The sequence below is a fragment of the Pseudomonas sp. JY-Q genome (assembly GCF_001655295.1).
In the GTDB taxonomy this organism is placed as follows: domain Bacteria; phylum Pseudomonadota; class Gammaproteobacteria; order Pseudomonadales; family Pseudomonadaceae; genus Aquipseudomonas; species Aquipseudomonas alloputida.
Genome location: NZ_CP011525.1, coordinates 571,270 through 628,940, shown reverse-complemented (window position 1 = coordinate 628,940; position 57,671 = coordinate 571,270). Strand labels below are relative to the sequence as shown.

Annotated in this window: 47 protein-coding genes, 3 tRNA genes and 3 pseudogenes (2 of these 53 only partly in view); 20 read left to right on the top strand and 33 right to left on the bottom strand. The window is 56.5% G+C overall.

What is annotated here, in order from left to right:
• From nadE (AA098_RS02730) to AA098_RS02710, 5 genes and pseudogenes are all read left to right on the top strand, one after another.
• A pseudogene (gene nadE, locus AA098_RS02730) lies at nucleotides 1-31 on the top strand (NAD(+) synthase); its annotated part reaches 494 nt to the left of the window's first position; the annotation flags it as partial.
• Nucleotides 32-159: 128 nt separating this feature from the next.
• A complete protein-coding gene (locus AA098_RS02725) occupies nucleotides 160-1,422 on the top strand; it encodes a tyrosine-type recombinase/integrase (protein WP_064613809.1) in 1,263 nt (420 codons plus the stop codon).
• 2 nt (nucleotides 1,423-1,424) lie between these two features.
• Nucleotides 1,425-3,851, top strand: coding sequence for a tyrosine-type recombinase/integrase (locus AA098_RS02720; RefSeq protein WP_082916835.1), 2,427 nt, complete (start codon nucleotides 1,425-1,427; stop codon nucleotides 3,849-3,851).
• Nucleotides 3,851-5,962, top strand: coding sequence for a hypothetical protein (locus AA098_RS02715; protein WP_064613808.1), 2,112 nt, complete (start codon nucleotides 3,851-3,853; stop codon nucleotides 5,960-5,962). The genes AA098_RS02720 and AA098_RS02715 overlap by 1 nt, the downstream gene beginning before the upstream one ends.
• Nucleotides 5,959-6,462 (top strand): hypothetical protein, encoded by a 504-nt coding sequence (locus AA098_RS02710; RefSeq protein WP_064613807.1) that lies wholly within the window; start codon nucleotides 5,959-5,961, stop codon nucleotides 6,460-6,462. The genes AA098_RS02715 and AA098_RS02710 overlap by 4 nt, the downstream gene beginning before the upstream one ends.
• Before the next feature lie 158 nt (nucleotides 6,463-6,620).
• Here AA098_RS02710 and AA098_RS02705 read toward each other — a convergent pair whose 3' ends face one another.
• Nucleotides 6,621-8,825, bottom strand: coding sequence for a metallophosphoesterase (locus AA098_RS02705; RefSeq protein ID WP_177342663.1), 2,205 nt, complete (start codon nucleotides 8,823-8,825; stop codon nucleotides 6,621-6,623).
• A 459-nt stretch (nucleotides 8,826-9,284) separates the two neighbouring features.
• Between AA098_RS02705 and AA098_RS02700 the strand changes: the two genes are divergently transcribed.
• The 6 genes from AA098_RS02700 (at nucleotide 9,285) to AA098_RS02680 (ending at nucleotide 16,146) form a co-directional block, all read left to right on the top strand.
• On the top strand, nucleotides 9,285-10,589 hold the full coding sequence (locus AA098_RS02700; protein ID WP_064613805.1) for an SIR2 family anti-phage-associated protein: 1,305 nt from the start codon (nucleotides 9,285-9,287) through the stop codon (nucleotides 10,587-10,589).
• Complete coding sequence (gene herA, locus AA098_RS27820) at nucleotides 10,586-12,442, top strand: anti-phage-associated helicase HerA (protein ID WP_082916834.1); 1,857 nt, start codon at nucleotides 10,586-10,588, stop codon at nucleotides 12,440-12,442. The genes AA098_RS02700 and herA overlap by 4 nt, the downstream gene beginning before the upstream one ends.
• Before the next feature lie 41 nt (nucleotides 12,443-12,483).
• The gene (locus tag AA098_RS02695; RefSeq protein WP_064613804.1) at nucleotides 12,484-13,059 is read left to right on the top strand and encodes a restriction endonuclease; all 576 of its coding nucleotides are present in this window, start codon (nucleotides 12,484-12,486) and stop codon (nucleotides 13,057-13,059) included.
• 305 nt (nucleotides 13,060-13,364) lie between these two features.
• A complete protein-coding gene (locus AA098_RS02690) occupies nucleotides 13,365-13,571 on the top strand; it encodes a hypothetical protein (protein WP_064613803.1) in 207 nt (68 codons plus the stop codon).
• A 269-nt stretch (nucleotides 13,572-13,840) separates the two neighbouring features.
• Nucleotides 13,841-14,899: a DUF4062 domain-containing protein gene (locus tag AA098_RS02685; protein WP_064615155.1), complete on the top strand. Its 1,059-nt coding sequence runs from the start codon at nucleotides 13,841-13,843 to the stop codon at nucleotides 14,897-14,899.
• A gap of 266 nt (nucleotides 14,900-15,165) precedes the next feature.
• Nucleotides 15,166-16,146 (top strand): IS5 family transposase, encoded by a 981-nt coding sequence (locus tag AA098_RS02680; protein ID WP_064613796.1) that lies wholly within the window; start codon nucleotides 15,166-15,168, stop codon nucleotides 16,144-16,146.
• 295 nt (nucleotides 16,147-16,441) lie between these two features.
• On the opposite strand, the gene AA098_RS02675 is transcribed toward AA098_RS02680, so the two are convergent.
• The 3 genes from AA098_RS02675 to AA098_RS02665 are packed head-to-tail and all read right to left on the bottom strand — an operon-like array spanning nucleotide 16,442 to nucleotide 18,047.
• On the bottom strand, nucleotides 16,442-16,960 hold the full coding sequence (locus AA098_RS02675; RefSeq protein ID WP_064613802.1) for a hypothetical protein: 519 nt from the start codon (nucleotides 16,958-16,960) through the stop codon (nucleotides 16,442-16,444).
• 25 nt (nucleotides 16,961-16,985) lie between these two features.
• Nucleotides 16,986-17,648 carry a hypothetical protein gene (locus AA098_RS02670; RefSeq protein WP_064613801.1) on the bottom strand — a complete coding sequence of 221 codons (663 nt, stop codon included), beginning with the start codon at nucleotides 17,646-17,648 and terminating at the stop codon, nucleotides 16,986-16,988.
• Between the two features lie 3 nt (nucleotides 17,649-17,651).
• On the bottom strand, nucleotides 17,652-18,047 hold the full coding sequence (locus AA098_RS02665; RefSeq protein ID WP_064613800.1) for a hypothetical protein: 396 nt from the start codon (nucleotides 18,045-18,047) through the stop codon (nucleotides 17,652-17,654).
• Between the two features lie 192 nt (nucleotides 18,048-18,239).
• On the opposite strand from AA098_RS02665, the gene AA098_RS02660 reads away from it, so the two are divergent.
• Entirely contained in the window at nucleotides 18,240-18,557 is a 318-nt protein-coding gene (locus AA098_RS02660) for a helix-turn-helix domain-containing protein (RefSeq protein ID WP_082916832.1), read from the top strand.
• A gap of 588 nt (nucleotides 18,558-19,145) precedes the next feature.
• Here the strand turns inward: AA098_RS02660 and AA098_RS02650 are convergent.
• The 6 genes from AA098_RS02650 to AA098_RS02635 all read right to left on the bottom strand — a co-directional run bounded on the left by AA098_RS02650 (nucleotide 19,146) and on the right by AA098_RS02635 (nucleotide 25,566).
• Nucleotides 19,146-19,517: a hypothetical protein gene (locus AA098_RS02650; RefSeq protein ID WP_156747499.1), complete on the bottom strand. Its 372-nt coding sequence runs from the start codon at nucleotides 19,515-19,517 to the stop codon at nucleotides 19,146-19,148.
• A complete protein-coding gene (locus tag AA098_RS27815) occupies nucleotides 19,514-19,999 on the bottom strand; it encodes a DUF4365 domain-containing protein (RefSeq protein ID WP_156747498.1) in 486 nt (161 codons plus the stop codon). The genes AA098_RS02650 and AA098_RS27815 overlap by 4 nt, the downstream gene beginning before the upstream one ends.
• 348 nt (nucleotides 20,000-20,347) lie before the next feature.
• Nucleotides 20,348-22,300 carry a hypothetical protein gene (locus AA098_RS02645; RefSeq protein WP_064613797.1) on the bottom strand — a complete coding sequence of 651 codons (1,953 nt, stop codon included), beginning with the start codon at nucleotides 22,298-22,300 and terminating at the stop codon, nucleotides 20,348-20,350.
• A gap of 191 nt (nucleotides 22,301-22,491) precedes the next feature.
• Entirely contained in the window at nucleotides 22,492-23,472 is a 981-nt protein-coding gene (locus AA098_RS02640; protein WP_064613796.1) for an IS5 family transposase, read from the bottom strand.
• 54 nt (nucleotides 23,473-23,526) lie between these two features.
• Entirely contained in the window at nucleotides 23,527-23,808 is a 282-nt protein-coding gene (locus AA098_RS27810; RefSeq protein WP_256545188.1) for a restriction endonuclease, read from the bottom strand.
• A gap of 126 nt (nucleotides 23,809-23,934) precedes the next feature.
• Nucleotides 23,935-25,566 (bottom strand): NAD+ synthase, encoded by a 1,632-nt coding sequence (locus tag AA098_RS02635; protein ID WP_064613795.1) that lies wholly within the window; start codon nucleotides 25,564-25,566, stop codon nucleotides 23,935-23,937.
• Nucleotides 25,567-25,951: 385 nt separating this feature from the next.
• Here AA098_RS02635 and nadE (AA098_RS02630) point away from each other — a divergent pair.
• A pseudogene (gene nadE / locus AA098_RS02630) lies at nucleotides 25,952-26,263 on the top strand (NAD(+) synthase); the annotation flags it as partial.
• Nucleotides 26,264-26,365: 102 nt separating this feature from the next.
• Here nadE (AA098_RS02630) and azu read toward each other — a convergent pair.
• Nucleotides 26,366-26,815 carry an azurin gene (azu, locus tag AA098_RS02625; protein WP_003249580.1) on the bottom strand — a complete coding sequence of 150 codons (450 nt, stop codon included), beginning with the start codon at nucleotides 26,813-26,815 and terminating at the stop codon, nucleotides 26,366-26,368.
• 350 nt (nucleotides 26,816-27,165) lie between these two features.
• On the opposite strand from azu, the gene AA098_RS02620 reads away from it, so the two are divergent.
• A complete protein-coding gene (locus AA098_RS02620) occupies nucleotides 27,166-27,753 on the top strand; it encodes a TIGR00730 family Rossman fold protein (RefSeq protein WP_003249578.1) in 588 nt (195 codons plus the stop codon).
• A gap of 137 nt (nucleotides 27,754-27,890) precedes the next feature.
• On the opposite strand, the gene AA098_RS02615 is transcribed toward AA098_RS02620, so the two are convergent.
• The 8 genes from AA098_RS02615 to rnr all read right to left on the bottom strand — a co-directional run bounded on the left by AA098_RS02615 (nucleotide 27,891) and on the right by rnr (nucleotide 37,746).
• Nucleotides 27,891-30,191 carry a YgiQ family radical SAM protein gene (locus AA098_RS02615; protein ID WP_003249577.1) on the bottom strand — a complete coding sequence of 767 codons (2,301 nt, stop codon included), beginning with the start codon at nucleotides 30,189-30,191 and terminating at the stop codon, nucleotides 27,891-27,893.
• Nucleotides 30,192-30,579: 388 nt separating this feature from the next.
• On the bottom strand, nucleotides 30,580-31,977 hold the full coding sequence (gene dnaB, locus AA098_RS02610; RefSeq protein ID WP_003249571.1) for a replicative DNA helicase: 1,398 nt from the start codon (nucleotides 31,975-31,977) through the stop codon (nucleotides 30,580-30,582).
• Between the two features lie 113 nt (nucleotides 31,978-32,090).
• Nucleotides 32,091-32,537 (bottom strand): 50S ribosomal protein L9, encoded by a 447-nt coding sequence (gene rplI / locus AA098_RS02605; protein WP_003249568.1) that lies wholly within the window; start codon nucleotides 32,535-32,537, stop codon nucleotides 32,091-32,093.
• 20 nt (nucleotides 32,538-32,557) lie between these two features.
• Nucleotides 32,558-33,421: a hypothetical protein gene (locus tag AA098_RS02600; RefSeq protein WP_012053856.1), complete on the bottom strand. Its 864-nt coding sequence runs from the start codon at nucleotides 33,419-33,421 to the stop codon at nucleotides 32,558-32,560.
• A 33-nt stretch (nucleotides 33,422-33,454) separates the two neighbouring features.
• On the bottom strand, nucleotides 33,455-33,685 hold the full coding sequence (gene rpsR / locus AA098_RS02595) for a 30S ribosomal protein S18 (RefSeq protein ID WP_003249563.1): 231 nt from the start codon (nucleotides 33,683-33,685) through the stop codon (nucleotides 33,455-33,457).
• A gap of 28 nt (nucleotides 33,686-33,713) precedes the next feature.
• Nucleotides 33,714-34,139, bottom strand: coding sequence for a 30S ribosomal protein S6 (gene rpsF, locus AA098_RS02590; protein WP_003249557.1), 426 nt, complete (start codon nucleotides 34,137-34,139; stop codon nucleotides 33,714-33,716).
• A 290-nt stretch (nucleotides 34,140-34,429) separates the two neighbouring features.
• On the bottom strand, nucleotides 34,430-35,176 hold the full coding sequence (rlmB, locus tag AA098_RS02585) for a 23S rRNA (guanosine(2251)-2'-O)-methyltransferase RlmB (RefSeq protein WP_003249554.1): 747 nt from the start codon (nucleotides 35,174-35,176) through the stop codon (nucleotides 34,430-34,432).
• Nucleotides 35,173-37,746, bottom strand: a complete 2,574-nt coding sequence (gene rnr / locus AA098_RS02580) for a ribonuclease R (protein ID WP_003249552.1) — start codon at nucleotides 37,744-37,746, stop codon at nucleotides 35,173-35,175. The genes rlmB and rnr overlap by 4 nt, the downstream gene beginning before the upstream one ends.
• Nucleotides 37,747-38,018: 272 nt before the next feature.
• Here rnr and AA098_RS02575 point away from each other — a divergent pair.
• The 5 genes from AA098_RS02575 (at nucleotide 38,019) to AA098_RS02555 (ending at nucleotide 41,283) form a co-directional block, all read left to right on the top strand.
• Nucleotides 38,019-38,105: transfer RNA gene (locus tag AA098_RS02575), tRNA-Leu, on the top strand.
• Between the two features lie 88 nt (nucleotides 38,106-38,193).
• Nucleotides 38,194-38,280 (top strand) — tRNA-Leu (locus AA098_RS02570).
• An 88-nt stretch (nucleotides 38,281-38,368) separates the two neighbouring features.
• Nucleotides 38,369-38,455 (top strand) — tRNA-Leu (locus AA098_RS02565).
• Nucleotides 38,456-38,704: 249 nt separating this feature from the next.
• Nucleotides 38,705-39,718 carry an extracellular solute-binding protein gene (locus tag AA098_RS02560; RefSeq protein ID WP_003249550.1) on the top strand — a complete coding sequence of 338 codons (1,014 nt, stop codon included), beginning with the start codon at nucleotides 38,705-38,707 and terminating at the stop codon, nucleotides 39,716-39,718.
• Nucleotides 39,718-41,283 carry an iron ABC transporter permease gene (locus tag AA098_RS02555; RefSeq protein ID WP_003249548.1) on the top strand — a complete coding sequence of 522 codons (1,566 nt, stop codon included), beginning with the start codon at nucleotides 39,718-39,720 and terminating at the stop codon, nucleotides 41,281-41,283. Before AA098_RS02560 ends, AA098_RS02555 begins: the two co-directional genes overlap by 1 nt.
• Before the next feature lie 82 nt (nucleotides 41,284-41,365).
• Here the strand turns inward: AA098_RS02555 and AA098_RS02550 are convergent, their stop codons facing one another.
• From AA098_RS02550 to AA098_RS02490, 14 genes and pseudogenes are all read right to left on the bottom strand, one after another.
• The gene (locus AA098_RS02550) at nucleotides 41,366-41,833 is read right to left on the bottom strand and encodes a DUF2867 domain-containing protein (protein WP_004577528.1); all 468 of its coding nucleotides are present in this window, start codon (nucleotides 41,831-41,833) and stop codon (nucleotides 41,366-41,368) included.
• Nucleotides 41,834-42,017: 184 nt separating this feature from the next.
• On the bottom strand, nucleotides 42,018-42,722 hold the full coding sequence (locus AA098_RS30080) for a methyl-accepting chemotaxis protein (RefSeq protein WP_370626951.1): 705 nt from the start codon (nucleotides 42,720-42,722) through the stop codon (nucleotides 42,018-42,020).
• A 201-nt stretch (nucleotides 42,723-42,923) separates the two neighbouring features.
• Nucleotides 42,924-43,136: pseudogene (locus AA098_RS30075) on the bottom strand (methyl-accepting chemotaxis protein); the annotation flags it as partial.
• A 1,157-nt stretch (nucleotides 43,137-44,293) separates the two neighbouring features.
• The gene (locus AA098_RS02540) at nucleotides 44,294-45,586 is read right to left on the bottom strand and encodes an adenylosuccinate synthase (protein ID WP_003249542.1); all 1,293 of its coding nucleotides are present in this window, start codon (nucleotides 45,584-45,586) and stop codon (nucleotides 44,294-44,296) included.
• Between the two features lie 56 nt (nucleotides 45,587-45,642).
• Nucleotides 45,643-46,830, bottom strand: coding sequence for an ATP phosphoribosyltransferase regulatory subunit (locus AA098_RS02535; protein ID WP_010955481.1), 1,188 nt, complete (start codon nucleotides 46,828-46,830; stop codon nucleotides 45,643-45,645).
• A 301-nt stretch (nucleotides 46,831-47,131) separates the two neighbouring features.
• Nucleotides 47,132-48,001, bottom strand: coding sequence for a protease modulator HflC (hflC, locus tag AA098_RS02530; RefSeq protein WP_003249538.1), 870 nt, complete (start codon nucleotides 47,999-48,001; stop codon nucleotides 47,132-47,134).
• Nucleotides 48,001-49,176 carry an FtsH protease activity modulator HflK gene (gene hflK, locus AA098_RS02525; protein ID WP_064613794.1) on the bottom strand — a complete coding sequence of 392 codons (1,176 nt, stop codon included), beginning with the start codon at nucleotides 49,174-49,176 and terminating at the stop codon, nucleotides 48,001-48,003. The genes hflC and hflK overlap by 1 nt, the downstream gene beginning before the upstream one ends.
• Before the next feature lie 96 nt (nucleotides 49,177-49,272).
• Nucleotides 49,273-50,574, bottom strand: a complete 1,302-nt coding sequence (gene hflX / locus AA098_RS02520) for a ribosome rescue GTPase HflX (protein WP_003249534.1) — start codon at nucleotides 50,572-50,574, stop codon at nucleotides 49,273-49,275.
• A 12-nt stretch (nucleotides 50,575-50,586) separates the two neighbouring features.
• A complete protein-coding gene (gene hfq / locus AA098_RS02515) occupies nucleotides 50,587-50,847 on the bottom strand; it encodes an RNA chaperone Hfq (RefSeq protein WP_003249532.1) in 261 nt (86 codons plus the stop codon).
• Between the two features lie 94 nt (nucleotides 50,848-50,941).
• Nucleotides 50,942-51,913: a tRNA (adenosine(37)-N6)-dimethylallyltransferase MiaA gene (miaA, locus tag AA098_RS02510; RefSeq protein ID WP_004577530.1), complete on the bottom strand. Its 972-nt coding sequence runs from the start codon at nucleotides 51,911-51,913 to the stop codon at nucleotides 50,942-50,944.
• Nucleotide 51,914: 1 nt separating this feature from the next.
• Complete coding sequence (mutL, locus tag AA098_RS02505; protein ID WP_004577531.1) at nucleotides 51,915-53,813, bottom strand: DNA mismatch repair endonuclease MutL; 1,899 nt, start codon at nucleotides 53,811-53,813, stop codon at nucleotides 51,915-51,917.
• Nucleotides 53,813-55,243 (bottom strand): N-acetylmuramoyl-L-alanine amidase, encoded by a 1,431-nt coding sequence (locus tag AA098_RS02500; RefSeq protein WP_003249525.1) that lies wholly within the window; start codon nucleotides 55,241-55,243, stop codon nucleotides 53,813-53,815. The genes mutL and AA098_RS02500 overlap by 1 nt, the downstream gene beginning before the upstream one ends.
• A gap of 11 nt (nucleotides 55,244-55,254) precedes the next feature.
• Complete coding sequence (gene tsaE / locus AA098_RS02495; RefSeq protein WP_371914700.1) at nucleotides 55,255-55,713, bottom strand: tRNA (adenosine(37)-N6)-threonylcarbamoyltransferase complex ATPase subunit type 1 TsaE; 459 nt, start codon at nucleotides 55,711-55,713, stop codon at nucleotides 55,255-55,257.
• 2 nt (nucleotides 55,714-55,715) lie between these two features.
• Nucleotides 55,716-56,576 (bottom strand): NAD(P)H-hydrate dehydratase, encoded by an 861-nt coding sequence (locus AA098_RS02490; RefSeq protein ID WP_004577533.1) that lies wholly within the window; start codon nucleotides 56,574-56,576, stop codon nucleotides 55,716-55,718.
• A gap of 65 nt (nucleotides 56,577-56,641) precedes the next feature.
• Here AA098_RS02490 and queG point away from each other — a divergent pair, with 65 nt between their 5' ends.
• Nucleotides 56,642-57,671, top strand: partial view of a tRNA epoxyqueuosine(34) reductase QueG gene (queG, locus tag AA098_RS02485; protein WP_064613792.1) — the 5' portion only. 35 nt of this gene lie beyond the right edge of the window; only the first 1,030 of its 1,065 coding nucleotides appear in the window; the start codon lies at nucleotides 56,642-56,644; its stop codon lies beyond the right edge, outside the window.

Sequence of the window (57,671 nt, the reverse complement as noted above, 5' to 3'; positions counted from 1 at the left end):
CGGAACCGACCACGCCGCCGAGGCGGTGATTTCTCCCCCCCTTCACTAAAGTGCACAAACACCCCTAATCCACCCGTCCCAGGCGCTTTCCAAGAATTTCCATTTAGCGGAGAATGCACATCAGTAGCTGTTCAGCCGATGTGTAGGACACGACTAGAAATGAAGGTGATAGCAGTTCGAGGTGCGGAGTTAGATCTCAGCGAGTCAGTACTTGCACATGGCCCACTTCGGGAGCGGTTTCTCGCTCAGCCAGAGAGTGCCCAGCCAGTAGTTGAGGTAACCGGCAGCGCGCTGCTCGATGATGACGGACGCCTTTTCCCGTTAGTCTCCTCCTACCTAAGCCGTAACTACAGAAACACCCTTCTTGCCGATCCAACCGTCGTTTCCTATGGACGTCGAATTTCCTATCTACTGGCTGATCTGAAGGTCAGACCCGAATACGAAACCTGTGATCGAGACGATGCATTGCTTACTGTCGGCCTCGGCCATCTGGAGAGCTATCTCGCCAAGCTCGACGCTGAAGGCCTAGCACCTAAGACGGTGCAAGGGAGAGACGCTGCCTATAGCCATCTCTTCTCTACCCACCTATGCAAGCGTTTCGGTGATTCACCACCTATTCGGGCAGACAACCCTTATGAAGGTGGGGTGCTTCGCCCAGGCAGCGCAAATACGCGAGGCATTGTTCAACCAACCAGCATGGCAGAGCTAGAAGCAGTAATCCTTAGCTCCCATTCCGAGCGGGAGCGGTGCTTGCTGCAAGCTATGTACGACTCTGGCATTCGCGTTTCAGAAGTCCCACGCATTACGCTCCAAGACATCCGCGATGCCCTTGCTCATCAGACCCTGCACCTCGTCTCCCCAGAAACGAACATGCCTATCAACGCTGATTACTCACCTTTGAATATCAAAGGTAGTAAGGGTAGAAAGAACCACATCAAGCCCCGGTTAACCTTGATGAGCAGGACGTCCTTAGAGCGCATCGAGAAATACCACCAGACGCCACTCTATCGTCGCTGCGCTCGCCGCTACAAAAGCCCGTCAGAGACCCCAGCATTCTTCAATGCAGAAGGCATGCCGTACAAGACGAAAAGCGTGGAAAAGCTACTTGAGCGTGTGAGCAAGCGCGCCCAAAGTTCGGGAAAGATAAAGCGGACGATATCACCGCATAAATTCCGTCATGGCGGAGCCTATCTAATGCTTGGCAGCCCGGATCTCGGAGGAAACTACGAGGAGAGGCTCGAACTGCTCTCCAAGGCTTTTGGTCACAACAGCAAAACGACGTCCGAGGGTTACACTCAGATACCCCACGACATCTACCAGAAGCTACGTAAGCCAGGCACTGAGTTGAAGACAAAGGCTGGCGAGATGAAGCTGCTCCGCGAGAGAACCACAAAGCGTATAAATACGAGTGATAAGAAGTGAAGATGCTGCCCGAACCCGGCCTAAACTCATTGGATATAACTCCACAAGTGGACGTATCCAAGCAAGCTAAGCGTGATATCGACGTCATCACTCTGTCGATTGAGTCTTGGGCGGAGAAAGTCAGAAAAAGTCGGCAGTCACTACTTACTGTTCAGCTTGGTCAGAAAGGGCCTCCGTGCTTAGCGTATACCTATCTCACACGAGAGTTAGGCTGTGAGGCGAATGTGTATCGGTCACGGGCCGATATCATCAACACTGTTCTCCAAAAAATGATAGATGAGAACATCGTGGTTCTCGGTCATCCTTCTATAGCTAACGAGTGGCGTCGCAAACTGCTGCTTTGGTATGAGGGGCTTTCTGAAACAGAGAAAAAAGAGATCCCAATCTTTGGCCAGGTTATTGCTTCCAAAGCCAGCCTTTATAAGATAGAAGGGATGAAAAACCTGAAATGGGCACGTGCGAATTTCCCATTGGTCGCTGAGACCTACGATTGGATAATTGCTGACCTAAAAAGCCTAGGTGTAATAAAAACCGATTATAAAACTGTTGCTGACAGAGAAACAGAAGCCAAACAAAAAAAGCTAGTCTCACCGAAAAAGCTACCCCATAGAAAGCTACTTCTTGAGCTAAGAGATATCCCTGTATCTTCCTACGAAGACCTGATTGCAGACGCCCCTGATTTTCCGTTCAAGAAACTACTTCATATATTTTCAGCTGCTTCCATGAAAAGCGGTTCGGACTCCACAAAATTTAACTATAGTGAGGGCTTTAGATACACTATAGAACACCTTAAAGAAAATGGACTTACAGGGAGCGAGGACACACGTGAGTATTTTCGCGCCAACTACCTTATTAGTTTTCGAAAATTCCTTGTTGGCAAAATAGAACATAGCGGTCTCTCTACAGGCACTGCCGACTCATTGCTCTCTGCTGTGCGCTCAATGTACAAGCGTGCGATCAAAATCAAAGGGCTCGGGCTGACGACCTTCATTGATATTGAAGGGTTCAAGACGCATCGTAAGACAGAAGAATACAGCCCCTACCCTTCCTCATTACGCAATCAAATTAAGCAGGCGTGCAATAACGAGCGAGCAAAGCTCAACAATCTAGCAAAGGATTATGTTCCCTCCGGCGGTGGGTGTGACCCGGTCGGTGACGATGGGGAGCTAAAGAGGGGGTTTATATCTCTGGAAAACGCTCGCTGGATTTTCGAAAATAAACTCAGCTGTCAGATAATCGGCCCTGGAGCTGCAAACCGCAACAACAAATACGAAAAATGCTTTATAAGAATTATGCAGTATTTAGGCTTAGGCGTGGTCGGAACGTATGAGAGCTGGGGTGTAATCTATCAAATCACGTCTCGACACATGGCTCCCTACATAACTCGGCTTGCTCAAATTACAGGCCTCAATGCCGACTCCCTCAAATCATTGAACGTTGAAGACTTTGTAGAACGTCATGAGCTGACCCAAAGACCGTATCTTCGCTACTGGAAAGAGCGCTCTGACGGAGAAAAACTTTTGCACTTAGACTTGATTGAAGCAGACATGACTTGGCTGACAATCAATCAATGCAAAGAGGTAAAAGAACTCTTCGCGGAAGTTATTTATCTGACACGCAACATCCGGAACCGCGCAGACGACAACATCAAAAGCAAACTATTCATTTATGAATCCAGAAAACAGAATGAGCAAGGCACAATAAAGTCTTTCGAGAATTCCACTGTTATTAATGTGGTAATGAATCAGTTTGCACGCGACCATAAACTAAAAAATGAAGATGGCAGCGACCTGAACATATCAGCGTCTCGACTTAGGCCGAGCTTGGTCGCTGAGCTTATTGAACAAGGTGTTTCTCTGCGAGAGATTCAAGTTATTCTCGGCCACAAGTCCCTGTCTACTACCATACAGTATCTCGACAAGCTCGAATTTAGCAAGACTGCGCGAGACATTCTTGGGACTGCGCTTGCAAAAATACACAAAGAGGCTGTTTCCCAAGAGCCACCGAAAAAGCAGCCTTCGGACGAAACCACTTCGACAGACAACCTAAATCCTTCAATCGCCATTAGCAATGGGCTGATTAAATGTCGAAACGTGTATGATCCCCCTGACGAAATCAAAAAATTACCCACTTACAAAAAAGGGAGCGCCTGTTCGCTACTGAATAAGTGCCTTTCGTGCAGCAACTCAATTATTACATCGTCACACCTGCCCGAGCTTTTCGCAATGCGTCTGGAGTATCAGTCCATGATAGCAACAAGCACAATTGCACAGACTCCTTACGGCGCAATCATCAAAGAAAACCTTGAGATATTGGATAGTATCCTTACACCTTCAGAGCAGGGGTTTAGTGCAGAACAACTTGATGAGGCAGAGCGGCTGTCGGAGCACATCACTACCAGCCCTTTAGTTGAAGGGGTAATACTCTGATGAATTTTGAGACCTTAGTTCGTAAAATAAAGTCCGTGCGACATCATTTCCTTCGGCATTTGGGCAGTGAAATTATCACAACTGTCGCTCATTCCGAAAGTGGCTTAAATGCCCTGAGCTTGATGAATGCGCTGATGGACCTTCCAGTAAGTAAAAAGAGTCGTGTAAAGGATTCTGTTTGGGATTTTGACGACGGGACCACAGCCCTAGCCAGAGATATCCAAGGCGCAAAATCCAGAATTGACTTTGCGGCATACACCAGCCTTAACGCTACAATTCTTTTCGAAATAAAAATGGCCATGCTATGCGCCTTAGAAATACCTGGCGCTCTGCGAATCAGGGCCTCCCCTAAATCTTACAAGCCGCACACTATTCTTGATATATTTAAATCCACCATTCCATTCTTTGAACAAATGTCAGAGCGCAAGCGCTTGGAGCAAGGGGAGGATTTTTTCGAAAACTCATTCTTTAGCCTTTCAGATTTCACAGAAAATGATTATGAAATAGAGGCCAGGCTATTCAAACGCTCTTTTCGCAGCACCACAATGCAGGGGTTTAATATTCTCCGCTCTGACTTCATGCTCGAAAACGTACTTGCGGGCCCGTTAGCTCATGTCGAACTTGAAAGTTTAAGCTGGCAAAGCAATCGACTGAACAACAAGGAAACCAGAAAAAAGCTAAAATGGCTTCCAAATAAAGTATTTGAAAAATGTACTCGTGCAGCATCCTTTGCGGTAGTGGATTTCTTGAAGGCATTACAAGAGAATATTGCCGACACTGAAACTCTGAACCGCGTTAACCTTACCAGTTACGAAGAAGCAAAAAAAGTTAAACTCACGAGAAGATCCTATGACATTTACGTCTCAGTACGGATGGGGTCACGCGGATACAGTGGCAGGCAGATAATTCCATTCCTTTATAAAATGGACCAAAATTACTGGTCCCCGCTCATGCCAGGTCAATTTAAAGACAAGGAAGCCATCACTAAACTTACAAACACTCAGCTTAACAACGACTTTTACGAGTACATAACACACATCAACAATAGCGCCATTTATACAATCACCCAGTACACTGGCATGCGCCCGTCAGAGCTTGCGGGTTGTCTTGCGGAGGATTGCCTGACAAGGGACGTATTTGGTCATTGGCTTATTGTTAGTACTGTCTTTAAGGGTCGAGAGGCGTACGGTAATCTGTTCGAGGACAAGTGGGTGGCAATTCCCGCTGTTCTTGACGCTGTGAAGGCCTTACGTATTCTAAACAGATTCAAGCAGAATCCGTTTCTAATCACGAACATGAACACAATCAAACCTTCTAAGCAAGAAGAAGCTAATTCGGTTAGTGGTTGTGGCCTGGGGCACCAACTCCAAGCATTTCTAATGAAGGTTCTGACACTCGAAGAATTTGAAAGCCTCGATTTCTCGCCCTATACGTTGCGGCACTCACTAGCAAATCAGATGTTCAGAGCGGCGGTGGGACTACCCTTCATTTCCTACCAGCTAAAGCATTTTGGTCACTTGGTTAGTAAGGTGGAACAGCGTCACCGTAAGACGGTTACAGTCGACTACGGCGGTATCGGTGATGCATTGGTCTCGGGGGGAGGCAGAGACGCACCTGCACGCGTTGATGCAGAGAGAGAGTTCATCGTCAATGCATGCGATCCAGATGGCGGATATGCTGGCGATAACGCAGATGCGCACCGCAGTCGCTTGGCAGCCTATTTCAAAGGTTATTTAGAGGCTGGCTACTCAAAAGATGAAATCTTTGATCGAATGGCTGAAATGAATTTTGCGGTTATCAATGTTGGCCAAGGTTACTGTTACGGCGGTGCGTCGGAAGAGCATGATGCTTCACTTCCTTGCATTGGCTCGCTACGGTGCAATCCGAATCGATGTAAGAACGCGGTTGTCACCGAGGCGAATGCTCCCAAGTGGCTTGAAGTTTACATTCAGAACTCACTTGCACTAAAAAAAATCGAAGGTGATTCAACTGAACCTTACCCTGATTTGAGAGCTTCTGGTGAAGTAGCAGACTCAATTGCACAATTAAAACTTGCAATCTCTGAAGCTGAAGGCGTACTGAGAAAGCTTGGCAGGGAGGTATCTATATGAGTTCAGCACCTTACGATAACAAAAACTCTGAAAATTTCGACGCTGTGACCTTCCGCTTAAACGAGGCGCTGGTGCGAATAGAAAAGGACTTTTCACTACCCGCCAAGGTTGCAACACTGGCAAAACTGGCAAATGTTCACCGAAATACAATTTATCAGCGAGAATGGCCAAGGAACGAGCTAGATCGCATAAAAGCAGCAAGAGAACAGGCCGAAAAGAGTCAAGTAACTTACAGAGCCAGTATAAAGTCGCCCGATGAGCTTTTAGAGCTTAGCAAAATGGAGATCCTCTACTGGTTCACTCAGCTAGAAGATGCTAGAGCAAGTAATAAGTCCCTTATGGCCACCAACAAACAGACAGCATCCTCCCGCGACTATTACATGCGCGAGGCTATCAACAACAGGGAAGTTATCAACAGCCTAAAAGGCTACATCTCAAGACTCCAAAGCACAATAGCAGTACTTGAGGATGAAATCATGAAGCTCCAAAGTCGAGATTAAATCCTCAACTGACTATCCCGATAACCTACCGCTGTGATCGAATCTAACCTCACCTGTTTGACAAGCTCGCGAAAAGAGATGCCGCCTTGCTCTCGCTGGTTTGTACCATGCGGTGTTTGCGACATCTCTTTTCGTACCAGGCCTAGCTTTTTGCTTAACTACAATAGAGCAAGCGAAAACGTCTTCACCTTGTGATCTTCCGACTGATAAAATTTTCGGCGGTTAGAGTCAAAAATGTACCGCGCAACTGACACTACTACGTTATCACTACCTTTTTTTCGTCGAATGCTCAATCTATTGTATTGAATTGCCTGTGATCCACGCTCATTAATATTAACTCCAGTGCTACCGCAGCCTACAATCAGTAGTTGCCCACCCCCATCTCCTTGTTGGTTAATCAACTCCTCGTGACCATGATGCCTGTGTCCGTGCAGAACTATATTGAATCCATTGCGGAGAAGTTCTGATTTTATATACCCCGCATCTTGCAATATGTATTCCGGCTTTTTTGTATTTGCCTCTAGAGAATCAACTGGAATAAGATGATGGTGCAGCATCGCTATTTTTAGAGGCTTAGTGCCCTTGCACAATGCATTTACTTCCTCTAAAGCGTTTTGGAACTGACTCTCCCCGATATATCCTCGATGATCCTCTGGCCCCTCCAAAACGCATGAGTTGAAGCCAACAATGACGCAGTTCCATTTCTCGACAAGATCATGAACCTCATAAAGTCGTTCTGGCTCAACTTGATTGTCAATACTAAACCCCAAACCATTCCTGAATCTAATATATGGAGTGAATCCAGCGTAACGAGCCTCGGGGTCGGCCCGCTTCATATCCCAGTTAACGTCATGGTTGCCTGGAATTATCGCGATATTTTTTGACCAGTTACTGACACCGCCGCTAAGGCTCTGCGCCACGCTGGTGATAAACAATGAAGCTTTTCTGAATTCCGACGTGAGGGCCGTCTGAGTGAGATCCCCAGTGACCGCCATGAAGTCCGCAGGCCCATAACTTTGTGCCAAAGAATCTATCAGATACTTTTGAAGCGAAGGTTTGTCCGCTTCTGGAACATGATCACCGGCAATTGGTAGGCTATCAAAGTAGTGATTTGCGCCAAAATGCAAATCAGACACATGGACGAGTGACAACCTCATATCTGAAATTTCTTCAGGCTCCTCCTCTGCCACCGCCTCAAGCCTTGCAGGTGTCGCAGATATGTATGCTTTAAAAAGAGGGTCGGTAATTTTATAGTATTGATCGGAGACCTTTTCCAACTCAGATCCGTAAGCTTCTTTTTGAAGTTCGCCAAGCCAGTATGGAGGGTTATCAATACCTTGGGCTTCAGCTTCAGGATAGATGGTTCCCGTACTAACTACATCATCTTTCTGAAGGGCAATAATTCGAAGAAACCTCTCCCGAACCTTCGCGCTACCAATTGCTTTTAGATACCTCGACTCCAATGAGCTATCAATACTTTCTGTGACAATTTGTTGGAGCGCCTCATCAATCAAATCCTGCGAGATTGATGATTTCTTTTTTTGAAAAGCAACTCTTAACGCTTGCTTCCCAATAAGATGGAGCAGGTATGGATGACCACTAACTAGCTTTACAAGGTTTTGGACTGCTTCTATTTCAAAAGTTATCTCGTTTGACAAGTAGTCCTGAGCTTTCGATATAATTATAGACAGCTCTTCCTCAGTCATATTTGGCACTCGCAGAGTGCCAGTACTGAGCTGCCTCTTTATTGACTCATGATCTCTAACCAATTCCTGTTCAGTTTTACCAATCCCTGTAACAACAAATACACATTTTGCAGGATTTGCTTTGATAAGCGATGCGAACCCGGAATGGTCATCAATCAACTCAAATTCATCGATAAATATTGCCAGTCCATTTTCGGTGAGGGCTGAAATTAGCGAGACGCGCTGCCAGAAATCAGAAACCAACTTGGGATTCAATTCACCTTCTAGTTCATACCCGCCAACTTCGTCGAGACCAAGCAAGCCCGACCACTGGGCCAGCGCCGACTCATCAATTAACAGCCTGTATAGTAGTTGGTTGATGTTTCGAACAGATGAGTCCCGTACAAAAAAACATGTGACGAAGTCAAATTTTTCATTAACCAAATCAGATTCGATAGATTTTAGTAAGTCATTTTTTCCTGAAGCAATTATTGCCAATTGTCTTGCCAGAGAGGACTTACCAATACCCCGATTCCCATGGATGAAAATATGGTCGCAGGAAAGCAATAGCTCTGCACCCTGCTCTAGTTGTTTTTTTCTACCTGAGAACCTTTCTGGGTCAGAAATCTCTTTAGCAGGTTGAAATGCCTCCAAGATGTTTTTGATCGCAACTGCCATTTTTGAAGCGTCCTTGTCTTTGATTCTGATGATCTGGCGGCATTTTGCCATCTAGCATCACGCTCTTCCAGCTAGTCTCGAATCCCCGAATCTTTTTTAAACCTCTAGGAGCCAAATTGGATGGCATCAGGCCTTGTCGTGGACGACCATACTCTGAGAGCGGTCTGTCGTCCGAGGCTGCCTTCAACCCAGCCTGTGTGAGAACACCGGCGATTGTCTAACCTTCTGATCGTCGAGATCGTGGCGGGTCGATCATGAAGCTGTTCATTGAGGGTGAGGGTCGAACACGCATAGCAGCTACAGCAAATAGACCCTCGGTGATTCGGCGAAGCCGGTTTTATACATACCGATAGCGATGTGGACAGTGTGATGGCAATTCAGTAGCCTCCATGAAGCCTTCCACGCCTCAGGCTGCATGGGGCACAAAGGGACTGGTCCAGCGTTTTTTCGGAGGTCAGGATGCCGTTTGCCGCAATTCGTGGTGGTACTGCTCTATCGGATGAAACCGAGCTTGAGGCATATCTCGCCTCGCTACTAAGACTAGAAAACGTCGGCCTACTTCTAGGAGCAGGCGCCTCAGTAGCTGCTGGCGGTCACACGATGATCGCTCTTTGGACTGACTTCATCAGAACGTCGCCCGACGAAGCTGCCTGGATGGTTGAGTATGGATTCATCGCCGAGAATGCAACCTCGCTTCCTAGGCCCACCACACCCAACTTCGAACACCTAATCGATAGCATCGAAATCGCCCTCTCTGACTGGACTAGGCAGATGGGCATGTTCGGAGATAATCCAATTGAGTACGAGCCAGGCGAGCAAGAGCTGGAGAACAAACTCAGCCGCCTCAAAAGCGTCAAAGCAGCGCTTTTCAGATCGGTCGTCAACGCGGCCTTGCTCCGTCGAGAGTGGTGGCTCTCCCCTAGTGGGGTTGAGTCACACGACGAAGGCCTCGCAAGCCAGCGGACGATTCTCCAGAAGCTAGTTTCAGCTCGCCAACCGGGTCAATCGTCCCCCTGGGTGTTCACCACAAATTACGACCTCGCTATCGAGTGGGCTGCTGAGTCCATTGATCTTCAGGTCTCAAATGGCTTCCTAGGTACGCATACCCGTCGCTTCTCTCCGCAGAGCTTCGACCTTGGCTTCCGGAATACACAAGCCAGGGGCGAAGCTAGATTCGGTGTTTACAACATTTATCTCGCCAAACTGCACGGATCACTCACCTGGAAGGAAGAGAGTGGCCAGGTATTCGAGGTGTCTGCGCCTCTCGCCCATCAACGTATTGAGACATTCATGGGCGAGCGAGACGGCTCTGACCTCGGCCTGATGGTGATGCCACGAGCAGCAAAGTACATGGACACCATCGGCTATGTTTTGGGTGAGCTTTTCCGCAGATTTGCAGAGTTTATGTCTAAACCGCAAAGCTGCTTGATCTTGTGCGGCTATGGGTTCGGAGATGAGCACATAAATCGATTGATTCGGTCCGCTCTCCTAAACCCCACGCTTCAATTGGTCATCTACTCATCGGGTTTCAATGGTGATCCAACAGACGTGAATCTGCCACCGGCCCTCAGGAAACTGCTTTCACTGAAGAACCCCCGCATAACTGTGGTGGGTGGTGGTGGTGCTTTCGCATATATCGACTCCTTGGCGCGCCACCTACCTGATCCTCTGATCTACGACGAGGACATGCGTAACTTTGAGAAAGCCCTGAGGGACGAACGAGAGGCCCAAGAACGGGAAATTGCGCAGGGGGGGCAGCTATGAGAGGACGCTTACCTGTTGGCTATGTGGTCCGGATTGAGGGCTCAGATGTCACACTCAACTTGCTCGACATGCACCGTGGACAGTTAGCGTCTCATGCTCAAGGCGTATCGTCTGTGACCGAGGTTGGAAGCCTTCTAGTGCTGGATGCGGGTAGTCGTGCGTTGGTGATGAAGGTTGTGTCCCTTAGCTTTGATGAGCCTCGTGAGGCGCATCGGTTGGGAATAGGGTCCAGCACTCATCAGACCGAACCGCTGCGCAATATTTCAGGGGCCGTCGTTGGGCGGCTCTCCAGGGAGCAAGGCAAAGCGCGCTTCACAAGCGACTCACTCGCAACCCCTCCGCTCGGAGCTGAAGCCTTCCCTCTAAGTACCGAGGAATTGGCAGCAATCCTGTGCTGTGATGATCAGGACGACATTCCACTCAAGCTGGGTGATGACTTACGTGGCGGCGGCAGCTTGAATGTTGGTCTCAAAAATCTGATCTCCAGGCATGTCGCAGTACTGGGTAGCTCTGGCCAGGGTAAGAGCTGTTTTACAGCAGCCGTACTCCAGCAAATAGTGAACCTGCCCAGCGCACGGATCGTTGTTTTTGACATCAACGGAGAGTACGAAGCAGCGCTAAACCTTCCTGAGCTTCCAGAAGGTGCCGTGAAATGTACAACCATAGGTGGGCCAGGAGAGGACACCTTCAAGATTCCGTACTACGCACTCGGACGGCACGGACTCAACCGACTGCTGATTCCCAGCGAAAAAACACAGCGGCCAGCGCTAACCTTTGCCTTGGAACACCTCCACCAAGTGAGATGGTTCGCCCAACCTAGAGGGGCTGGGCTAGCGAACGACGCACAGCCCTTCCTTTTCGACGACTGCCGCCAAGGAGGAGCCGCTGAAGCCGATAGTCGGATTCAGCAGATCCGCAGTGGTCGAGCTGAAGCCGCTCGGGTGTGGCCTCATATGGCCGCTCTCGCCTCACTCGTAGCTGAAAGCCATGGGATACAACCTTCAAGGAATGGGGCAGAGAGAAACGCCTTCAGTTACTCGAACGTTTCCCCGCTGATTACTAGGATCAACCGATTCGCTGAAGACCCTATGTTCCGTGCTGTTGTGGACGTAGAGGGTGGCGAGGGGTCCGGGGCAGCGCTTGATTGGGCGCAGGAAGCCACCAATTTGGTCGAACAGATCTTTGGTGGTCAGGATGTTCCTTGGCGGGCGCACATCATCAACCTTCGGCATTTATCACATGACCTGACTCCCTTTGTTCTGGGGTCACTGTTGGAGCTTTACGCATACGAGCTTTTCCGCAGAGGCCAGGAAAACAAAATTCCCACCCTGCTCGTTCTGGAGGAAGCCCACCATTACTTGCGTCCCATCGGTTCTGGTGACGATGCCGGTGAAAACTCCCTTGCTTATGAACGACTGGCCAAAGAAGGCAGGAAGTTCGGCCTAGCGCTTTGGCTGAGTACGCAAAGACCCTCAGAGATATCTCCCACTGTTCTTTCGCAATGCAACAACTGGATCTCCTTCAGACTGACCTCTGAAAAGGACCTTGCGGCTATCCAGTCAGCCAGTGAATGGGCTGATCGACGAGAAATCCGTCGTATCGCAGGTCTACCGCGTCAAACGGCAATTGCTTTTGGGGGAAGCATCGCAATGCCGACGCTGATCCGTGCTGCCGATGCGTCCCCAACTCCACACTCTAGTGATGCTGATTTCAGTGGCTGGGCAACCAGAAGGCCTGATGCGCAGCCTCCACAGCCAGCAGCGCCTCCGCCACCTCCACCGGCTCCGGCTCCGCCACCACTGCCATGGAATCCACCACCAGCACCTGCATTTGACGATGATGTGCCCTTCTAGGGTGAACACCATTCTCAACCACAAGATGATCAGAATGTTTCTTGGAGGAAGGCTTGTTCGGATCACAATTTCCGCCCCCCCATACATCCCCAGCAGATTTTGAGCGCCAAGTCCGTGCAATGCTCGATGCGATGGGGCACCAGGTACTTGAATATAGGTCAGAGCATCAGGAGGTCGTTCAAGGTTTGGATGGGGAGTACGAGATTGATGTCACGGTCCGATTTTTGGCATTCGGGATGAATTTCTTGGTTCTAATCGAATGTAAGCATCACAAAAATCGAATTAAACGCGAGGTGTTACAGGTATTGCAGAGCCGGGTGGCCTCTGTAGGCGCACAAAAAGGTATCGTGTTTTCCACCGCTGGATTTCAATCTGGTGCAATTGAATATGCGAAAGCACACGGCCTCGGGACCGTTCAGGTGGTGGATGGTCGTAGCATCTACCTAACGCGATCCTTTCAGGCTGAGCCAGTGGAGCCCCAACCATTTGTGGATGATCCGGTGCTGGCTGGGTGGTTGACGGATGGGAAGCACTTTTCACTTGTGTCTGCGGACTATGGGAATGGACTCGCTGATTTCATTTTTGGCCACAAAGAGCCACAGCGTCCATTGGGTTAGAGCCAAAAGGCAGCATGATATCGAGGCCTCTACGAACTGCACCTAACCCATAGCTGCCCATGATGCCAGCTTTGCACTGTCATCATCCCTCCGCTAGCGTCCTATGATGATTCAACTCAGGGGGATGGACAGATCATGACACGATCATTGAAAGCCATGACTAAAGCTAGGGAACCGCTGCCACGCCAAGCTCTTGAAGGAGTAAGGACGTATCACTACGCTGAAGATGGCGGGTTACCTGCGGAGGTTCCAGGTGCTGGAAACCGGCAGCTTCCCCGTGCTGATTCAGTAAAACCGGAGCACTGATGTCCAAACTGCCCGAGATCTTGCTGCCCGGTCACCCGGCCTACATCGAGGCAGTTGAGGCAATGCGCCGCTACCACGAGGCTCAGGATGCAGGCGCCCCTGCAAACGAAGTGGAAAGATTGCGGCTGATTGCCGAATCTCTGTTCCAGGCTGTAACCGACTACCAGATGAAGGCTTTCGGCAAGGGCGGCAGAGCTACCCATTAAGCGACACTCGCTCGTGTGATGCTTGCTCCTGTAATGGCCGCTTTCGACCCATAGCTGCCCATTAGCATCAATACTCTGACCCCGATAGTTCTCCCTTCCATGAATGGTGAGGAGGCTTGAACCCGTATATTCGCGCAGAAAATCCGAAACGGTGCCTGTAGCGTGGCTTAAGGGGAGACAGACGTGATAGACACGCGCTAGATTAGCTCGCATGACGCACCTAAGTAAGACAGTTAAGACTAAAAATCGCACGAAGAGAGGGATTGCACGTGGATAAGAGGTACCAGGTTTTCGTAAGTTCGACCTTTCTCGACTTGCAAGAAGAACGGCAAGAAGTCATGCAGGCACTGCTTGAGCTAGATTGCATACCCTCGGGAATGGAGCTATTTCCAGCGGCCAATGAGGACCAGTGGAGCCTCATCAAAAAAGTCATTGACGACTGTGATTACTATATCGTCGTACTGGCAGGACGATACGGCTCTGTGGGGCCAAACGGCTTGAGCTACACAGAGATGGAATATCGCTATGCAACGGAAATTGGTAAGCCTGTAATTGGCTTCGTTCATCGTGAGCCCGGCTCGCTTGTCGCAGACAAATGCGAGCAGACGGAAGCTGGCAGAGAAAAGCTAATGGCCTTCCGTGAATTGGCGCAGAGGAAAATGTGCCGATTCTGGGTCAGTCCAGCAGACCTGGGCAGCCAGGTCAGTCGCAGTCTTATCAAACTCATCAAGAGTCACCCGGCAATCGGCTGGGTTCGCGGCGATCAGGTTCCGAACGAGGGCGCCCTAGAGGAAATGCTTACTCTGCGCCGGCGAATCGAAGAATTGGAGCATGAAATCCAGTCCGCACGAGTTACTCCGCCAGAGGGTGCGGCGGAGTTAGCACATGGCGCAGACAAGTTCGATATCGCTTACACCTTTGTTGCATCGCCGACGAAGTGGGATCATGACGGCGTTGGGTATGAGGCTGCTCTTTCTGTCGAATGGGACGAAATATTCTTCGCTCTTTCGCCACACATGATCGATGAGGCCAAGGACTCAACGCTAGTTCAAGCCCTCACCGCGATGATCAGGGAACTCGCGACTGAACAATATAAGGACGATAAAGATATAGGGGGCTTAAACCTAATAAGCTTCAAAGTCTCTCCTGATGACTACCAAACCATCAAGGTGCAGTTGCGGGCCGTCGGACTTATCACTCAGAGCAGCAAGAACAGAAGCGTGAAAGACACCGCGACCTATTGGACCCTGACACCTTATGGTGACACCGTTATGACCAGGTTGCGTGCGATTCGCAGGCCGCGGTTGACGAAGGAAAACCTCTTATAACTCGAAACCATATTTTGCTGAGTGGATCAATGTAAAAGCTCAAGTCTACTACCGTCAACTCGCAGCTTCGGGGAGACCATCGCGGATGCGACGGGCTGCAATGGGTCGTTAGCGCCCCCTCAATCATCCGCTATCGCCGCCACAGCTCCGATATCAGTTTAGGCACTGGAGTGCTTCAGCCTTCTATAATGTTGAAGCTAAGGAAATCCTGAAAAAGACTTCCTGATTTTGGCAAAATACCCGGACTCCACCCGCCGAGTTTTCCGATGAAGCAAATGACCTTCGCCGACGCCGAGTACGCCGGCAAGCGCAAGCAGACCCGCAAAGAGCTGTTCCTGATCGAGATGGATCAGGTGGTGCCGTGGAAGGGGTTGATTGCCCTGATCGAGCCGCACTACCCGAAGGGTGAAGGCGGTCGTCCGGCGTATCCGTTGATGGCGATGCTGCGCATACATCTGATGCAGAATTGGTTTGGCTACAGCGATCCGGCGATGGAGGAAGCGCTGTACGAGACCACCATCCTGCGCCAGTTCGCCGGGTTGAGCCTGGAACGCATTCCTGATGAAACCACCATCCTCAACTTCCGTCGCCTGCTGGAAAAACATGAACTGGCGGCCGGCATCCTCGGTGTGATCAACGGTTACCTGGGTGATCGTGGTCTGTCGCTGCGCCAGGGCACCATCGTCGATGCCACACTGATCCATGCGCCGAGTTCGACCAAGAACAAGGACGGCAAGCGCGACCCGGAAATGCACCAGACCAAGAAAGGCCAGCAGTTCTACTTCGGCATGAAGGCGCACATCGGCGTGGATGACGAGTCGGGCCTGGTGCACAGCGTGGTGGGTACGGCGGCCAACGTTGCGGACGTTACTCAGGTCGACAAGTTGCTGCATGGCGACGAGAACGTGGTTTGTACGGACGCGGGCTACACCGGCGTTGAGAAACGTCCAGAGCATGTCGATCGTAAGGTTATCTGGCAGGTGGCGGCACGCCGCAGCACCTACAAGAAACTCGATAAGCGCAGCGCGTTGTACAAGGCCAAGCGCAAGATCGAGAAGGCCAAGGCCCAGGTGCGCGCCAAGGTCGAGCATCCATTTCGCGTGATCAAGCGGCAGTTTGGCTACACCAAGGTGCGTTTCCGGGGGCTGGTGAAGAACACCGCGCAACTGGTGACGCTGTTCGCCCTGTCGAACCTATGGATGGCACGCCGACATTTACTGACGAATGCAGGAGAGGTGCGCTTGTAATGCAGAAAATGGCGCGGCGAGGTGCTCGCTGGGGCCAGAAACACCGAAATAAGCGGGCGATTTGATCGTTTTTTGATCGGTTTACCGCTTTCAAAATCAGCGTAGGCTGAAGTCAGTCAGAAATACAGGGCTATTTCAGACCATCCCTAAGTCCGAAGCGAACCGGGGCCACAAACCCCGGATTCGTGAGCCACGGCGCCGAAGGGCTCTCCCTACGACGCCTTCTTTTTTAAAGGCACGGTCTTAAGAACATCGATTTTTAGTCTCAGGCTAGCTCGACAATGACGGGATATGGTCACACAAGCTCTGATCGGCGAGACCTATAATTAAACTCACAGTCAATCTTGAACTTCTCAAGAAGATCATCCACAGCAAGGGATAACCTGGGCTCCTCAAAAAGTTCTAGATCCGTGAAGCTGACTGCCACAGCCAGCCGCATTTGATCTTCGCCTAGTTCGTTTGGATCGAAAGGCCAGATTTGCAATCTGCTAATATTCTCATAGTGGCTTCGCACATCTTTGGCTTCTAGTATCGGCCAGTCCATTTGCCGCCAGCGACTCATCTCGATACCGAAGGTTGGATGATCTAGGTCCCCCAACATTGTATGGTCGCATAAGAAGCTATCCGCAACCCGACGTAACCCATCAGTAGAAAAATCTCTGACATATACATCAGCCAGCCTGGGGGATGATATGATGCTACGAAGCATAAACAGGGGAGAGCGGCCTCTTACTTTCCACAGCTTATTGAGCCGATCTGTCGCTATCAGAAGGGCGTCTGCATCATTTGCGAGAATTAGCTTAGGGACTTGCATGGGCACTCCAGATGACGATTCATGCTTAAGCCTTTTTATTCAAAAGCCCTTTTATATACGAACTCAGCTTCTCAAATTGCTGATCAGCAGTCATATCAATTGGCCGCTGCCCTTCTAAATCTTCGATGTTTCCAAAAGCCCAACTAAAGCCAAGTTCCGAATCGCCACCATTAATCCTCGTTGCTCCACGAAGAATTTCCAGTCGACGAATCTTGCACATAGACTCCTGCTCCTCGGCCCGTCGCATAACGTCCTCAGGCGCCTTGTAAATGGTCGTAACCGCCCTGCTATTGGGCTTATTCAGCGGAGCGCTCGACCATAATTTCATATCGAAATCTACAGTGAATATGTGATACACATTAATGTGGTCATCCGTATGCTCAACAACCCGGTCTATCTGCTTTAACAGGCTCTGTTTGCTTCCCCACGACTGATTGACGTGCGCTGGGGTAACAAGATACGCCTCTTCGTAGCGAACATCCGCGTTGACGTTCAGATGCATATTATGCAGCTCGGATGTTTCACTCACTATTAGGGTTTTACTTTCTACTGGCTGGCCGTTTTTCAATATCGTCTGTGTCAAATGAATCCAAGAGCAGTTGTTTCCTAGGATCACAAAGCGCCACTCGTGAAATCTTTGATCACTCAGCAATGATTTTTTTTGCGCAGAAGGATGAGTGAGAAGCATCGGTCATATCCCGTCGTTCAGTTTCTTCTCGCAGCTCTCGCAAGCCGTCTTGATCCAGCCAAGGAGCAGTCTCTTTTTAGATCCTGGGCACCCACAAATTTCACAAATACAATTTGAGAACTCCTGTGCCATGTCAATGAGACCGCGAACGTAATCATCGCCATTGAGGTGGCTGATGCTCAGGCTTCCGTCTTTCTCTTTGATTTGCACAATTGTCACTTGCGAGGATTCCAGATTATTAATCCTGCCTTGGATTTTTGAGCACAACCTGTCGATAAGGGGTAGCCAACCTACCTCACACTGGACGCCCCAATAGGGCACCCCTACGGGATTCCGCTTGCTTTGCCTAAACAACTCGGAATATCGACCTATCAGATCATCTTCATCGCGTTTTTCCACAAGCGCCTCCTTGGTGAGGTCCTGAATGGATCATCAAACCGCCTCTCTGCGTGCGCCCTGGCCAACCTCATCAGGGCGGCTGCGAGCGGGCACGATGCAGAGAAATCGGCGCCACTGACGAACCGGAAGCATTGTTCCGGTAACAGTGATCGGAAGCATACTTCCTGTTCGGGGAGGCGCGCAAGGTGTTGAATGCTCCGTTTTGAGCACGCGAAAATGGAGAACAACCTGGCTTTCGGCCTAGCGTTCAAGCGCCTGCGGTTGCTGAAGGGGATGACCCAAGAGGACTTCTCCTCGGTCGTCAGCGAGCGTTACATCCGCATGCTCGAACGAGGCCAGTATTCGCCGTCTCTTTCCACAATCGTGGGGCTGGCGGACGTCCTAGGCATAGGTGCCGTATCGCTCGTCGCTTTGGTTGAGGCGGAATCAGCAGGAGAAGAGGCTACTGTGGTTGCGAGGGAGGCCTTAGTCGAGCTGATGGAGCTTGTTCAGACCCTCGGCCCCCTGTGAAACCACCTTCGCGGGTGGTGGCAGGGCAACAAAGCCTTGCTCGGATGGTTGCAAAAATTCTTGCTCATCCCATCGAGTCAAGCTCAGTCCTTACGCTACAAGGAGCAGAACGGAAAGGTCTCGGCTGAAGATTAGAAATCAGCACATGGCTTTTGACTGCGGTGGCCATCTGACGCTCCCGGAGGAGTCAGCAGCCCAATCGCAGGAATTGGTCGTCAGCCTACATAGGTGCTACCGACACGACTTCAGCGTATCGATATTTCTTTCTTGCTACCTTCAAAGCGTTTTGCTGAGCCAGAAGGGAACTCAACGTGTCTGTTTGGTATATAAACTCAAATCTCTGCCCTTCAAAATCATTACCGACGTGTAAGACCACCGTAAGCCCTGGCGTATAAGACTTTGACATCTTACTCTTGGCCTTGGCTGGGGCTTGATGATTCGGCGTAGCGCTGGCTGTCTTCTCGGCAGATCCAAAAAGCGCTTGGCGCATCTCCTCTTCCGTTAAATTTTGATGCATGGTGCCTCTCACTGAACTTGATTAATCGCGTAGCTGCCTGCAATCGCCAAAGGCTAGAGAATTTACGGTTATTATGGAGTCAGGCCAAAGTCTGGCATGTCCAGCAGTCGTGTTGTAGCCGGGAATAGAACTCGCTTTTGAAGCCTAGGATCAAGCATCACCTCAGCAGCATTGTCCTTTATCCTTACAAAATAAACAGGTCGCTTTACGACTTCTGACAATCGCCTCGCCTCACTTGCCAATTTCACACTAAACCTAGGTCTATCCGGCAACACGTCGATCAAAACGTAGAATGTGTCATATTCATCTCCAACAAGCTTTTCAGCCTTTATATCGAAATAATTCTCACCAGCACGTACATCTCTATAAACCTCGAAGTCCTTATAGGCAAGTGCAAGCGAAACAGCAAGTTTGGCGCGTTCCACGCGCACAGGGCTAGTCATTTATCGACCCCAAATTTAGATACAAAGTTATCAAGTTTGCTTGCATGGTGTGCTCGAACCTCGTCACGTAGCGATTCCAGCGTCACATCACAATTGAGATCGTGCAGTCTTGGCACGAGAGAAACACCAGCATGTCTGTTCTTATCAATTGCAATAAAGAATATTTCTCTATTACGGCCCGGCGCATCATCAACTGCCACGAGGTAAACAGGAACCTTCCGACTATGTGCAGCACTTACTTCAGCAGCTTTGAATCTAGCCGGGATACTTCCTGTTGATTTTGCTGCCTTTGTTGATTTGACTTGGATCATAAAAAACTCTCCAGTCTCTTGTTCATCCCCGTCAAGCAAGTTTACCATAAAATCAAGCAAATTCGCTTTCTCACCCAAGTGCCTCACAAAAAACAAAGGTTTCCCATTAACGTCCCGCATCATGCTGAAGCCCACACTGAACTCACCACGAGCACCTGTTACGTCACTCACAAAACCCCCAAAGAAAGCATAGTTTCAATATTTAGATGAGACCAGAGAGACTTCCTCTACCCAGCGTGAATACGATAGAAGTCTCCGCACCCATGCGTTCCTGCTGAAGGATAATCTCATGTGAAGCTGCTGCCAAACCACAAATCTTAGCACCAAAGGCTTTGGTGGCCAGGGGACGTTCTCAGTGACAGCGATACGGCTTTCGGTCCCTGAGAAGCCAAGTGTGAGATAGGTAGCCAAGTGGTCGTCAAAAAGCAGCATCGGGGACGACGGCAGAGTGAGCCAGAGGATGGTTTGACAAAAACGACCACTAATCAGCTACTACCACGTAAATGAAGTCGCAAATAATCAATCGCGTGAAAACAAGTCATCAATTGGGTCAACGGCTATAAAAGAAGACACCGGCGAACTAATTCGCTGACCCCGATAAGAATCGTAGTCAGGCTCATGTTCTTCCTCATAAAAATATTTGTCGTAATATTTATCAACATTCACAGAGCCAACAACGTTATCGGCAACGCTTGATGGATCAATCGCCCCCAGCTCAAGCGCCCGCTCATCCATTATCCCCATCATCTTTCTTCTGGCTTCATGCCGCGTACTGCAATCAGAAAAAATTTCAGACTCCGGAAACTCGTCTTCAACTGTTGCAATCAAATGCTCTGTAACAACCTCGTCATACCTTTCGTAGAGCGATTCATTCCCAGATATATCAAAGCACCTAACGATTTGCGACAATGTCAATAGTTCTTGATGATGAGGATCATTATCAAAAGCACCATCCAAGAATAATTCGATCAAATCCTTAGTTACAAGTCCCCTACGCATCCCCCACAAAAGGAGTCGCGCTGACGATTCAAATGATCGTCCACACTTCTCACCAGCAACGAAATCAATCGCCTTTAGAAGATTATCATCTGAAGTACAAAAAGGCCTTATAAGCTCAGACCTGACAATGCACAAGCGAGCAATAAACTCCGAATCACATCCCAGGAAATTCATTTCCGAGACACATGCGAAGACATGGCGAACTACGTCCACAGCCATTTCATTTTTTATTATTTTGTTATCCGACATGTCTTTCAAGGTCCTCAGAGAGGAAACTGTCTTAAGACTACCGAAGCATTGCCGCAAAGCAGGCCCATTGCTTGCGTATCTGTTGATCACAAAATCCCCCAAAGAAGGATTGAACAATCGAATAAAGGTATGACTTTCACCAGCTACAAATCTAGTGAGCATTGAGCCAGAAAGATGGCGAAGATTTAATATGAAATCCTTCTTACCTGTGAGACTAGCTGCGCTTGGGTCAGATAAGAAACGCGAGAATGCTTCTGAAAGCTCAGATTCAGTTATTAGGCGGCCATTCATTGCAACCAGTAAAACCAGAGTACGACCGCAGTCGTCAAGCTGCGCTTGGAACGGATGATCCCAGACCTGGGAAGGGTTGTTCAACAATCCAGTTGCATGTGACCAGTATAAGCTTGACGGGACACTTTCCAATCGCTGAGCGTCGGCAATGAACCTAATCAATCTAGGATTAAAATTTGGATGATCAATGATGGTTCGATAACGTTTATGCGAGTATAGCTCCTCAACATAATCGCCACCCAAATCTGAATGCCAAATGTGATTATAGAGAATTCGAGCCTTATCCATTTTCGATATAGACGCTAGCGTGACCTCAAATTCATTACGACTCACATTTGAGTTATGAAATACATCATTTAGAATCTTTCCTTGATTAAGGATAGTAGTTCGAGACGTCAACACAAATCGTTTTTTTGAGTCTTTGACTATACGACTAATGAATTTGACGATTTTCGCCCCCTCATGCCCCGAGAGCGCTTCCAAGTAGTTACGACCTAAAAAATCATCAAAATAAAAAATCTGCTTTGAATCAGGGTTAAAAGCCCCTTCAGCCTCTTTAATGTCGTCAGAAATAACTGAAAGCTCAAAGCCCTGCGTAACATACTGCAAAATCAGCTGCCCCGCCAAAGTCGTCTTACCGATACCAGCAGGGCCAGTAATTATCACGACCTTGGTAGACTCTAACTTCTCAAGCGCTTCACTATGATTGATTGTAGGAACATATAGTTTAGAAGCGTCCATGATCTCTTCGATCTCAAACTGACTTCTATCATGCATGGGTTTATTGAAGAAATAGCTCAAGACATTTGAGCTAGCAATCCAAAGCTTATAGTGCCGCTTTTCAACATCTGGATGCTTTGCCAGGATATCATTCAAATCCTCTCGCCCAAGTATATCTTCTGGAGATAAAACAAAAGGCGAAAGCTTCTGCATCAAGATTTTCTTATCATTTAGCGAGAGCGAGTGAGAGACCGCTAGGGATGGTCTGAAATAGCCCTGTATTTCTGACTGACTTCAGCCTACGCTGATTTTGAAAGCGGTAAACCGATCAAAAAACGATCAAATCGCCCGCTTATTTCGGTGTTTCTGGCCCCAGCGAGCACCTCGCCGCGCCATTTTCTGCATTACAAGCGCACCTCTCCTGCATTCGTCAGTAAATGTCGGCGTGCCATCCATAGGTTCGACAGGGCGAACAGCGTCACCAGTTGCGCGGTGTTCTTCACCAGCCCCCGGAAACGCACCTTGGTGTAGCCAAACTGCCGCTTGATCACGCGAAATGGATGCTCGACCTTGGCGCGCACCTGGGCCTTGGCCTTCTCGATCTTGCGCTTGGCCTTGTACAACGCGCTGCGCTTATCGAGTTTCTTGTAGGTGCTGCGGCGTGCCGCCACCTGCCAGATAACCTTACGATCGACATGCTCTGGACGTTTCTCAACGCCGGTGTAGCCCGCGTCCGTACAAACCACGTTCTCGTCGCCATGCAGCAACTTGTCGACCTGAGTAACGTCCGCAACGTTGGCCGCCGTACCCACCACGCTGTGCACCAGGCCCGACTCGTCATCCACGCCGATGTGCGCCTTCATGCCGAAGTAGAACTGCTGGCCTTTCTTGGTCTGGTGCATTTCCGGGTCGCGCTTGCCGTCCTTGTTCTTGGTCGAACTCGGCGCATGGATCAGTGTGGCATCGACGATGGTGCCCTGGCGCAGCGACAGACCACGATCACCCAGGTAACCGTTGATCACACCGAGGATGCCGGCCGCCAGTTCATGTTTTTCCAGCAGGCGACGGAAGTTGAGGATGGTGGTTTCATCAGGAATGCGTTCCAGGCTCAACCCGGCGAACTGGCGCAGGATGGTGGTCTCGTACAGCGCTTCCTCCATCGCCGGATCGCTGTAGCCAAACCAATTCTGCATCAGATGTATGCGCAGCATCGCCATCAACGGATACGCCGGACGACCGCCTTCACCCTTCGGGTAGTGCGGCTCGATCAGGGCAATCAACCCCTTCCACGGCACCACCTGATCCATCTCGATCAGGAACAGCTCTTTGCGGGTCTGCTTGCGCTTGCCGGCGTACTCGGCGTCGGCGAAGGTCATTTGCTTCATCGGAAAACTCGGCGGGTGGAGTCCGGGTATTTTGCCAAAATCAGGAAGTCTTTTTCAGGATTTCCCTAGAATATAACGACTTGGTGCCAACCGTGTAACTTTCCGACTTTCAGACTCATCAATATGCTTAACAAGCTTTTCTAAAGGCGTCGAAACCCAATGCTTACATTGAAGAACCCATTCATCGCCCTCGGACTTAAAGTAGCGCCCATCAACTCCACCGTCACGTCCCGGCTTGAACCTTTCAAACTTCACGCCTTCCCTTGCACTGAGCAGATCAGTACAAAAAACCTCGAACTCTTTGTCGTTCAGCCTTGAAAAATCATACTCGTTCACAGATCGCCTCACTCAATTGTGAGCTACATGTCAGTAATTATAAACCCGACGGGTGAGAAGTTAGGCAGGTAGATAGGCTTACCAATATCCAGCTTAGAGCCTATCTACCGTCTTAAGAACAGAGTATCAGTCCCCAATACGCCAACCGGAGGTAATGGGATATCTGCGATCTCGCCCAAACCCACGCTCAGTGATTCTCGGCCCTACTGCTGCTTGCCGACGCTTATATTCGTTCAGATCTACCAGACGTATCACCTTACGCACTATCTCAGCGTCAAAGCCATGCTCGATGATAGCGTCAGCAGACAGGTCCTGCTCAATGTACAGACGCAAGATCTCATCCAGTACTGGATAAGGCGGCAGCGAGTCTTCGTCTTTCTGATCAGGGGCAAGTTCTGCTGATGGCGGACGGTCGATTACTCGTTGCGGGATCACATACCCCAAAGTATTGCGGTACTCGCAAAGCTTAAATACCAGAGTCTTGGGCACATCCTTCAGAACATCGAATCCGCCCGCCATGTCTCCATAGAGTGTCGCGTAGCCGACGGCCATCTCACTCTTGTTACCGGTAGTAAGTACGAGATAGCGCTTTTTATTAGAGATGGCCATGAGCATCGTGCCGCGACACCGTGCCTGAAGGTTCTCCTCCGTCGTGTCTTTAGCCAGCCCTTCGAACTCGGGTGCAAGCGTCTCAAGGAAAGCCTCTACCATCGGAGCAATTGGCAAAACGCTATATTTGACGCCAAGGATCTCTGCCTCTTCCTTGGCATCGTCTTGGCTCATCTGAGCGGTGTAGCGGTAAGGCATCATTACTGCCTCGACGTTCTGGGCTCCCAACGCATCAGCCGCAACCGCTAGGCAGAGTGCCGAGTCGATCCCACCAGAGAGCCCAAGAACTACACCCTTAAAACCATTGCGCTGAACGTAGTCACGTACCCCCGCAACCAATGCCTGGTACACACTGGCTTCCAGACTCAGTAGATCAGTCACAACACCAGGAACTGGCTCCAAGGCGCTCTCTGAGCATTGGAAGTCAGCTACGAACAATCCCTCTTCGAACGCTGGAGCGCGCTGGGTGACCTTGCCACTACCGTCAACAACAAAGCTGTTGCCGTCAAACACCAGTTCGTCCTGACCACCGACCTGGTTCACATAAATCATCGGGATTGCACATTCGCGGGCTCGCTGAGCAAGAAGCTCTTCACGCTCGGCTTGCTTACCCCGGTGGAATGGGGACGCATTAAGCGTCAGCATGATCTGCGCTCCAGCATCACAGGCCTGCTTGAGGGGCTCCGAGAACCAAATATCTTCGCAGATAGTGATCCCTACCTGGATGCCAAACAGGTTGACGACGCATGGGCCGCTGCCTGACTCGAAATAGCGCTTCTCATCAAACACACGGTAGTTGGGCAACCGCTGTTTGTAATAGCGCGCGATCTCTTTTCCATCCGAAATGACCGCGCAGCTATTGTATCGAGAACCGGCTTCAACCCATGGGAAGCCAATGATGATGACGATGCCACGCGCCGCTTCTCGAACGCGCTCAAGCGCTTTCTCAATGCGGCTCTGCATGCTAGAGCGAAGGAGTAAATCCTCAGGCGGGTAACCGCAAAGGGTCAGCTCTGGGAAGACGATGACCTGAGCGCCGTCCTTATCCCGAGCCTTATGAGCCGCCTCGATGATTTTCTCGACGTTACCGTGAACATCTCCGACGCGGATGTTCAACTGGGCCATTACCACTCTCAAACGCTGCTCCATGGGTCCTCCAGAAAGGCCTTACGTGGGATCTACGAGATTCTGCGCCTTGGGCCAAAGCTTCTCAGCGGAGGTTGGGCTAGATCCATGAATGAAATACATATTGGTGGCTCAACTGATGTTCCACCGAACGGCTCCTGAGGAGAGCTTCTCCAGTCACCCAACGCTCACAGGGGAACCACGCCCTACCTATCGCAGCACCTCGTGATAACCGATTCATTATGCCCCATCAGGCAATCTCACCGTGGCTGTATTTCAAGCAAGGCCGACGCGATTGGACTGTTTGAATTTTTTTTTCTTTGTTGTGCAGGCTATGGATTATGCACACCTCACCCATACCAGCAGGACCCTTTACTATCACTGTATTGGGCACTATTTTGGGGGGAGTAAGGTGATGGGCTTCTTTACCAAGTTTGGTGATGGTGCCTGCGACCTGGCGCCGTTGAGTGGGCTGGTGAAGAATCAGGTGCGGGCGATTGCGCGCAGCTTCGGTGCGCCGGAGTCACTGGTGGAAAAGGTGCCAACGGCCGACCTGGAAGACCTGGAGCCGGGCAAGCCGGACGAGGCGTCACATGGCGTGACCTACGCGCAGATCGATGCCTTCCTGCATGGGCAGCCGGTTGACCAGGCAGCGTTCGACATCATCGTCGCCACCTACCGCAAGACCCAGCACAAGCGCGAACTGCCGTTCGCTCCTTGATAAGTGGCCTGCAGGAGCGGGTTCACCCGCGAATACGAGGGTGAACCCACCGACGCATTCGCGGGTGAACCCGCTCCTACAGGGTTCGCCGTCAGCCTTTGATTACTTGACGATGACCTTGCCTTTCATCATCGAGATGTGGCCCGGGAAGGTGCAGAAGAAGCTGTAGTCACCACCGGCTTCCAGCTTGGAAGTGTCGAACTTCACTTCGGTTTCTTTCTCAGGCGCGCCGATCATCTTGGTGTGGGCGATGATCGCGGCGTTGTCAGCCTTCAGGTAGTCCTTATCCAGACCCTGGCTCATGCCTTCGGTGGCAATGGCCTGCATGTCGGCAGTCTTGCTGATCACCAGGTTGTGGCCCATGACGTTCTTCGGCAGGTTGCCAGAGTGGGTCAGTTTGACGGTGAATTCCTTGCAGCTCTTGTCGACAGTGAATTCCTTGCTGGTGTAGGACATCTGGTCAGTCGAGTCGACAGTGACCGAGCACTCGGCGGCGAAGACAGAAGCGCTGGCGAGGGTCAGCAGGGATACCGCTACAGCTTTCGCAAACATCATGAATCTCCTTGGCAGGGTTTTATCAATTGCGAGACTGCCTGAAACCGTTCAGCCCCTTGCTGATATGGGTCAAGGGGGGTGTCAAGCGGTCAGCCAGTAGAATTGTTCAATGGATTGTATACAACCAATCTAAGGGCACATCATGCCCTTTTATTAGACGATGGGACAACCTCTCATTTAGGAGCAATACCAAATGCCCATCTCCAACTTCCTCAATAGCCTGCTCGCTGCCTACGCCCACGGCGCCACAGGAGCCATCTGCGAATTCTCCCGACCAGAATGAACCCGGCCTTGGAAGCGACGGGCATGCGCCGTACCCTGTGCGCCTGAGTGACAGGAGATGAGCAATGCCCGTACGTTCCGTTTGTGTGTTCTGCGGCGCCAGCATGGGCGCCAACCCTGCCTACCGTGAAGCAGCCGTCGCGCTAGGCCAGGCCATTGCCCGCCGTGGCTTGACCCTGGTGTATGGCGGTGGCGCGGTCGGCTTGATGGGCGTGGTGGCCGACGCGGCCATGGCGGCCGGCGGCGAAGTGGTCGGGATCATTCCGCAGAGCCTGCTGGACGCTGAAGTCGGCCATAAAGGCCTGACCCGCCTGGAAGTGGTGGATGGTATGCATGCGCGCAAGGCCCGCATGGCCGAGCTGAGCGATGCCTTCATTGCCTTGCCGGGAGGGCTGGGTACGCTGGAGGAACTGTTCGAAGTGTGGACCTGGGGGCAACTGGGCTATCACGCCAAGCCACTCGGGCTACTGGATGTGAACGGTTTTTACGACAAGCTGGGCGGGTTCCTCGACCATATCGTCGAAGAAGGCTTCGTGCGCCCGCAACACCGGGCGATGTTACTGCTGGGGCAGCAGCCGGACGAGCTGCTGGACGGGATGGACAGCTTTGTGGCGCCGGTCGCGCCTAAGTGGGTCGACAAGCAGCCTGATTGAAGCTGAGACTTTTGGGACCGCTTCGCGGTCCTTTCGCGACACAAGGCCGCTCCCACAAAAGCAATGCGTACAGCCGATCAATATGGGAGCGGCCTTGTATCGCGATGGGCTGCAAAGCAGCCCCAATAGTCGATCAGTTAACGCGGAATGACAGGCTGACGCGGCTTCTTGTTGCCCTTGCCGCCCTTGCTCGCCTCTTTGCGCTCCTTGGCCGCCTGCTGGTTGCGCGCAAACGCTTCGGCCTTGGCCTTCTCGCGCTTGTCCCACGGCTTGCTGCCATCGCTGCCACGCGGCGGCAGGCCGGTGTGCTGGGTCAGGATCTTCTGGTCCTTGCCCACCTTGTGGCTCCCCGCCGGGGTCGAGTTCTTGCGGCGCGCGCTCTGGTAGCTGTCGGTCTGCGGCTGGTGCGCCGGAATCAGCTGGTGCTTGCCCGGCCCGATCAGGTCGGCGCGACCCATACGCTGCAGCGCTTCACGCAGCATCGGCCAGCCCTTCGGGTCGTGATAGCGCAAGAACGCCTTGTGCAGACGGCGTTGCTCGTCGCTCTTGACGATCTCCACCCCTTCGCTCTTGTAGGTCACCTTGCGCAGCGGGTTCTTGCCTGAGTGGTACATGGCCGTAGCCGAGGCCATTGGCGACGGGTAGAACGCCTGTACCTGGTCGGCACGGAAGCCATTGCCCTTCAGCCACAGGGCCAGGTTCATCATGTCTTCGTCGGTGGTACCGGGGTGCGCGGCAATGAAGTACGGGATCAGGTACTGCTCCTTGCCCGCTTCTTTCGAGAATTTCTCGAACATGCGCTTGAAGCGGTCATAGGTGCCGATACCCGGCTTCATCATCTTGTCCAGCGGGCCACGCTCGGTGTGCTCCGGGGCAATCTTCAGGTAGCCGCCAACGTGGTGGGTGACCAGTTCCTTGACGTACTCCGGCGATTCCACCGCCAGGTCGTAGCGCAGGCCGGAAGCAATCAGGATCTTTTTCACACCCGGCAAGGCACGGGCCTTGCGGTACAGCTCGATCAACGAGCTGTGGTCGGTATTGAGGTTTTCGCAGATACCCGGGAATACGCACGACGGCTTGCGGCAGTGCTTCTCGATTTCGGGGCTTTTGCAGGCGATGCGGTACATGTTGGCAGTCGGCCCGCCAAGGTCCGAGACCACGCCAGTGAAGCCCGGCACCTTGTCACGCATCTCTTCGATTTCGTGCAGGATCGACTCATGCGAGCGGTTCTGGATGATGCGGCCTTCGTGTTCGGTGATCGAGCAGAAGGTACAGCCACCGAAGCAACCACGCATGATGTTCACCGAGAAACGGATCATCTCGTAGGCCGGGATGCGCTCCTTGCCATAGGCCGGGTGCGGCACACGGGCGTAAGGCATGCCGAACACGTAGTCCATTTCCTCGGTGCTCATGGGGATGGGTGGCGGGTTGAACCACACATCCACTTCGCCGTGCTTCTGCACCAGCGCGCGAGCGTTGCCTGGGTTGGTCTCCAGGTGCAGCACGCGGTTGGCATGGGCATAGAGCACCGGGTCGTTACGCACCTTTTCGAACGATGGCAGGCGGATCACCGACTTTTCCCGGGTCACGGCCGGGCTGTCGAGAATCTGCACCACCTTGGCTTCGTTCGGGTCTTCCTGGTCGCCCTTGGCCTGTTCGATGGCGCAGGCCTGGGTGTCCTGGGTGTTCACGTACGGGTTGATGATCTTGTCGACGCGCCCCGGGCGGTCGATACGGGTGGAGTCGATCTCGTACCAGCCCTGCGGGGTATCGCGGCGCACGAAGGCGGTGCCGCGTACGTCGGTGATGGTCTCGATCTTCTCACCGTTGGACAGGCGCTGGGCCACCTCGACCACCGCACGCTCGGCGTTGCCGAACAGCAGGATGTCCGCGCTGGCGTCGATCAGGATCGAGTGACGAACCTTGTCCTGCCAGTAGTCGTAGTGGGCGATGCGGCGCAGCGAAGCCTCGATGCCGCCGAGCACGATCGGCACATGCTTGTAGGCCTCCTTGCAGCGCTGGCTGTACACCAGGCTGGCACGGTCCGGACGGCTGCCGGCCAGACCACCCGGGGTGTAGGCATCGTCGGAACGGATCTTCTTGTCCGCGGTGTAGCGGTTGATCATCGAGTCCATGTTACCGGCGGCCACGCCGAAGAACAGGTTCGGTTCGCCGAGCTTCATGAAGTCGTCTTTTGACTGCCAGTTCGGCTGGGCGATGATGCCCACGCGGAAGCCCTGGGCCTCCAGCAGACGGCCAATGATGGCCATGCCGAACGACGGATGGTCGACGTAGGCATCACCGGTCACGATGATGATGTCGCAGGAATCCCAGCCGAGCAGATCCATCTCCTCCCTGCTCATTGGCAGGAAAGGTGCTGGCCCGAAGCATTCGGCCCAGTACTTGGGATAGTCGTAGAGTGGTTTGGCTGCTTGCATGTCAGTGACCGGTTCTGGTGTGCAGGGAAATCGCGGGCGCGGAATATAGCACAAATTTTGACCAAATCCGACTGGATTCGTGGGGATTGGTGGGTAGAGCGACAGTTGGGGGGGGCGTCAGGTGGTTGGTTTGGTGGGTGTGGTAAGGGCGCCAGGTGTACGACACAGCAGTTTCAGCGCCTGTGAAATCGAGCGCCGCCCGCGCGGCGCATCGCGACGCAAGGCCGCTCCCACATTTGTTGCAACGCGCCAAACCTGCAAGGCCATGGTCGCCCGTTGCGCGTTGCCCTTTGCCCGCCTTGGCCGAGTTGCAACGAATGCGGGAGCGGCCTTGCGTCGCGATGGGCCGCAAAGCAGCCCCTACAAGGGCCCCTGCTAACGCAATGAGTTATTCGTCGTCATCGAAGTTGTACATCCCCGGCGCCAAGTTCTCGAACCGGGTGTACTTGCCGATAAACGCCAAACGCACGAAGCCGATGGGGCCGTTACGCTGTTTGCCGATGATGATTTCCGCCACGCCCTTGTGCTCGGTCTCGGGGTGGTACACCTCGTCGCGGTACACGAACATGATCACGTCGGCGTCCTGCTCGATTGCACCGGATTCACGCAAGTCGGAGTTCACCGGGCGTTTGTTCGGGCGCTGTTCCAGCGAGCGGTTCAGCTGCGAAAGGGCAATGACCGGGCAGTTGAATTCCTTGGCCAGGGCCTTGAGCGAGCGGGAAATCTCGGAAATTTCGTTGGTACGGTTGTCACCGGCCGACCCCGGAATCTGCATCAGCTGCAGGTAGTCGACCATGATCATGGCGATTTCACCATGCTCACGGGCCAGGCGGCGGGTACGTGCGCGCATTTCCGAGGGGCTGATACCCGCCGTATCGTCGATGAACAACTTTCGGTCGTTGAGCAGGTTCACTGCCGAGGTCAGGCGCGGCCAGTCGTCGTCATCCAGCTGGCCGGAACGGACCTTGGTCTGGTCGATACGCCCCAGGGACGAAAGCATACGCATGATCAGCGACTCACCTGGCATCTCGAGGGAGAACACCAGCACCGCCTTGTCGGTCCGCAGTACGGCGTTTTCCACCAGGTTCATGGCGAAGGTGGTCTTACCCATCGACGGACGGCCGGCGACGATGATCAAGTCTGCCGCCTGCAGGCCGCTGGTCTTCTCGTCCAGGTCGGTGTACCCGGTGGAGATACCGGTGATGTCACTGTCGGAGTTGAACAGCGTATCGATGCGGTCGATGGCCATGGTCAACAGCTCGTTGACGCCCACCGGGCCGCCGGTTTTAGGCCGCGCCTCGGCGATCTGGAAGATCTGCCGTTCGGCATCGTCAAGAATCTCGGCAGCGTTGCGCCCCTGCGGGTTGAACGCGTTGTCGGCGATGTCGGTACTGATGCTGATCAGCTGGCGCAACGTGGCCCGCTCGCGAATGATCGCGGCGTAGGCCTTGATGTTGGCCACCGAAGGGGTGTTCTTGGCCAGCTCGGCCAGGTAAGCCAAACCGCCGATCTGCGAGGACAGGCCTTCCTTGTCCAACTGCTCGTGCAGGGTCACCACGTCGAATGGCTGGTTGGCGTCGGCCAACTTGTGCACAGCGCGGAAGATCAGCCGGTGGTCATGCCGGTAGAAATCGCCGTCCGACACCTGGTCCAGCACCCGCTCCCAGGCATTGTTGTCCAGCATCAGGCCACCGAGCACGGCCTGTTCGGCCTCGATGGAATGCGGCGGTACCTTCAGGGCTGCGGTTTGCAGGTCAAGCTGTTCGGAGGTGGTGATCTCGTTCATGGCCACGAAAGAATTCTGGAGGATGAAAAAGACAAAGGGCACGGCCTGTCGAAAACAGGACCGTGCCCGATGTTAACCGCCTGACTCGCAAGGAGCCAGCCAGTTAGCGCAGCTTAGGCAGCTACGACGACCACGCGTACGGTGGCTTCAACGTCGCTGTGCAGGTGCACGGCTACGTCGTATTCGCCAACCTGACGGATGGTGCCGTTCGGCAGACGAACTTCAGCCTTGGCCACTTCAACGCCGGAGGCGGTCAGGGCGTCAGCGATGTCGTGGGTGCCGATCGAACCGAACAGCTTGCCTTCGTCGCCAGCGGTGGCAGTGATGGTCACTTCCAGCTCGGCCAGTTGGGCAGCGCGGCTTTCAGCCGAAGCTTTCTTGTCAGCGGCTGCTTTTTCCAGCTCGGCACGACGCTCTTCGAACGCAGCCAGGTTGGCGGCGTTGGCAACGGTGGCCTTGCCGAATGGCAGCAGGAAGTTACGGCCGTAACCAGCCTTAACTTTTACTTTGTCGCCCAGGTTGCCCAGGTTAGCGACTTTTTCCAGCAGGATCAGTTCCATTTGGTAAAACCTCTTAACTTTTAACCTTCACCGTTCGCGGAGTCTTTCCCCGGAGGGGACTTGCGACCGCGAAAATCAATCAGGCTGTCGACAATGGCCAAAACCATCAGCAACGGATAAATCAGCTGCATGATCAGCGGTAGCGTCACGTACATCCCCACCAGCCAGAAACCGGCCAGTCGGCCCTGTGCCACCAGCCCGTGCATCAAGGCGATGCCGGCCAGCACCAGTACCAGGCTGGAAGCCGATGCCAGGATGATGAACTGCGGGCCGATAAACGGCGCCACCACCATCACTGCCACCAAGACCGCCATGGTCTGTTTCGGCAACTTCAGTTCGCGAAACTCGCGACCGAAGCCTCCAGGGTTGTACAACGCTGCCTGCCAATAGCGCGCCAGCATCAACGCCAGCACACTGAACAATTGCACCGTCACTGCTGTGGAAGCGACCAGCACAGGGCGGATCAGCTCACCGGAGAGCACCGGTTGCCCTTCGATTTGCGGCATGGCTTCGGCAAACGCCTTGGCCAGCACATCGAAGGTTTGCGCCAGCGCCAGATCAAGCACGAGGCTGAAAGCCACGGCGAACACGGCACTGGCGAGCAACACCCGGCTCCAGGGATGCTCGGCACGCAACATGGCGGCCAGGGCCAAGGCACCCGCAATCACCAGAAAGGTGATGGGATCGCCCATGACCCACACGGCCAGCCCGGCCAGCAAGCCGCCGGCGATGACCGATGTAGCATCCTTGAACCCACGCCGCAGCAGCACAAGGCTGCCGGCAGCGGCACTCAACCAGAACAGCAGCGGCAGTACCGCGCTGATGACCACCACCAGGGTGGCCTGCACACGACCGCGCATGATGAAACTTGCTAACGCTCGCATGCTAATCCCTTACTGCTTGTCGACGACCCGGTCTCAGCGGCCGTGGCTGTCGGTGTAGGGCAGCAGGGCCAGGAAGCGGGCGCGCTTGATAGCGGTAGCCAGCTGACGCTGATAACGAGCTTTGGTACCGGTGATACGGCTTGGAACGATCTTGCCGGTTTCGGATACGTAAGCTTTCAGGGTGTTGAGATCTTTGAAGTCGATCTCTTTCACGTCTTCAGCAGTGAAGCGGCAGAATTTACGACGACGGAAGAAACGTGCCATTTAATAGGCTCCTCTAAAGGTCCGTGGATTACTCGTCAGCGTTATCGCTGGAGTCGCTGTCATTGCTGTCGTCGCCTTCGGCGGAGTCAGCATGCTCAGGACGCTCGCGACGCTCACGGCGCTCGCTGCGGTTCTCTTCAGCCTTCAGCATCTCGGACTGGCCGGTAACGGCTTCGTCGCGACGGATGACCAGGTTACGGATAACGGCATCGTTGTAGCGGAAGTTGTCTTCCAGCTCGGCCAGGGCCTTGCCGGTGCATTCAACGTTCAGCATCACGTAGTGAGCCTTGTGAACATTGTTGATTGCGTAGGCCAGTTGACGACGGCCCCAGTCTTCCAGGCGGTGGATTTTGCCACCATCTTCTTCGATCAGCTTGGTGTAACGCTCAACCATGCCGCCGACTTGTTCGCTCTGGTCCGGGTGAACCAGGAAGATGATTTCGTAATGACGCATGAATGCTCCTTACGGGTTAGTAGTCTGCCAGTGAATCTGGTCAGACAAGGAGTGAATGACACTGTATGTCTTGCACGGAGGGGAGGCACATGAGCGCCTGCCAGCTCGGCAAGGGGCGCAATTGTAGAGAAGCCGGGGCGCACAAGCAAGGTGATTGGTGAATATTTGAACAGCCTGAAACATATTTACAGGCTGCGGGCCTCTTCGCGGGTGAACCCGCTCCTACAGGGGAACGCAATCACCCTGTAGGAGCGGGTTCACCCGCGAAGAGGCCGGAACAGGCCTGAGAATCAGCGCTTGGCCTGACGCTGACGCACGGCTTCGAACAGGCAAACCCCGGTCGCCACCGACACGTTAAGGCTGCTGACGCTACCCGCCATCGGCAACTTCACCAGGAAGTCGCAATGCTCACGGGTAAGCCGGCGCATGCCCTTGCCTTCCGCCCCCATGATCATCACCAGTGGCCCGGTCAGGTCTTGCTGGTAGATCTCCTGCTCGGCCTCGCCAGCAGTACCCACTACCCACAGGCCACGCTGCTGCAACTTCTCAAGCGTACGCGCCAGGTTGGTCACAGCCACCAGCGGAATGACTTCGGCCGCCCCACAAGCCACCTTTCGCACAACCGGCGTCAGCGTTGCGGACTTGTCCTTGGGCACGATCACTGCCGTGGCACCGGCCGCATCCGCGGTACGCAGACAAGCGCCGAGGTTGTGCGGGTCGGTCACGCCGTCCAGCACCAGGATCAGCGGCGGCGTTTCTGTGCGCTCAAGCAGCTCTTCGAGCATCAGCTCGCCCCACACCTGGCTCGGACTGACCTCGGCTACAACGCCTTGGTGCACGCCTTCGACCCAGGCATCCATCTCACGGCGCTCGGCCTGGCCGACCGGCACGCGGTTTTCCGCGGCCAGCGCCAGCAAGGTCTCGAGGCGTGGCTCGCTGCGCCCTTCCGACAGCCAGATCTGCTTGACCCGCTTTGGATGATGCTGCAGCAATGCCTGCACGGCGTGTACGCCGTAGATTTTTTCCAGCTGACTCATGAATTGCTCTTGTTTTTGCGTGGTGCGCCGGACTTCGGCGGGCCTTTACGGTGCTTGGTCGGTTTGCCGGACGGCTTGCCACCTTTCTCCGATTTGCTGCCAGCACTGCTGCGCGCGTCGGTCATCAGCGCTTTTTTCATCTCGCGGCTTTTACGCACTTCAGCGTTTCGCTGCACAGCATCCTTGGGGAAGTACGCTTCGGACGCTTCGCTCTTGCGGCTGCGCGGCTTGGGCGTGGCTTTCGCTTCGGTTGCCGGCTGCTGCTCGGCTTTTTCGGCAACTGGCGCGGCGCCACGCTGCTTGCGGCCGATCGGTGCGGCGAGGGTCTTTTCCGACACTTCGAAGTCGATCTTGCGCTCATCCAGATCAACACGCATGACCTTGACTTCGATGGTGTCGCCCAAGCGGAAGCTGCGACCGGTGCGCTCGCCGGCCAGGCGATGGTGTACCGGGTCGAAGTGGTAGTAGTCACCCGGCAACGCACTGACGTGCACCAGGCCCTCTACATAGATATCGGTCAGCTCGACGAACAGGCCGAAACCGGTCACCGCCGTGATCACACCCGGGAAGGTCTCGCCCACGCGATCTTTCATGAACTCGCACTTGAGCCAGTTGACCACGTCACGGGTGGCTTCGTCGGCCCGGCGCTCGGTCATCGAGCACTGCTCGCCGAGTTGCTCCAGGGTGTTTTCGTCGTACGGGTAGATACGCGCCTTGGGGATGCTCATGGCGCCGGCACGCTTGACGTGCGGGGTATCGACCTTGGAGCGGATGATGCTGCGGATGGCGCGATGCACCAGCAGGTCCGGGTAACGACGGATCGGCGAGGTGAAGTGGGTGTACGCCTCGTAGTTCAGGCCGAAGTGGCCGTTGTTCTCGGTGCTGTACACGGCCTGGCTCAGCGAGCGCAGCATCACCGTCTGGATCAGGTGGAAGTCCGGGCGACCGGCAATGCTCGCCAGCAGGGCCTGGTAATCCTTCGGCGACGGGTCCTTGCCCTTGTGCAGGCTCAGGCCCAGCTCGCCGAGGAAGGCGCGCAGCTTTTCCAGGCGCTCCGGCGGCGGGCCATCGTGCACGCGGTACAGGGCCGGTACGCCGTGCTTCTGCAGGAACTCGGCCGTGGCCACGTTGGCCGCCAGCATGCATTCCTCGATCAGCTTGTGAGCATCGTTGCGCACGGTCGGGCGGATTTCGGCGATCTTGCGCTCGTCGCCGAAGATGATGCGGGTTTCCTGGGTCTCGAAGTCGATTGCACCCCGGGTGTGACGCGCCTCCACCAGCACCTTGTACAGGTTGTACAGGTTCTTCAGATCCGGCACGACCTCCTTGTACTCTTCGCGCAGCGCCTTGCCCTCACGGGTACGCGAGTGCTCGAGCATGCTGCTGACCTTGTTGTAGGTCAGGCGGGCATGGGAGTGGATCACGCCTTCGTAGAACTGATAGTCGACCATCTGGCCGGCTTTGTTCATGGTCATTTCACAGACCATGGCCAACCGGTCGACATGGGGGTTCAGCGAGCACAGGCCGTTGGACAGCTCTTCGGGGAGCATCGGCACCACGCGCTCGGGGAAGTACACCGAGTTACCGCGCTGCTGGGCTTCGACATCCAGGGCAGAGCCCAGACGCACGTAGCTGGAGACGTCAGCGATGGCCACGTACAGGCGCCAGCCACCGGAGAACAGACGCAGCTTGCCCAGCGGTTCGCAATAAACGGCATCGTCGAAGTCGCGGGCGTCTTCACCGTCGATGGTGACGAACGGCAGATGACGCAGGTCGACACGCTTCTCTTTGTCCTTCTCCTCGACTTCGGAGCGGAACTTGCGTGCCTCCTTGACCACATCATTAGGCCAGACGTGCGGAATGTCGTAGCTGCGCAGGGCAACGTCGATTTCCATGCCCGGTGCCATGTAGTTGCCGATGACTTCGACCACATCGCCTTGCGGCTGGAAGCGCGGCGTTGGCCAGTGGGTGATCTTGATCTCGACGAACTGGCCGATCTTGGCACCGCCGTTACGCCCGGCGGTCACCAGCACTTCCTGCTGGATCTTCGGGTTGTCCGGGGTTACGTAACCGATGCCGCCTTCTTCGAAATAGCGGCCGACCACGCTTTCGTGGGCACGGGAGATGACTTCGACCAGCACGCCTTCACGGCGGCCACGGCGGTCGACACCGGAGACGCGGGCCAGGCCACGGTCGCCGTCGAACACCAGTCGCATCTGCGACGGGCTGAGGAACAGGTCTTCGCTGCCGTCATCGGGAATAAGGAAGCCGAAGCCGTCGCGGTGGCCGGAGACGCGACCGCAGATCAGGTCCAGCTTGTCTACCGGGGCATAAGTGCCGCGCCGGGTATAGATAAGCTGGCCATCGCGCTCCATGGCACGCAGGCGGCGGCGCAGGGCTTCGATCTGGTCTTCTTCATACAGACCGAACTCTTTTGCCAGCTCCTCGCGGGCAGCAGGTTCGCCTCGGTCGGCGAGACGCTGCAGGATCAGCTCACGGCTGGGAATGGGGTTGTCGTATTTTTCCGCTTCGCGAGCGGCCTCGGGATCGAGGGATTGCCAATCGGCCATCAGAAGGGGTTCACCTTGGGGTATATAGATATGAATTCTGGCATAGGCGTATTGAAACCGGAAATGTCTGCCTTGGACAGCCCCCGCTGCAGTGCATAAACAGCAGAAATAGGCTTGTGGAATCAACAAGTTGAATTTTTTGAATTTTTTTTCGATTGGGGGCTTTACAGCCTTGGGGAGCGTCCGTATAGTGCGCACCACAACGACGGACAACCCCGAAGTTGTAGTAGAGATGAACGACGCTGTAAAGCATCAAGTAACCTCGAATGTGTGCCCAGGTGGCGGAATTGGTAGACGCGCTGGTTTCAGGTATCAGTGACCGCAAGGTCGTGGAAGTTCGAGTCTTCTCCTGGGCACCAAGTATTTTCAAGTAGCAGATGACCAAGGATCTGTTACTACTGTGTGAAAGCGAACGATAGTCGCCTTCTGCAGATGATGTAAAGCTTTGCCCAGGTGGCGGAATTGGTAGACGCGCTGGTTTCAGGTATCAGTGACCGCAAGGTCGTGGAAGTTCGAGTCTTCTCCTGGGCACCAAGTATTTTCAAGTAGCAGATGACCAAGGATCTGTTACTACTGTGTGAAAGCGAACGATAGTCGCCTTCTGCAGATGATGTAAAGCTTTGCCCAGGTGGCGGAATTGGTAGACGCGCTGGTTTCAGGTATCAGTGACCGCAAGGTCGTGGAAGTTCGAGTCTTCTCCTGGGCACCATACAAAAACCCACTAGCTTGCTAGTGGGTTTTTTCTTGCCTGCGATTTTTGTGCCCCCTCCCCCGATACCCGCACGTCGTAGGAGCGGGTTCACCCGCGAAGAGGCCCGTACAGGCAACACACGCCCAGCGCCCCCCCCCCCCCTTGCACCATGGTCTGACCATGAATTTCTCGTCACCCGGCCACTTGAGAAACAATTTCGTTTACCATTGTTTCCAAATATGTAGCCGTAAGCGAGGAAGTACCCGCATGACGATCCGCCCGCAACCGCTGATGCGTACCCTGGCCGCCGCAGTGCTGAGCCTGGTCATCGGCGCTCCGGCCGCCATGGCAGACGCACCGGTCACGCTGACCATGTACAACGGTCAGCACAAGGAAATCGGCGAAGCCATTGCCAAGGCCTATGAGGCCAAGACCGGCATTCACATCGACATCCGCAAAGGCAGCAGCAACCAGCTGGCCAGCCAGATCATCGAGGAAGGCGACCGTTCGCCAGCCGACATCATCTATACCGAAGAGTCCCCGCCCCTGAACAACCTGGGCGAGCTGGGCCTGCTGGCCAAGATTGACGACGCCACGTTGAACATGATGCCCAAGGAGTACGTTGGCGCCAACGGCACCTGGATGGGTATCACCGCCCGTACGCGCATCGTCGTGTACAACCCGAAGAAAGTCGACGAGAAAGACCTGCCGACCACGGTGATGGACTTCGCCAACCCTGAGTGGGAAGGCCGCGTCGGCTACGTCCCTACCAGCGGTGCGTTCCAGGAGCAGGCCGTGGCCATTCTGAAGATGCACGGGCGTGAAGCCACCGAAGAATGGTTGACCGGCCTGAAAGCCTTCGGCAAGACCTACACCAACAACATGGTCGCCCTGAAAGCCGTGGAAAAAGGTGAAGTGGCTGCGGTACTGGTGAACAACTACTACTGGTACGCGCTTGAACGCGAACGCGGCAAGCTGGACACCAAGCTCTATTACCTGGCCGACGGCGATGCTGGCAACCTGGTCACTATCTCCGGCGCAGGCGTGGTCAAGGCCAGCAAACACCCGAAAGAAGCCCAGGCCCTGCTCAACTGGATGGCCAGCGAGGAAGGCCAGCGCGTGATCACCCAGACCACCGCCGAGTACCCGCTGCACAAGGGCATGGTTTCTGATCGCGGCCTGAAGCCGTTCGACGAACTGCGCCCGCCGAAGATCTCGCCAGCTGACCTGGGCAATGCCGAGGAAGCCATCGAACTTGAGCGTGAGGTCGGCCTGCTCTGATGACTGCCGCCCTGTCCGAACCGGTGCCGGTACGCTTCGTACCGCGCCGCAAGCGCCCTTCCATCTGGGTAGTGCTGCCTGTGCTGTTCCTTGTGGCAATGAGCTTGCTGCCACTGGCTTATGTCGCCATCAAAGCCTGGGAGGCCGGCTGGCGCGAAGCTTTGCACCTGCTGTGGCGGCCCTTTGTCTGGGGGCTGATGCGCAACACCCTGATGCTGATGGTCGGGGTGACGCTGACCTGCATGGTGGTCGGCCTGGCACTGGCCTGGCTGCTGGAGCGCAGCAACCTGGCCGGCCGCCGGTTGTGGGGCGTGGTGCTGTGCCTGCCATTCGCCGTGCCGTCGTTCGTCAGCAGCTTCACCTGGGTGTCGCTAAGTTCGGACTTTGAAGGCCTGGGCGGCGCGATCATGGTCATGGCCCTGTCCAAATACCCACTGGTGTTCCTGCCCGTTGCCGCGACCCTGCGCAACCTCGACACGTCGCTGGAGGAGTCGGCACGCACCCTGGGTTGCAGCCGCTGGGGGGTGTTCAGCAAAGTCACCCTGCCGCTGCTGTGGCCGTCGATGCTCGGCGGTGCGCTACTGATTGCCCTGCATATGCTGGTGGAGTTTGGCGCGCTGTCGATACTCGGCCTGCAAACCTTTACCACGGCGATCTACCAGCAGTTCGAACTGGAGTTCAGCAACGCCAACGCGGCCATGCTGTCTGCCGTGCTGCTGGCGATGTGCCTGGCAATGCTGTGGCTGGAACTGCGGGTGCGCGGCAAAGCCCGCCATGTACGCATCGGCCAGGGCGTAGCGCGCCGTGCGCAACCGGTGCGGCTGCGCGGCTGGGCGGTGCTGGCGCAACTGTTCTGCGTGGGCCTGGCGGTGCTGGGCAGCGGCATTCCGCTGGCGATGCTCGGTTACTGGCTGAGCGTGGGTTCGTCGGCGGCATTCCCGGTGGCGGCCATCTCGAAGGCGTTGTTCACCTCGCTGTCGGTATCGCTGGGCGGTGCCGGCTTCTGTGTGCTGCTGGCTCTGCCTATCAGCTTCCTGGTGGTACGCTACAAAGGCCGCCTGGCGATTTGGGCCGAGCGTCTACCCTATCTGCTGCACGCCCTACCCGGCCTGGTGATTGCCCTGACATTGGTGTTCTTCGCCCTGCACTACGTGCCGGCGCTGTACCAGACCACGGCCTTGCTGCTGTTGGCCTATGCGCTGCTGTTCCTGCCGTTGGCGCAATCACCGGTGCGCACCGCGCTGAACAAGGCTTCGCCGACGCTGGAAGAAGCCGCGCGCACGCTTGGCGCGAGCAGCTTTGCCGCGTTCTGCCGGGTGACCTTACCGATCATCTTCCCGGCCATGGCGGCAGCCTTTGCGCTGGTGTTCCTGGATGCCATGAAAGAGCTGACGGCTACCCTGCTGCTCAGCCCGACCGGCATGACCACCTTGGCCACCGAGGTGTGGGCACACACAGCCAACGTCGAGTTCGCGGCAGCGGCGCCTTATGCTGCGTTGCTGATCGTGGTGTCGGGGTTGCCGGTTTACTTGCTGACTACGCGGATGTATCTGAACAAGGCATAAACTTCTTCGCGGGTTTGCCCGCCTCCACAAGCACAGCGCCGTTCTCAGGACCTGCGCTGTACCTGTGGGGGCTTGCCGGCCATCAGATGTTACGCAGCATGCGCCGCACAATTGGCCCATGGGCCTTGCCGACCGGCAACATGTAAAGCCGGCCGAAGGTGTTGAAGCACTGCACCGAGGTGGTCACGCCCAAGCGCTGACACCCCTCCCCCTGATCATCTAGATCCACACTCACCATTACAGCCAGGTGCGTATCACGCGAGGTCAGGACCAGTTGCTGGTCGCTGATGGCCTCGACAGTGAAGAAGTCCAGGCGCTCACCGACGGCTGGCACATGCGTTGGATCGCCGCGAGTGAAGCCGTGGATATCGGCGACATTGAAACGGCGTGAGATAAAGTCGCGAATGCGGAAAGCCCGGGCCAGCCAGCCGGGGACGTCCGAGGTCATGGCGCAGTAGGCTTGCAGGGCGGTCATCGGGTCAGTGAGCTGTACGCTGTCACTGTGCAGGAAATTCAGGTCGGCCTGGGCAGCGATTAGTTGGGCGGACATGAGCAACTCCTTTTGTCATGTGTCGCCGACAGCATAGCAACACCGCTCAGGTGTGGGAGCGGCCTTGTGTCGCGAAAGGGCCGCATAGCGGCCCCGGCAATTTCCGCGTTTATGCAACAAACTTGGGGCTGCTATGCAGCCCTTTCGCGACACAAGGCCGCTCCCACAAAGAACCGCCCAGGATTCAGGCCCGGAACTGGCCCAGGCTGGCGCGCAGCTGAGCCGCCAGATCATCCAGCACCTTGCTGCTGGCCGTGGTCTGCATCACCACCTCAGCCGAGCGTTCGGCCTGGGCATGGATGTTCTCCACCCGCCCCCGCACCGCCTGAGCGCCATGGGCCTGTTGTTCGGCAGCGCGAGTCGCCAAACCAATGGCCGCGTGCACCTGCTCCACCGCAGCCTGCACCGACTGCTGGCGACGCTCGTTGTCACGCAGCACCAACAACCCTTCACTCGCCTTGAGCCCGGCCTGACTGATGGTGGCCACTGCTTCCTTGGCACCTTTTTGCAGCGCGGTAATGTGCGCCTGAATGTCGCCGGTAGAGCTTTGCGTCTTGCTCGCCAGCGCCCGCACCTCATCGGCCACTACAGCGAATCCGCGGCCAGTTTCACCAGCGCGCGCGGCTTCGATTGCAGCGTTGAGGGCCAGCAGATTGGTCTGCTCGGCAATGCCATGGATGACAGTCAGCACCACTTCAATCTGTTCGCTCTGCTTGGCCAGGCGCTCGATCACCTGAGAGCCCGTTTCGACCTGCCCGGCAAGGTTCTCGATCAGGCTCGCCAGTTGCGTAGAGGAACGGCTGTTCTCATCGGTCGCCTGGCGAATGTCCACCACCTGCTGCAACGCCGCCTGCATGGCATGGCTTTCAGCCTGAGCCTCGTCAGCCATGCTCGACAGGTCGCGCAGGCTAGCGGCCACTTCGTCACGCTGCAACGCCGCCGCGGCATCGGCACCGGCATTGCGCTGGGCCATGGCGCCGATCTCGACGCCGGTACGTTGGGCCACCTCGCCGGCCTCGCGGACGATGGGCTGCAGCTTGTCGACAAAGCGATTGACCGCCGACGCCATGTCGCCGATCTCGTCGCGGCTGTCGAGGGTCACGCGCTTGGTCAGGTCGCCTTCGCCAGCGGCAAGGTCGTTGAGCGCTGCGATCAGCAGGCGCAGTTTGCTGAGCACCCGGCGGCCTAACACTAAAGCGACCACCAGCAGCACACCCAGGCCCACCACCACCAGGCCCAGGCCAATCCGCCAGCGCAGCTCGGCAGCCGCATCGCGCACGGTCTGTGCAGTGTTGGCCTGCATCGCGGTGGCGCTGGCCTGCGCAACTTCCAGGCGCTCGCGCAGGGCCTTGCCACTGTCGGCAGCCGCCGCGCCCAGGCTATCGCCAACCAGTTGCTCGCCACTGGCGATCAGGGCACTGAAGCGCTGGTCGAGCGCCTTGAGCTCCTGGTCAATGCCGGCTGTAGAAACCCCCATCAGGACTTTGCCGATCTCGGCGCCATTGGGGTTGATAGAGGCTTCGACGAAGTACACCGACGGATCACGACGCGCGGCATCGAGCACCTTGTCCAGCGCTCGTTCGCCCTGGCCCTTCTCGATGAGCGTCTGGTTGATCGGGTTCTGCCGGTTCAGGTAACGGGTCAGGTGCTGGCCCTGTGCATCGTCATAGATCACGAACAGCACGTTGGGGTTGCGCTGGGCACGCCGGGCAAAGTCGGAGAGCACTGGCACATCGTTGTCCCAGATCGCTCGCGGCGCAACCGAAGCCAGCAGCTCGGCCATGTCGTTGGCGGAGTCCTTGAGGTTCTTCTCCAGGGTGCTGCGCAGTTGCTGCTGTTCGCTTTGCAGGCGCTCCGACAACCCTGCGCTCAGGCGCTGGCGGGTACTGCTGGACAGGCCGTCGAGCCCAGAGCGCACATCTTGCCCGGCTTGCTCCAGATCGCTTGCGAGTTGGCGACTGTCATTACCCAGTCGCTCGCCAAGGTCAGCCTCCAGGGCGGTGACCGTGCTTCGGGTGAGCGCAACGGCAACCAGCACCTGCACCAAAAGAGCGATACCAAGGGCAACAAACACAGGCCGCAAGAGGCGGCTTCGTAACAGTGAGAGGATGGCAGACACGGTGTAACCCTCGTGTTTTCTGGCGCCACTATTTTGATGGCATCTACAGAAACTTCTTACAGCAAGGGTTGTGCCGTAGGCAGCGGGGAAATGCGCCAAGGTCTAGCAATGGGGTTTCGTGTGCCGGCCCTTTCGCGGGTGAACCCGCGCCTACAACGGCCTGCGCCCAACCGCCGTTGTGTGCCCACACCCAACCAGTGTAGGAGCGGGTTTACCCGCGAATACGGTAGCGGCGGCAACGGTGGATTGCCGGAGGATATTGGCCAGCACAGACATGCCCACAAATGAAAACGCCGCGGCCCTTCTCAGGGCCGCGGCGTCAGATCAGCCTGGAGGGCAGATCAGGCGAACGGATGACGCAGCACGATGGTCTCGTTGCGGTCCGGGCCGGTCGAAATGATGTCGATCGGCGCGCCAACCAGCTCTTCGATGCGCTTGATGTAGTCACGCGCAGCTTGCGGCAGCTCTTCCAGGGTTTTCACACCCAGAGTCGACTCGCTCCAGCCTGGCATCTCTTCGTACACAGGCTCCAGGCCAATGTAGCTGTCGGCATCGGAAGGCGCGTCGATGACGGCACCGTTCTCGTTCTTGTAGCCAACGCAGATGTTGATGGTTTCCAGGCCGTCCAGTACGTCCAGCTTGGTCAGGCAGATGCCCGAGATGCTGTTGACGTCGATGGCGCGACGCAGGATCACGGCATCGAACCAGCCGCAACGACGGGCACGGCCGGTGGTGGAACCGAACTCGTGGCCACGCTTGGCCAGGGTAGCACCAGTCTCATCGAACAGTTCGGTCGGGAACGGACCGGAACCTACGCGAGTGGTGTAGGCCTTGGTGATGCCGAGGATGTAGTCGAGGTACATCGGGCCGACGCCGGAACCGGTGGAAATACCGCCAGCCGTGGTGTTGGAGCTGGTGACGTACGGGTAGGTACCGTGGTCGATGTCCAGCAGCGAGCCCTGGGCACCCTCGAACATGATGTCCTTGCCGGCGCGACGCAGGTTGTGCAGCTCGGCGGTGACGTCGAGCATCATCGGCTTGAGCTGTTCGGCGTAAGCCATGCACTCGTCCAGCGTCTGCTGGAAGTCGATGGCTGGCTCTTTGTAGTAGTTCACCAGCTGGAAGTTGTGGTAATCCAGCAGCTCACCCAGCTTGGCGGCGAAACGCTCGCGGTGGAACAGATCACCCACGCGCAGGCCGCGACGTGCCACCTTGTCCTCGTAAGCTGGGCCGATACCACGGCCGGTGGTGCCGATCTTGGCTTCGCCACGGGCTTTTTCGCGGGCCTGATCCAGGGCCACATGGTACGACAGGATCAGCGGCGCAGCCGGGGAAATGCGCAGGCGCTCGCGCACCGGTACGCCTTTCTCTTCCAGCTTGGTGATTTCACGCATCAGTGCATCCGGGGCAACGACCACGCCGTTACCGATCAGGCACTGTACGCCTTCACGCAGGATGCCGGATGGAATCAGGTGCAGAACGGTCTTTTCACCGTTGATCACCAGGGTGTGACCCGCATTGTGGCCACCCTGGTAGCGCACTACGGCGGCAGCATGTTCGGTCAGCAGATCGACGATCTTGCCTTTGCCCTCATCACCCCATTGGGTGCCCAGGACGACGACATTCTTACCCATTACATTGGTCCTCATTCACGCAAACTTGGTTGCCGGCCTGTTGCCGACGCAGAAACTCACTGGGCCAGCGGCAGAACCTGCCAGCGCCCGTCTTGCTGAATCAATTGCCGATCACAATCCGCCTCGAGAGCAGCACTCAACGGCTGGCCAGGCAGAGCCTGAACCACACGCTGGCCCTCGTTGCGCAACTGGCAGACTTGCTGCCAGAGGGCCGCATCGCCACTGTCCGGCATCCAGATGCCGCCAGTTGGCAATACGACCTCCGCTCGCCCCAGTGTGACCAGGGTCTTCAAATCCGTGGAGAAACCAGTGGCCGGGCGCGCCCGGCCAAAGTCGGCGCCGATATCGTCGTAGCGCCCGCCCTGGGCGATCGATTGGCCTTCGCCTGGCACGAACACGGCGAACACCACGCCCGTGTGATAGTGGTAACCACGCAGCTCGCCGAGGTCGAAGTACAGCGGCAGGTCCGGGTAGCGCGACGCCAGGCGATCAGCGATCGCCAGCAGGTCGTCCAGCGCCGCCAGCACGCTGGCCGGGGCGCGACCGAGGCGCACGCGGGCTTCAGCCAATACTTCACGACCACCGCACAGCTCGACCAGGGCGCGCAGCATGCTGCCCAGGTCTTTCGGCAGGTCGGCGGTCAGCGCCTGCACTTCATCGACAGCCTTGCGTTGCATGGCGTCGAACAGCTGCTGTTCGACCGCGCCAGACAGGCCGGCGGCACGGGCCAGGCCGCGGTAAATACCGACGTGGCCCAGGTCCATGTGCACATCCGGTACATCGGCCAGTTGCAGCGTGGCGAGCATCAGGCTGATGACTTCGACGTCGCTGGTAGGGCTGGCATCGCCGTACAGCTCGGCACCCAGCTGGATCGGGCTGCGCGAGGTGGACAGGGCACGCGGCTGGGCGTGCAGCACGCTGCCGGCATAGCACAGGCGGCTCGGGCCCTCACGGCGCAGTGTGTGCGCATCGATACGCGCTACCTGCGGGGTGAAGTCGGCGCGGAAGCCCATCAGGCGGCCGGACTGCGGGTCCACTACCTTGAAGGTGCGCTGATCCAGGTCCTGGCCGGCGCCGGTAAGCAGCGACTCCAGGTACTCGATATGCGGGGTGACGACCAGTTCGTAGCCCCAACTCTGGAACAGGTCCAACACCTGGCGGCGCGCGATTTCGATGCGCGCAGCCTCAGGTGGCAGTACTTCCTCGATGCCATCTGGCAGCAGCCAGCGGTCTACCGTTGCCATTACGCCATTTCCCCTCTGGTCCGGGCGGCTTGCCAGCAGGCAAACCGTCAGAAAAGCCGGTATCGCGCACAGCAGCGGGCAGCACTGATCCCAGCGCAGCCACCGTACCCGACACCCTCAAATTGCCTTGCGAGCTGACCAAACTGTCAACCGGCGCTGTGCCAATCAACCTTGCAGACGCAAAAAAGCCGGGAAATTTCCCGGCTGCCTCATCATACACCCCTTTTCATTCAGGATGCACCCCGCCTGGTGCATTAGCTGCCAGGCGGGGTGCCGCTGCATGAAAATCAGGGCCTGAGCATCACGGTCTGCTCTTGTCCAGGTAACGGAAGAATTCGTTCTTCGGGTCCAGGACCATCACGTCGCTCTTGCTCGAGAAGCTCTCGCGGTATGCCTGCAGGCTACGGTGGAACGCATAGAAATCAGCGTCCTGGCTGTAAGCCTTGGCATAGATAGCGGCCGCTTGGGCATCGCCATCACCACGGGTTTCTTCTGCTTCGCGATAAGCCTCGGCCAGCAGCACACGGCGCTGACGGTCGGCATCGGCACGGATACCCTCAGCCAGCTCGTTACCCTTGGCACGGTGCTCGCGGGCTTCACGCTCACGCTCGGTGCTCATGCGGTCGAACACGCTGCGGTTGACTTCCTTCGGCAGGTCGATGGCCTTGACGCGCACGTCGACCACCTCGATGCCCAGTTCCTTGCTCGCCATGCGGTTCAGCGATGCAGTGATGTCAGCCATCAGTGCATCACGTTCACCGGAAACCACTTCGTGCAGGGTACGTTTACCGAACTGGTCGCGCAGGCCACTTTCCAGACGACGCGACAGACGCTCGTCGGCGATCTGCTTCATGCCGGACGTGGCGGTGTAGAAGCGTTCAGCGTCCTTGACGCGCCACTTGGCGTAGGCATCGACCATCACCGCTTTCTTTTCCAGGGTCAGGAACCGCTGGGTAGGCGCGTCGAGTGTCATCAGCCGGGCGTCGAACCTGCGCACCTGGTTCACGTACGGAATCTTCACGTGCAGGCCTGGCTGAACATCCGCCTGGACCACCTTACCGAAACGCAGCAGTACCGCCCGCTCGGTCTGGGACACGATGTAGAAGCTGTTCCAGGCCACAATGGCCAGGACCACGGCGGCGATCAGGGCGATCAGCGATCTATTGCTCATCAGCGGCTCTCCCTAGTACGCAGCGGCTGCTGTTGCTGTTGCATGTCCTGCGCGGCACGAGCGGCCGCATCGTTAGCCGATGGCGACGCGCTGGTGGTTGGCACGGACGGCTTGCGGCTGCCTTCGACCATCTTGTCCAGCGGCAGGTAGAGCAGGTTGCTCTGCCCGTCCTTGGTTGCCACCATGACCTTGCTCGAGTTGCTGTAGACCTCTTGCATGGTCTCCAGATACAGACGCTCACGGGTTACGTCAGGTGCCTTGCGGTACTCGGCAAGCAGCTTGGTGAAGCGGTCTGCCTCACCCTTGGCGCGGGCAATGACTTCGTCGCGGTAACCATTGGCATCCTCGATGATGCGCTGGGCCTGACCACGGGCTTCCGGCACCACGCCATTGGCATAGGACTCGGCCTGGTTGCGGGCACGCTGCTCGTCTTCGCGGGCGCGGATCACGTCGTCGAAGGCTTCCTGCACTTCACGCGGGGCTGCCGCGCTCTGTACGTTGACCTGGGTAACGGTGATACCGGTGCGGTAGTTGTCGAGGAAGCGCTGCAGGCGTTCGCGGATATCCACGGCCATCTGCTCACGACCTTCGGTCAACACCTGGTCCATCGAAGTGGAACCCACCACGTGGCGCAGGGCGCTGTCGGTCGCGTGCTGCAAGCTCACCTCAGGCTGGTCGACGTTGAGCACGAAGTCCTGCAGGTTGCTGATCTTGTACTGGACGGTCAGCGGCACCTCGACGATGTTCTCGTCTTCGGTCAGCATCTGGCCCTGCTTGGTGTAGGCACGCTCACGCGTGACGTTTTCCATGTACTTGCGATCAATCGGCGGGAAGTAGATGTTCAGGCCGGGACCGACCGTCTCATAGTACTTGCCGAAGCGCAGCACAACCGCCTGCTCCTGCTCGTCGACCACATACACGGCGCTGTACAGCCAGATTGCAGCCAGCACCGCCAGGCCGATGCCCAGCAGGCCCAGGCCACCGCCCTTGCCGACATTGCGATCACCGCCGCCACGTTTCTTGCTGCCGCCGAACATGCCATTCAGGCTGTCCTGCAGTTTGCGGAAGGCCTCGTCCAGATCCGGTGGACCTTTCTTGTCACCACCGCCGCCACCGCGGCGGCCGCCCCAGGGATCCTGATTGTTCGAGTTGCCACCCGGCTCGTTCCAAGCCATAGCGCTCTCCATCTGATAAAGCAAAGACGCGCCCACGGCGCGCCGTCCAATGCTACAGAATGCCTGTCACTGCTGCCCGGCGACCTCGACGAGCATTTATTGCAAAGTGTGTTGCTGGACAAACACTTGCGGCTCCATGCCTTCGCGGCTGACCAGGCGATTCAGTTCGACCATGGGCAGTCGCACGCTCAGCAGGCTGCGCCCTTCTTCATCATGCTCTTCACTCTGCACGGCACCCAAGGCAAAGAATTGCGCGCGCAAGCGGGCAAAACGCTGCTCCAGGCACAGGGTACCGACAAACAGATCATCCCCCAGCAACTCGGCAACCGCCTGGCCAACCAGCTCCAGGCCACGCCCATCGCGTGCCGATACCCAGACCCGTTCCGGCTTGCCATCGGCATTGCGCTGGATCTGTGGCTCGACATCTTCGAGCAAGTCGAGTTTGTTGTACACCTCCAGGATCGGCAACCCCTCGGCACCAATCTCACCCAACACCGCCAGCACCTGCTCGATCTGCTCCATGCGCTCTGGCTCATGGGCGTCGATCACATGCAGCAGCAGGTCGGAGTTGCTCGACTCTTCGAGCGTAGCCCGAAATGCCTCGACCAGCTTGTGCGGCAGGTGGCGAATGAAGCCTACGGTGTCGGCCAGCACGATCGGCCCCAGGTCGTTGAGCTCGAGCCGGCGCAGGGTCGGGTCGAGGGTGGCGAACAACTGGTCCGCGGCATACACCTCGGATTCGGTCAGGGCGTTGAACAGCGTGGACTTGCCGGCGTTGGTATAACCCACCAGCGACACCGAGGGGATATCCGCGCGCTTGCGCCCGCGACGCGCCTGCTCACGCTGGCTGCGCACTTTCTCCAGGCGTGACTTGATCTGGCGTATACGCACCCGCAACAGGCGGCGGTCGGTTTCCAGCTGGGTTTCACCCGGGCCGCGCAGGCCGATACCACCTTTTTGTCGCTCAAGGTGAGTCCAGCCGCGCACCAGCCGCGTGCTCATGTGCTCCAGCTGGGCCAGTTCGACCTGCAGCTTGCCTTCATGGGTACGCGCCCGTTGGGCGAAGATATCGAGGATCAACCCGGTACGGTCGAGCACACGACACTCGAACACACGTTCAAGGTTGCGCTCCTGACTGGGCGTGAGGGTGTGATTGAAAATCACCAGGTCTACCTGTTCGGCATGGACCAGGTCGTGCAACTCTTCGACCTTGCCACTGCCAATCAGGTATTTGGCGGAAGGCTGATGCCTTGTCACCGTGACCAGCGAGACGATGTCGGCACCGGCCGACAATGCCAACTCCTGAAACTCCTGCGGGTCTTCGCGCGCCTCAGGGTTCTGACCTTCCAAGTGAACGAGCAACGCCCGCTCACCACCACCGTGGCGCTCAAAGAACAATGCAGGCTCCTATCAGGCGTTGCCTGGCTCGCTGTCGCCGTGCTCGCTGTCGGTCGGGCTTGGCAGGCGGACCGGACGGGCCGGAACTACGGTCGAGATGGCGTGCTTGTAGACCATCTGGCTGACGGTGTTCTTCAGCAATACCACGAACTGGTCGAACGATTCGATCGAGCCCTGCAGTTTGATACCGTTGACCAGGTAAATGGATACCGGGACCTTTTCTTTTCTCAAGGTATTCAAGTAAGGGTCTTGTAGCGAATGCCCTTTTGACATATGCCGCACTCCTGTAAGGATAAATAATAGAAAATCAATAAAAACGATAAATTAGGCCGCCCCTTCGCAAGAATAGACGGCAATCAGCAGGGACTCAGCTCAATATGGAGATGGCCCCAAGGTATTTCAAGGTGCGGGACAGATTGTCGCAGGCCAGGCTGTCAAGCCAGTGCACGTCAGGCCAGCCACGCAACCAGGTGAACTGCCGCTTGGCCAGCTGCCGGGTAGCAATGATACCGCGTTCACGCATCTCATTCTCAGTCAGCTTGCCATCCAGGTAATCCCACACTTGCCGATAACCCACTGCCCGTATAGACGGCAGCCCGGCGTGCAAGTCACTTCTGGCTCGCAGCGATCGGACCTCGTCAACGAAGCCCTGTTCCAGCATCTGCGAAAATCGTAACGCAATTCGCTGATGCAAAATGTGACGATCTGTAGGAGCAATCGCCAAACTGGCGACAGTATAGGGCAAATGTCCGCCGGCGCCTGCGTCTGCGCCGCGACTTTCCGCGAATTGACGCCGACGATGAGCTGTCATGCTCTCGCCGCTCACCCGGTACACCTCCAAGGCCCGGATCAACCGCTGCGGGTCATTGGGGTGGATACGTGCCGCGGACTCCGGGTCGACTTCGGCCAACTGGCGGTGCAGCTCGGCCAGGCCCAGGGCTTCAGCCTGCGCTTCCAGCTCGGCGCGCACCGCCGCATCGGCGGCCGGCATATCGGCCAGGCCATCGATCAACGCCTTGTAATAGAGCATGGTGCCGCCGACCAGCAGCGGGATCTTGCCGCGCGCGGTGATCTCGGCCATGGCCTCCAGCGCGTCGGTACGGAACTGCGCGGCGGAATAGCTCTGCGCCGGGTCGCGAATGTCTATCAGCCGGTGCGGGTGGGCAGCGAGGACTTCTTTCGACGGCTTGGCCGAACCGATATCCATGCCACGGTACACAAGTGCCGAATCGACGCTGATCAGTTCACACGGCAGCACCGTGGTCAGTTCGATGGCAAGGTCGGTCTTGCCGGCCGCCGTCGGACCCATCAGGAATATTGCAGGGGGCTTGCCGCTCATTTCATCGACCGCGCAGGAAAAGTTTGTCCAGATCGTCCAGGCCCATCTGAGTCCAGGTAGGACGGCCATGGTTGCACTGGCCGCTGCGCTCGGTGTTTTCCATGTCGCGCAGCAGGGCGTTCATTTCGGGAATTGCCAGGCGCCGGTTGGCGCGCACGGCACCGTGGCAGGCCATGGTACCGAGCAGTTCGTTGAGGTGCGCCTGAATGCGATCACTGGTGCCGTACTCCATAAGGTCGGCAAGCACGTCCTGCACCAGGCGGTTGGCTTCAGCCTGCTTGAGCAAGGCCGGGATCTGGCGAATCGCCAGGGTCTCAGGGCCCAGGCGCTGCAATTCGAAGCCCAGGCGCTGAAACCACTGTGCATGCTCTTCGGCACAGTCGGCTTCACGCTGGCTAAGGGCCAGGGTCTCCGGCACCAGCAGCGGCTGGCCACTCAGGCCCTCGCTGGCCATGGCCACCTTGAGGCGCTCGTACATTATCCGCTCGTGGGCAGCGTGCATGTCCACCAGCACCAGGCCAACAGCGTTCTCGGCCAGGATGTAGATACCCTTGAGCTGCGCCAGGGCATAGCCTAGCGGGGGAATGTCGCCCTGGCTTTCGGGCAGTGCCGTCGCAGGCGCTGCACCGGTTTCCAGCGGCTTATAGAACTCGCGGTACACCGCCTGTGCCTCTGCGGCCGGCAGCGGCTGTGAGGGACGTGGGGTGTATTGATACTGGTAACCGGCGCCACTGCCACCATTGGAAAACGACTGTTGTGGGGCTCGAGGCTGTTCAAGCACCGGCGAGGCCAGGCGCATTTCACCCTGGGGCCCGAACTCACCGGCCTGCTGGCCCGTGGGCCGAACCAGCTCAGGTACGGCAGCAGGTGCGGCCAGCTGGTCTTCCGGACGTACATCGGCCAAGGCACGGTGCAAGGTGCCATACAGGAAGTCATGCACCGAGCGCCCTTCACGGAACCGTACTTCATGCTTGGTAGGGTGCACGTTCACATCGACGCCGTTGGGCTCCAGCTCCAGGAACAGCACGAACGTGGGGTGGCGGCCGTTGAACAGCACGTCCCGGTAGGCCTGACGCACGGCATGGGCGACCAGTTTGTCGCGCACTGCCCGGCCATTGACGAAGAAGTACTGCAGGTCTGCCTGGCTGCGCGAGAACGTCGGCAAGCCGACCCAGCCCCAAAGGCGCAGGCCGTTGCGCTCGACGTCGATCGGCAGTGCCTGCTCCATGAAGCCCGGGCCGCAGATGGCACCCACCCGCCGTGCACGGGCGGTTTCGTCGTGGGCCTCGTGCAGGCTGAGGATGCTCTTGCCATTGTGGCGCAGGTGGAAGCCGACATCGAAACGGGCCAGCGCCAGCCGCCGGATCACTTCCTGCAAGTGATCGAATTCGGTTTTCTCGGCTTTGAGGAACTTGCGCCTGGCCGGGGTATTGAAGAACAAATCGCGCACTTCCACCGAGGTACCGACCGGGTGCGCCGCCGGCTGCACGCGCGGCGTCATGTCACGGCCTTCGGTTTCTACTTGCCAGGCCTCACTGGCACTGGCGGTACGCGAGGTCAGGGTCAGGCGCGCCACCGAACTGATCGAGGCCAAGGCCTCGCCACGGAAGCCCAGGCTCAATACCCCTTCAAGGTCTTCCAGCTCGCGGATCTTGCTGGTGGCGTGTCGGGCCAGGGCCAGCGGCAGGTCGTCGGCAGAAATACCGCTGCCATCGTCCCGCACCTTCAGCAGTTTGACGCCGCCCTGCTCGACTTCGATATCGATGCGCCGGGCACCGGAGTCCAGGCTGTTTTCCAGCAGTTCCTTGGCTACAGACGCCGGCCGCTCGACAACCTCGCCGGCGGCAATCTGGTTGGCCAGCCGCGGGCTGAGCAGCTGAATTCGCGAACCGCCACTCATCATTGCGCGGCCAAGGTTGTGGCGGGTACATCGAGGCGCTGGCCAACCTTCAGCTCATCGGTCTTCAGGCTGTTGATGCTGCGCAGGCTGGCCACGCTGACCTGGTAACGCACGGCGAGCATTGCCAGGGTTTCGCCAGGGCGCACGGTGTGTTCACGCGGGCCGGCGGCGATCTTGCCGGTGTCACGCAGCCAGGCGATGTAGGTGCCAGGTGGCGGGTTCTGCTGGAAGTACTGGTGCACCCCAGTGCGGATCGACCGGGCCAGCGCCTGCTGGTGGCTGGAGGAGGCCAGTTTGGCTGCTTCGTTGTTGTTCGAGATGAACCCGGTTTCAACGAGGATCGACGGAATATCCGGCGACTTCAGCACCATGAACCCGGCCTGTTCCACACGCTGCTTGTGCAACGAAGTGACACGCCCCATGTTGCCCAATACCTTTTGCCCTACGTTGAGGCTGGAGCTGAGCGTAGCGGTCATCGACAGATCAAGCAGCACGCCCGCGAGCATGCGGTCCTTGTCGTCGAGGCTGACATTACCCGCACCACCGATCAGGTCAGAACGGTTTTCCGTGTCGGCCAGCCAGCGCGCCGTCTCGGAGGTGGCGCCACGATCGGACAGGGCGAACACCGAGGCGCCAAAGGCTGCGCGCGACGGGGCCGCGTCGGCGTGAATCGAAATGAACAGGTCGGCGCCTTTCTTGCGGGCGATTTCCGTACGCTTGCGCAGCGGAATGAAGTAATCACCGGTGCGGGTCAGCTCTGCACGGAAACCTTTTTCGCTGTTGATCTGACGCTGCAGCTCCTTGGCGATCTGCAACACGATGTCTTTTTCGTGCTGGCCACGCGAGCCGGAAGCGCCAGGGTCTTCGCCGCCGTGCCCGGCATCGATGGCAACCACGATGTCACGCTTGCCACTGGGTACCGGTGGCAGCTTGATCGCCGGCTGGGTCGGCGTCACTGGCACCGCGGGCGTTGTCGCAGGCGTTTGTACCGGGGCCGGCGCAGGTGGCGGCGTGCTGGCCGCGATAGCGTCAGCCTCCTGGTCATACAGGTCGACCACCAAGCGGTTGCCGTACTGTGCGTTGGGCGCCAGGGTGAAGCTTTTCGGGGTAACCGACTTTTTCAGGTCGACCACAACCCGAAGGTCGGTTGGCGTACGCTGAGCCGAACGCACACTGCTTATCGGCGTGTTGGAGGTGGCCACATTCAGTGGCGCGGCCAGTGTTGCGCCATTGATGTCGATGACCAGGCGATCGGGTGCGCTCAGGGTGAAGACACTATGCTGCACGGGGCCAGACAGGTCGAAGACCAGCCGCGTGTTGTCCGGTGCGCGCCACAGGCGCATGCTCTTGACTTGAGTGACGGCCAGAGCCTCAACGGTCACCGTTGTCAGCAGCAGCCCAACGATGGCGACCAGTGCGCGTATGCGCATACCTACCCCACTTACTGTTTATAGTGTTCGGCCAGTGCCACGCACCAGGCCTCGCCGCGAGCCCCCTGCGGCGAAAGGTTCAGCGAGCGTCCACTCGCTTGGGCGCTTATGGTAATGGTCAGGTCAGGCTTTGGCAAAACGCCCGCACCCTTTTGTGGCCATTCGAACAGGCACAGCGGGTCGCCCTCGAAATAGTCACGAATGCCCATGAACTCAAGCTCCTCCGGGTCGACCAGGCGATACAGGTCGAAGTGAAAGGCTCGGACCTCGCCGATTTCATAGGGTTCGACCACGGTGAACGTCGGGCTTTTCACAGCCCCAGTATGGCCCAGACCGCGGATCAGGCCACGCGACAGGGTTGTTTTACCCGCGCCCAGGTCGCCCTCAAGGAAAATCACGCCGCGACCGCCGGTCACCTCGGCCAGTGCTGCACCGAATTTGACCGTGGCCTCTTCATCGGCCAGAAACAGATTTAAGCCAGACACGCAGAATGCTCCTCCAACAACTCACGAATGACCGGCGCCAGATCACTGGCCGCCAGGCCTCTACCTTTTTTGCCAAGGCGCTCGCCGGCACAGGCGTGCAGCCACACCCCCAGGCAGGCTGCGCCCCAGGCATCCAGGCCTTGGGCCAACAGGGCTGCCAGCACGCCAGTCAGCACATCGCCCAGGCCGGCGCCGGCCATCGCCGGGTGCCCGCGCTCGCACAACGCCAGCTGCCCGCTCGGGGCTGCCACCAGTGTGCCAGCCCCTTTGAGTACACAGACGCTGTTATAACGCCGCGCCAGCTTGCGCGCAGCGCCAGGGCGGTCGGCCTGCACGGCCTCAGTGGCAATGCCCAGCAGCCGCGCCGCCTCCCCCGGGTGCGGAGTAAGGATGCTGCCACTGGGCAGGGCCAGCGGGGTTCGCGCCAGCAAATTCAAGGCATCGGCATCCCACACTTGCGGCCGCTCGGCGTTGGCCACCGCCGACAACAGGCTGCAGCCCCACGCCGCCTGCCCCAGGCCGGGCCCGACCACCAGGACCGAGGCGCGCTCCAGCACACCCATCAGTTGGTTGGCCGAACGGACACCCAGGCACATGACCTCGGGCAGGCGCGCCAGGCTGGCCGACACGTGCTCGGGCCGGGTTGCCACGCTGACCAGCCCGGCGCCGCAACGCAGGGCGGCTTCGGCACTGAGCAACACAGCGCCTCCGGTACCCAGGTCGCCACCGACCACCAGTACATGGCCGAAGTCGCCTTTGTGGGCATGCGCCTGCCGCGCCGACAGGCGGGCAACCGTCACGCTGCTGAGCAATTGTGGGGCATTACTGGGGTGTTTGGTCTGCGGCATGGGGTCAAAGGCTCCAATGTCTGGCAGAATTATACGCACCTGAGCCCGTATTGCCTTGCCCATCCATGTCCGCCTCTATACCTGACCTCGCCCAACTGACCCAATCGATCAAGATTTGGGGCCAGGAACTCGGTTTTGCCCATGTTGGCATCGCCGGGGTCGACCTTGGCGAACACGAACACCACCTGCAGCGTTGGCTCGACGCCGGTTATCAGGGTGAAATGGAATACCTGGGCGCCCACGGCAGCAAAAGGTCACATCCCGACCAGCTGATCCCCGGCACGGTACGCGTGGTCTCGCTACGTATGGACTACCTGCCCGGCGACACGCAGATGGCGCAGCGCCTTGCCCAGCCCGAGAAGGCCTACGTGTCACGCTACGCGCTTGGCCGGGACTACCACAAGCTGGTGCGCAAGCGCGTGCAGTTCCTCGCCGACCGCATCCAGGAAGCCATCGGCCCGTTCGGCTACCGCGCCTTTGTGGACAGCGCCCCGGTGCTGGAAAAAGCCCTGGCCGAACAGGCTGGGCTGGGCTGGATCGGCAAGAACACGCTATTGCTCAACCGCAAGGCGGGTAGCTACTTCTTCCTTGCCGAACTGTTCGTCGACCTGCCGTTGCCGGTGGACGAAGCCACCACCAGCGAGCACTGCGGGCGTTGCCAGGCCTGCCTGGACATCTGCCCGACACAAGCGTTTGTCGGGCCCTATGTGCTGGATGCGCGACGCTGCATCTCATACCTGACCATCGAGCTGAGGGGCGCGATCCCTGTCGAGTTACGCGCAAAGATGGGCAACCGAGTGTTCGGTTGCGACGACTGCCAGATCGTCTGCCCCTGGAACCGCTTTGCCAAGCACAGCCAGGAGCAGGATTTCCAGCCACGGCATGGGCTGGAAAATACCGACCTGGCGGCGATGTTCCTGTGGGATGAACGCACCTTCCTGCGCAAGACCGAGGGCGGGCCTTTGCGGCGGGCGGGGTACGAGCGGTTCTTGCGCAACCTGGCGGTGGGGTTGGGCAATGCGCCCTCCACGATTCCGGTGATCGAGGCGCTGAAGGCCAGGCGTGACGATGAATCGGAATTGGTGCGCGAGCATG

Bases quoted from the DNA above. Each gene is read 5' to 3' on its own strand.
- AA098_RS02650 (WP_156747499.1), bottom strand. From the start codon at position 19,517: ATGACTAGCCCTGTGCGCGTGGAACGCGCCAAACTTGCTGTTTCGCTT.
- azu (WP_003249580.1), bottom strand. From the start codon at position 26,815: ATGTTTGCGAAAGCTGTAGCGGTATCCCTGCTGACCCTCGCCAGCGCT.
- AA098_RS02715 (WP_064613808.1), top strand. From the start codon at position 3,851: ATGAATTTTGAGACCTTAGTTCGTAAAATAAAGTCCGTGCGACATCAT.
- AA098_RS30080 (WP_370626951.1), bottom strand. From the start codon at position 42,722: ATGGCTGACGAGGCTCAGGCTGAAAGCCATGCCATGCAGGCGGCGTTG.
- dnaB (WP_003249571.1), bottom strand. From the start codon at position 31,977: ATGAACGAGATCACCACCTCCGAACAGCTTGACCTGCAAACCGCAGCC.
- herA (WP_082916834.1), top strand. From the start codon at position 10,586: ATGAGAGGACGCTTACCTGTTGGCTATGTGGTCCGGATTGAGGGCTCA.
- AA098_RS02675 (WP_064613802.1), bottom strand. From the start codon at position 16,960: ATGCAAGTCCCTAAGCTAATTCTCGCAAATGATGCAGACGCCCTTCTG.
- AA098_RS02645 (WP_064613797.1), bottom strand. From the start codon at position 22,300: ATGCAGAAGCTTTCGCCTTTTGTTTTATCTCCAGAAGATATACTTGGG.
- AA098_RS02720 (WP_082916835.1), top strand. From the start codon at position 1,425: ATGCTGCCCGAACCCGGCCTAAACTCATTGGATATAACTCCACAAGTG.
- AA098_RS02690 (WP_064613803.1), top strand. From the start codon at position 13,365: ATGTCCAAACTGCCCGAGATCTTGCTGCCCGGTCACCCGGCCTACATC.
- mutL (WP_004577531.1), bottom strand. From the start codon at position 53,813: ATGAGTGGCGGTTCGCGAATTCAGCTGCTCAGCCCGCGGCTGGCCAAC.
- AA098_RS02620 (WP_003249578.1), top strand. From the start codon at position 27,166: ATGCCCGTACGTTCCGTTTGTGTGTTCTGCGGCGCCAGCATGGGCGCC.
- AA098_RS02680 (WP_064613796.1), top strand. From the start codon at position 15,166: ATGAAGCAAATGACCTTCGCCGACGCCGAGTACGCCGGCAAGCGCAAG.
- AA098_RS02710 (WP_064613807.1), top strand. From the start codon at position 5,959: ATGAGTTCAGCACCTTACGATAACAAAAACTCTGAAAATTTCGACGCT.
- hflK (WP_064613794.1), bottom strand. From the start codon at position 49,176: ATGGCTTGGAACGAGCCGGGTGGCAACTCGAACAATCAGGATCCCTGG.
- AA098_RS02725 (WP_064613809.1), top strand. From the start codon at position 160: ATGAAGGTGATAGCAGTTCGAGGTGCGGAGTTAGATCTCAGCGAGTCA.
- AA098_RS02600 (WP_012053856.1), bottom strand. From the start codon at position 33,421: ATGCGAGCGTTAGCAAGTTTCATCATGCGCGGTCGTGTGCAGGCCACC.
- AA098_RS02615 (WP_003249577.1), bottom strand. From the start codon at position 30,191: ATGCAAGCAGCCAAACCACTCTACGACTATCCCAAGTACTGGGCCGAA.
- AA098_RS02500 (WP_003249525.1), bottom strand. From the start codon at position 55,243: ATGCGCATACGCGCACTGGTCGCCATCGTTGGGCTGCTGCTGACAACG.
- AA098_RS02560 (WP_003249550.1), top strand. From the start codon at position 38,705: ATGACGATCCGCCCGCAACCGCTGATGCGTACCCTGGCCGCCGCAGTG.
- AA098_RS02635 (WP_064613795.1), bottom strand. From the start codon at position 25,566: ATGGAGCAGCGTTTGAGAGTGGTAATGGCCCAGTTGAACATCCGCGTC.
- AA098_RS02640 (WP_064613796.1), bottom strand. From the start codon at position 23,472: ATGAAGCAAATGACCTTCGCCGACGCCGAGTACGCCGGCAAGCGCAAG.
- rlmB (WP_003249554.1), bottom strand. From the start codon at position 35,176: ATGAGTCAGCTGGAAAAAATCTACGGCGTACACGCCGTGCAGGCATTG.
- AA098_RS02700 (WP_064613805.1), top strand. From the start codon at position 9,285: ATGCCGTTTGCCGCAATTCGTGGTGGTACTGCTCTATCGGATGAAACC.
- AA098_RS02490 (WP_004577533.1), bottom strand. From the start codon at position 56,576: ATGCCGCAGACCAAACACCCCAGTAATGCCCCACAATTGCTCAGCAGC.
- rplI (WP_003249568.1), bottom strand. From the start codon at position 32,537: ATGGAACTGATCCTGCTGGAAAAAGTCGCTAACCTGGGCAACCTGGGC.
- AA098_RS02535 (WP_010955481.1), bottom strand. From the start codon at position 46,830: ATGGCAACGGTAGACCGCTGGCTGCTGCCAGATGGCATCGAGGAAGTA.
- AA098_RS02705 (WP_177342663.1), bottom strand. From the start codon at position 8,825: ATGGCAGTTGCGATCAAAAACATCTTGGAGGCATTTCAACCTGCTAAA.
- hflC (WP_003249538.1), bottom strand. From the start codon at position 48,001: ATGAGCAATAGATCGCTGATCGCCCTGATCGCCGCCGTGGTCCTGGCC.
- AA098_RS02670 (WP_064613801.1), bottom strand. From the start codon at position 17,648: ATGCTTCTCACTCATCCTTCTGCGCAAAAAAAATCATTGCTGAGTGAT.
- miaA (WP_004577530.1), bottom strand. From the start codon at position 51,913: ATGAGCGGCAAGCCCCCTGCAATATTCCTGATGGGTCCGACGGCGGCC.
- hfq (WP_003249532.1), bottom strand. From the start codon at position 50,847: ATGTCAAAAGGGCATTCGCTACAAGACCCTTACTTGAATACCTTGAGA.
- AA098_RS02555 (WP_003249548.1), top strand. From the start codon at position 39,718: ATGACTGCCGCCCTGTCCGAACCGGTGCCGGTACGCTTCGTACCGCGC.
- AA098_RS02540 (WP_003249542.1), bottom strand. From the start codon at position 45,586: ATGGGTAAGAATGTCGTCGTCCTGGGCACCCAATGGGGTGATGAGGGC.
- AA098_RS02660 (WP_082916832.1), top strand. From the start codon at position 18,240: ATGCTCCGTTTTGAGCACGCGAAAATGGAGAACAACCTGGCTTTCGGC.
- rpsR (WP_003249563.1), bottom strand. From the start codon at position 33,685: ATGGCACGTTTCTTCCGTCGTCGTAAATTCTGCCGCTTCACTGCTGAA.
- rpsF (WP_003249557.1), bottom strand. From the start codon at position 34,139: ATGCGTCATTACGAAATCATCTTCCTGGTTCACCCGGACCAGAGCGAA.
- AA098_RS02550 (WP_004577528.1), bottom strand. From the start codon at position 41,833: ATGTCCGCCCAACTAATCGCTGCCCAGGCCGACCTGAATTTCCTGCAC.
- rnr (WP_003249552.1), bottom strand. From the start codon at position 37,746: ATGGCCGATTGGCAATCCCTCGATCCCGAGGCCGCTCGCGAAGCGGAA.